Below are 45,292 nucleotides of genomic sequence, written 5' to 3'. Positions count from 1 at the left end.
GGGCGAAGTGCTCGATCCCAGGCTGAGCTATCGGCCCCAGCTGATCGGTAGTCTTTAATACCGCCATTGCGTTTTACTTCGCGACTAACCGTAGAAGGCGACCTGCCTAAAAGCTGTGCGATAGAGCGAAGTGATTGCCCAGTTGCCAGGCCACGGGAGATTTCTTCTCGCTCAGCCAAAGTTAACGCTAAAACTGATCGAGATCTTGATGGTGGTCTGATGCCGCCCGTCTGCATCAAAATACGCTGTATAGAGGGGTGATGGCGATCAAATAACTGCGCTATCTGATGAAGGTTATCGCCTTTTTGCCAGCGATCCCACATCAACTCTCTTTGAGTGGCGGTGTAATAGATTCGAGGTCGTTGTTTCATGAGCAACACTCCTTTTGCTTACGCAGTTTGTAGTGTGTTGCATCGATCAGTTGAATTCAAGGTCATTAACAGTCTCCCGCTCATTGTGAATCTGCAAGTCGACCAACTTCTAAGTATCGTGTTTTGAGACGCTTATAGTCAAATTAGTCATCCGGCGCCTCACATCTCGACTCGAGGCGTCTAGTAGACCATTGATTGTTCCGAACAGATAGCAGCATATTCCATTGAACCAAAAGAAAAGGGGGGCATGTTTCATGATCCCCTTGGCACTACTGGTGAGGGTGTATTTTGGTATTATCTTTTTTATTAACCAGTCTAACTGATCTCTCCATTTATTAAAAAGTAATTCATTCATGAAAATCTTAAAAGTATACTTTTCTACATTCTTGTTTTTGATTGCTTCCCAAGTATTTGCTGATAATGCAAGCATATATTTCAATGGCGACATTTTGACGATGGATGGTGATAAACCAAGCTATGTTGAAGCGGTCGTAGTGAGGGGTAAGAAGATCACTTATGTCGGAAATATGCAAAATGCTTTAAATGAGGCCGGCACAAATCCAGTAATTCATGATTTAAAAGGCCAAACCTTATTGCCGGGATTTATAGATGCATGGGGCCACTTTACTTTGATTGCCCAAAATACGCTGGGCGTTAATCTTGGATATTTTTCAGATAAGCCTCCTCTTACAACTCAGGAGCTAATAGGCCGTTTGAAAGCTGAGGCTCAACCATTTAACGGTTGGATTATTGGCACAGAGTACGCGGATGCCTTTCTTACTGATGGTCCATTGACGATTGCACAGTTAGACAAAGCATTTCCTAATCAACCGGTATTTGTCAATAACATTTCTACTTTGACTGGAATTGTTAATTCAGCTGGCTTAAGGAGGCTGGGGATTAGCAAATCTACTAAAGTTGTGCAAGGAATGATTCCTGTCGATCCAAAAACAGGAAAACTAACCGGTGAATTGATCGGCATACCAAATGTGGATGCAACTGCCAAGGTGTTTGGTAAGTATTCCCAGGGCTTAACCCTGGAAACTTATCGCAAAGCTGAAAAGATTTATGCCGCAAATGGATTTACCACTGCGCAAAGTTATGAAACTACGATTGACGATATTCGTAATATGCGCCAAGCAGTAGATCGCAATATGATTAGCTTGGATCTTATTGCGTTACCAACCTATCTAGTCGTTGATCAATTGCTGGCGACCAATCAAAATTATCCATTTGGAATCTATACCAAGGGTAATGGTGGCTTTAAGGTTGCTGGAATTTTGGTCTCAACTGATGGCGCACCGCAATTACGTTTGGCTTATTTCACCAAGCCTTATACCGATACCACTGGATTTCCAAAGGATTGGCGAGGTATGGCTATTATTTCGCAGGATTTAGTTGATCATTACGCAAAGTTAGCCTACGAGAAAAATATCCAGTATTACGGGTATTCCAATGGCGATGCTGGAATTGATATGACTCTTTCTGGAATTACTAAAGCAATACGAGAAACAGGCATCACTGAAGACCGCAGAACATTGATTGCCCATTCATTTTTTGTTCGTGATGATCAATTGGATCAATATAAGACTAATAAAATCTTTGCCCAATTCATGCCTAACCACATCTGGATGTATGGCGATGTGTATAAAAAAATTCTGGGAGAAGAGAGGGCCAGTAATATGGTGCCGCTAAATTTGGCTCTAACAAAGGGCCTCCAATTTGGAATTCATAATGACACGCCCTCGTCTGGTCCAAGTGCATTGTTTACGATTTGGACCTCTGTAAATCGCAAGACTTACGGAGGGGACACCTTAGGCCCTGGTCAACGTGTCGATCCTTACATTGCACTTCGTGGGTTTACTTCTGTAGCTGCATATCAATATAAAGAAGAGGCGTCAAAGGGCAGTATTGCCACCGGAAAGCTCGCTGATATGGTGGTACTTGATCGCAATCCATTGAAAGTGGATCCAATGGAAATTAAGGATATTCAGATTGTAAAGACCATTAAGAATGGTAAAGATCTGTATGTTCGCCCATAGTTAGACGCATTAATTTCTTGTAATAGTTAAACCACCTTCGGGTAGTTTTTGCTTTTGGGTGACAGTCTCACATGGGTCGAGTCGAGTCACCTGTAATAAATAAATATGAGTGTCCGATCTTATTGTCTCGCTGCCTCATCAGAGTCCTTTAGTCTTATGACTTAATGTGGGTTGCTTGGCAGATAATGTGTCTTGTTATTGACTTAAATGCTAATTAGTATGTTGTCATGCAGCATAACTAACCCCTAAAGGAAACACCATGTCTAGCTATTCATTTTCGGCAAATCCAGCCAAATCTATTGAAGCCGTGCGCGCCTTGGGGCAAACAGCGTTGGGAAATGCGCATGAATTAGCGCAAATTAATTATCAAGTGGCGCAAGAATTGGTAAGCACAGCTCAAGCCAAGGCATCACAATTACTGAAAAGTCAAGATCCCAAAGCGGCATTAGAGTTGCTACAAGGAGAATCCGTACAAGAAGCCATTGCTCTAATTAAAGAATATCAAGAAAAGATTGCTCAGGTATTGCGTGATGGCAATGAAGAATTGGTCGGCGCTATGGATGCTCTAATTAATCAATCACAAGATGATTTGAAAGAATTCGTAGCGGCAGCCACTTCAAAAGCACCTGCTGGTTCTGAAGCGTTTGTAGCTGCTTTTACTACTGCATTTACTGCTGCAATTCAACACTTTGACCAAGTTCGCTCTACTGCTCAAGCGACATTTGCTAACTTCGAAAAGACTGCTGAAACAGGGTTGAACTCAGCTCAAGGTCAACTTAGTCAAGTGGTTAAAGCGCATAAAGCCGCTGCAAAGAAGGCAAGCGCCAAGTAATTAGAGTTTGTGGTTTATTCCACCGCCACTCAGAAATACCAAACCTGCCTAGGCAGGTTTTTTGTTGCCCAAGAAGGTCGCTTACGGGTCGATTTACCTGCGGTAACTATTGGTTCTAATGACTGCTTGCCACCCAACAACGGCCTACCGCCTTGAATAGGGCAGGCAATATCGTTATGATCAAGCGAGGCATCTTGACGGTCTAAGATTGGCGGTTAAGAATGCTGCAGATGTTTGCTACAAATAGAGCTTAGTCCTGAGAAAATATTTAACTTAATCATATGGTTATTTCAAAGTGGAGGAGAATCCATACCTCTCCGCCAATCAGACTCTGGATTTCATCAATTTAGAGAAAATATTGCAAGAGCCCCGCATTAACATGGGGCTTTTTATTTATACGAATTATGTAATACGCGGTTATTCATTAATACAAAGGGGCATTACTGTTGCAATCGAGTCACCAAGTACTTCATGATATTTTTGGCTTTGATCAATTTCGAGGTGCTCAAGAGTCTATTGTTCGGCATTTAGTCGCTGGCGGGGACGCTTTGGTCCTCATGCCTACTGGTGCCGGTAAGTCGCTGTGCTATCAAATTCCCTCGCTTGTTCGCCGTGGCGTAGGGGTAGTGGTTTCACCCTTAATTGCACTGATGCAGGATCAAGTTGATGCATTAACCCAGTTGGGCGTTAAGGCTTCATTCCTAAACTCCAGTCTGGATGCAACTACTTCTCAAAAGGTGACCAGTCAATTACTAGCTGGAGATCTTGACTTGATTTATGTGGCGCCAGAACGTCTGATGAGCTCTGGTTTTCTATCAATACTCGATAGACTCAATGCGGGCCCCGGAATTGCATTATTCGCTATTGATGAAGCGCACTGCGTTTCGCAATGGGGTCATGATTTTCGCCCAGAATATCGCCAATTAACTGTTTTGCACGAGCGATTTCCTAAGGTGCCTCGTATCGCCTTAACGGCTACTGCGGATGCGCCAACCCGAGCAGAAATTGTGGAGCGTCTTTCGCTGGAATCTGCCGAGCAGTTTGTCTCTAGCTTTGATCGTCCCAATATTAAGTATCGAGTTCTGCAAAAACAGAGTGCTAAACAACAGTTGGAGCACTTTTTAGATGCCGAGCATGTCGATGACTCTGGAATTATTTATTGCCTATCGCGTCGCAGTGTAGAAGAGACTGCGCAATGGTTAAAAGACCGCGGGTGGGATGCAATGCCGTATCACGCAGGTTTAAGTGTGGAAACACGCAGTGCTAATCAAAAACGCTTCTTGCGTGAAGAGGGCGTCATCATGGTCGCGACCGTAGCGTTTGGTATGGGTATTGATAAGCCCAACGTCCGCTTTGTAGCTCATCTGGATCTACCCAAAAGTATGGAAGGTTATTACCAAGAAACTGGACGGGCAGGGCGCGATGGCTTGCCTGCAAATGCCTGGATGGCCTACGGATTTGGGGATGTGGTGAGCTTGCGGCAAATGGTTGATTCTGGTGAAGCTTCTGAGGACCGTAAGCGGGTAGAGCGCCAAAAACTTAATGCTCTACTGGGCTATTGCGAATCCACGACGTGCCGCCATCAAACGATTTTGCGTTACTTTGGAGAGGCGCATGCTGGTAGCTGTGGTAATTGCGATAATTGTCTAGAGCCAGTGGCTACTTGGAATGCCACGCACGAAGTGCAAAAAGCATTGTCATGTGTGTATCGTACAGGCCAGCGTTTTGGTGTAACCCATTTAATTGATGTGCTTTTGGGTAAATTGACTCCTAGAGTAAAGCAATATTTTCATGAGCAAGTGAGTACATTTGGTATTGGCGCAGAACTCAATCAGGCGCAGTGGAATAGCATCTATCGTCAATTGGTAGCGGGGGGATATTTAGATGCTGATATTGCATTGCATGGCGGCTTAAAGTTGGCGGATAACATTGCCTTGCCCGTGCTGCGTGGTGAGCAAGAGGTTTGGTTGCGAAAAGAAACGGGCTACTCCAAGAGCAATGCTACGAAGTCTGGAGCAAAGAAGAGTTCTACACATCCCTTTAGTAATATTGCAGATGAAAACCTATGGGAGGCCCTCAAGGCTAAGCGTACTGAGCTGGCACGCGAACAAGGGGTGCCGCCCTATGTGATTTTTCATGACAGCACTTTGCAGGAGATGGTTAAATCTACTCCAACTACTTTGGACCACTTCAGTCGTATTGGTGGGGTGGGGCAAGCCAAGTTGGAGCGCTATGGCGAACGCTTTCTTAAGGTCATTCAGGAAAATCAAGAGCGCCCCGGCTAAATCACTATTGTTGCCAGCGGTTTTCTGAAAATAATTTCGTTGGTTTAGTGCGCCAAAGAGCCATGTGGCAATAACTCTCATTAGTCAATTCTTCAGATTATGGGTATCTGGAGTTGCTAATTGATTTACATGGGAAATGCTGAAGTCCCGAAGTTGGATATAGGGTTAAACCTACCGAAGGTTCGAATCCCCCCCCTCCGCCATATACAAGGCCTTTGCTGGCATATCTCTGCTGAGCTAGACAGCCAGCCTCAATAGGCATAGGATTGCATCAAGCATTGCCCTCCATCTGCGAGGGTCTCTAGGGTCTGACCATAAGGAGTGGCTTGATGAAGATATATCCCATTGCTCTTGAGTTAACAGTGTGGTTTGATTTTGGTATTAATCAATACGAAATCACAATTGATGAAAAATCATCTCTTTCCGTTAAGCGAACAGATGATGTATTACAGGCTCGAGATTTAACGGCTGCCGAGGTTGGTGAATTAATCGGCGCGATTCAGGCAGTTGAGGTGCCGGTGTTGAAGTTGACGGATGCAGATTCTGAAAAAGCATCGTATAGCTACGAGTTAATTATCGAGTCGGCCCACTTTTCTACTGAATTTAATTGGGAAGACTTGGATATTGCCGCAGATACTGACGGCTCTCTAGATTCTGTTTCAGGGCTGGCTCGGCTGGTCGAAAAAATAGGGAAATTTAATTAAAGCCAATTACTGATTGGTCTTGATGGCGGCTAATCTCTAAAGGTAACCACGTGATCAGCCACCAAGTGAATGCCTATTTTTTCGCCAATAGCATGATCGTGATGGCTTGGAACAAATGCAAAAATCTCAACACCAGATGCTAATTTGAGGGTGTATAGAAAGTCTGCACCCCTAAAGGTCTTGCGCACGACCTCTGCTTGCATGGCGCTATGGTCATCATGTTGAATATCATCGGCACGTAACAAAACATCAATTTCTTTGCCAATATCTTTGGAGTGATCATGATCTAACTCGAGTTCACCAAGCTCAATCTTCACTTTGTTTCCGGGTAGAACAATGCCTTTAACAAAGACGCCACGCCCAATAAAGTCGGCGATATAGCGATTGGCTGGTTTGTGATAGAGCTCATATGGCACATCCCACTGAAGCACTTTTCCGTCCGTCATTACGCCTACTTTGTCGGCAATAGCAAAGGCCTCAAATTGATCGTGAGTTACTAGCAGGGCAGTGATGTTATTTGCCTTGAGAATTTCGCGCATTTCACCAGCAAGTCGCTCTCTAAGTTCAATATCTAAACTGGAGAACGGCTCATCAAGCAGAATTAAATCAGGCTCTGGAGCCATTGCCCTTGCAAGTGCCACACGTTGCTGTTGGCCGCCACTGAGCTCATGGGGGTAAGCATCAGACTTATCTGAGAGCGACACTCTCTTAAGCCATTCCATGGCTACTGAGGATCTTTGATTGCTTGGGAGGTGTTGCAAGCCGAAGGCAATGTTCTCTAAAACGTTTAGATGTGGAAACAGGGCAAAGTCCTGGAAGACCATGCCTACTTTTCTTTGGTTGGTTTGGAGGTGGACGGTGGTGGAGCTTGCTAGCTTGTCTCTCAGTAGGATCTCACCCGCTTTAACTGGCTCAAATCCGCAAATAGCTCTCAAGACAGTGGATTTTCCGCAACCTGAGGAGCCTAATAAACAGCCAATCTCACCTTGAGCTAGCTCGAGATTAAGGCCTTTCACGGCCGTGACGCGACCACGACCATCTCGACTGGGATAGTCAATCTCCAGTTCTTTGATGGAAAGTAGTGTGCGAGTCGAGTTCATCCCTATAATTTTCTCATTAATGCTAATGAAGCTAATGGTTAAATACGTAGCTAGAGTCTAAACGGATTGCGGAGTTGATGAATCGTATTGTGGTGCCACTTGCCCTGTTGTTATTTTTGCCCCTCTTTGGCTTGGCAGCGCCATTCCTATTTCCAGGTGGCGATCTTTCGGCTACCGGCACTCTTAGCCATTTGTGGAATTTTGTGCTTGGAGGGTACATCTCCTCCACCTTGGTCCTCATTCTTGGTGTCGGAGTGGGGGTATTTATTCTTGGGGTCGGCAACGCTTGGATTGTTGCGAGCTATGACTTTCCTGGTAAGAGGGTATTTGAATGGGCTTTAATTCTCCCTCTGGCTGTACCTACCTATGTGATGGCCTATCTGTTCGTAGATCTCTTGCAATTCTCAGGCCCGATACAGAGCGCGCTTCGTACCTTGCTTGGAATGGACTCCTTATGGTTTTTTCCAGATCCAAGATCCATGAGTGGTGCAATCTGGTCCTTTTCATTCTGTCTCTTTCCTTATGTCTATCTCATTACACGTACCGCATTTCTAGAGCGTAGCGGTCGACTCATTGAGGCTTCGGAGACGCTGGGCTATAGCCCGCTGCAAGGATTTGTGAAATTGGTGTTGCCTATGGCAAGACCAGCGATCTTCGCTGGTATGGCTTTGGCACTCATGGAGGTCTTGGCAGATTTTGGTGCGGTGTCCTACTTTGGTATTCAGACTTTCGCTACAGGCATCTTTAAAGCTTGGCTTTCCTTTGGCGACCGAGTGGCGGCTGTACAGCTTGCCTTGGGCCTTTTAAGCTTTGTGTTACTCATCTTTTTTATTGAGCAAAGCAGTCGCTCAAAATTACGTTATGCATCCTCATCGCAGAGCAGGCCACTAGCAAAGCCATTACATGGCAGGGCTGCCATTTTTGCGTTTGCGTTTTGTGGCGGCACATTACTTTGCGGTTTTTTATTACCAGCTTTTGCACTTTTGCAGCTGCTATTTAAGCAGGGTCTCAATATTGATATTCGTTATTTAGATTGGCTAAGCAATTCTTTATTGGTTTCTATTCTTACTGCCTTGATCTCAGTAGTACTTGCAGTATTTTTTGCCTACTCAGTGAGGATGAATTCACGCTTAAGCTGGGTCAATCGCTTGCTGGGATTCGGTTATGCGCTGCCAGGCGCTGTGCTAGCGATCGGGATTCTTTCTTTCTTAGAATTCTTTCATTTGGCTTGGTGGATGTCGGTCAGTATGCTGGTATTGGTTTATGCCTATTTAGTTCGCTTCCTTTCCTCCAGCCTTCAAAGTGTAGAGGCGGGACTGTCACGCATCACGCCATCCATGGACGGATCAGCGGCTTTACTTGGGCTCTCTAGGATGCAAATTCTCAAGCGAGTGCATATTCCCCTACTGAAACGTAGTCTGATTACTGCTGGGTTATTTGTCTTTGTGGATGTGATGAAGGAGCTGCCTGCAACTCTGTTACTGCGCCCATTTAATTTTGATACCTTGGCGGTCGCAGCCTATCAATTGGCTGCTGATGAACGGCTGGCAGAATTAGCTTTACCTTCTTTGACCATTGTATTGGTTGGTCTTTTCCCTGTTTTTCTACTTTCCAGAGTAATCGCTAAATCTTAATTGATAATCATTCGTATTTGTGATAAATTAGATTCACTCTAATTCTGATCGTAAATACAGCAATGACAATTCAGTATGTTCAAAAATTCCTCGGAACTTATGCGCTAGTAGTGCTGAGCAGTGTGATAGCTCCATCACTACATGCCCAAGAGTCCAAGGAGTTAAACCTTTATTCAGCCCGCCATTACCAGACGGATGAAGCGCTCTATAGTGACTTTACTAAAAAAACGGGTATCAAAATTAATCGCATTGAGGCGGATGACAATGCACTGGGTGAGAGATTAAAAAGTGAGGGGGTCAATAGTCCTGCTGACGTTATTTTGATGGTCGATGCAGCAAGATTGTGGCGCGCACAAATTGATGGTTTCTTTAAACCAATTCATTCTCAATACTTAGAGAGCCGCATTCCGGAAAATTTACGATCTAAACCCGATCCAGAAGGGTCAACTTGGTTTGGTTTTTCTACTAGGGCTCGCTTGGTGGTTTACAACAAAGCTAAAGTAAGTCCACGGGATGTGGACACTTATGAGAAGTTGGCTGATCCAATTAACAAAGGCCAGGTTTGCACGCGCTCAGGCGCTCATCCATACATGTTGTCGCTCATTGGCTCGATGATTGAACGTCGCGGTGAGGCCGCAACCGAAGTGTGGGCTAAGGGAGTGGTGGCAAACATGTCTCGCCCACCAAGAGGTGGTGATACTGATCAAATTAAAGCAGTTGCTTCTGGTGAATGCGGCGTTGCATTAACCAATTCTTACTACTTAGTCAGACTTTTACGTTCGACCAAGCCAGAAGACCAGGCCATTGTTTCAAAAATTGGATTCGTTTGGCCTAACCAGAAAACTACTGGCGCGCACATTAACATTGCTGGAGGAGGGGTCGCCAAGAACGCTCCTCATCCTCAAGCCGCAATACAGTTTATCGAATACTTGGCCAGCGATTCAGCACAAGAATATTTTGCCAACGGCAATAACGAGTGGCCCGTAGTGAAGTCAGTCAAGATTGAAAATGAAGGGCTCAAAATGTTAGGGCCATTTAAAGCAGAAAGCATATCGATAGCAGCCATTGGTAAAAACCAGATTGCTGCCCAAAGATTGTTGGACCGGGTGGGTTATAAATAAAATTAGCTAGAATGGATTCATGTCCACTCCATTGAAGAGCTCTGTCATGAAAATTGGCCTATCCATTTTGGCTTTATCCGCAGGAGTTCTTTTATTGGCGTGCTCGACGCCGCCAAGCGAGTTTGGGGTTTATCGACAGTCTGATGGTACGGTTGGGGTGCATGCCCCTAAATCCGCTAAAGATACTGAGGCTCAGGCGGCCGCAGTAGAGGAGTGCAAAAAAACTAGGAAAGCGAAATGCCACTATTGTTGAAACTCGCAAAACAGTGAATGATCGCTTTCCTATGACCTACATTTTTGTGTGTAATACCTATTAATCTAGATTGAGTTGATCGCTGGCGATTAGCTCAGCAACCATTTCTTAATCGATTTATTCACACACATTGCATCTAAAGCCAGGCCGAAGAATTCTGAGCCATTGGTAACCATGCTTTCAATCGCCTCAACCTTGCCAGATTTCACACCGCGCAAGTAGGTGGCAGCACGATAACGCAGGAAGTGTTCATTCTGACCATCTTCATTATCCGTAGAGCAAATTTCTAAGTTGCCATAACGGGTTTCTGGGTTGATATTCAGAATAGATAGGCCTAATGCGCCAATGAGCTTTTCTGGAACGGGGATCGGTACATAGGAGTAGAGGGAAACTAACTGCTCTTCTTCATCAACTTCAATGATGTGGTCAACATCGAACACATCTTTTTCAGTCAATTCTGTTTCACCAGAATCACCGCCACCAAAAGTGGACTCAAATTGCAACATTGCTGTATTGCTATCTTTGGAGATCTCAATCATGTCAGGATAGCCAAGCAGGCCTTTCCACCAATACATCAATGAGAAGGTGCAGGGCTTGACTTCAACTAAACCCTTTTTGGTTGATTTAGCAAAGTACAGGCCATAGAACTCGTCATCTTCCTCGAGTCCGTATTGATCTACTTTTAGCTGTTTTGGTGCGGCTGCTTTAGGGGACTTCTTGGTAGTTTTCTTTAGAGCAGGTTTTTTGGCCACAACTTTTTTAACCGCTTTCTTAGCTACCGGTTTTTTAGCAATCACCTTCTTGGCGACTACCTTCTTAGCGACTGGTTTTTTCACTACCTTTTTTACGGCCTTTTTAGCTGGCACTGTCTTTGTGGCAACTTTCTTAACGGCTTTCTTTGCAGGGGCTTTTTTTACCACCTTAGTAGCTACTTTCTTTTTTGCTGGTGACTTCTTTGTAGCCATGGTCTATTACCCTTCCTTTTGGTAGTTAATGTGCTTGGAGCACAAATCGATATTACTTCAATTTCCATCTATTTTTACTTATACCTATATGGGGATTTACCTTGCAATATCAAGGGTGAAAGCTCGATAGCTTTAGAAATGCTTTTAATGAGATGGGGTGGCTTGAATTTAGTGCCCATCTTGCTACACTGGAGCGGTGTAGTTATGAATAACCTCAACCTGAAGAGAATCTATGTTCCCTGAATACCGCGAGTTAATTACCAAGCTAAAAACATCAGATCGTCACTTTTCTCATTTATTTGATAAGCACAACAACCTGGATCAAAAGATTCAGAAAATGGAGGCCCACGCTGAGCCGAGCACCCCTGAGGAGATTGAAACCTTGAAAAAAGAGAAGTTACTGCTAAAGGACCAGATCTACGCTGTCCTGAAAAAGGCTAGCGCTTAAATATCTAAGGCCATCAGGTTTGATATTTGGATCTGATGGTTTTTTATTCGGCATTAGGCTTTCTTCAAAAAACAGGCCTTGAGCAACATATTACCGGCTTCTGTTTTGCAATCCACCTCATGATCACCTGCAACTAGGCGAATCCCCTTAATTTTGGTTCCCACTTTAAGCGTAGTTGAGGAGCCCTTGACCTTCAGGTCCTTGACGAGGGTGACGGTGTCGCCATCTGCTAATAAATTACCGTTGGCATCCTTCACAATCAGCCCGCCCTCATCATCTTCCGTGGAAGCGATTATTGGCCATTCATGGCCGCATTGAGCGCAAACATAATTCTCGCCGTCGGGGTAGGTCATATCCTCCTGGCAGGCTGGGCATTTAGGAGGATTGGCGGTGGTGTTCATAGGGGAATAGTTGGCGTAAGTTATCTAAGGCTTAATTTTAGTCTAGCAGGGCGTCTATAAAGTTAGAATCAAATCACAATGACTAAAAGACTAAAGATCATCTTGATCATTCTGGGTAGCTTCATCTTATTAGGTGGAGTGGGTACTTGGTATGCCGCCTCTGCAGTCGACCCAATAAAGTTGACAAAAGTACTTGCTAGCTCGGTTAAGGCTGCTACAGGGCGGGATTTAAAGATTGCTGGACCGGTAACTTTAAGTTTCTTCCCTAGAATTTCAGTTTCAGCAGAGCGCTTAAGCCTAAGTAATGCGCCATGGGCAACTGCCCCTGAGATGCTGATCCTTAATCTCATTGAATTGGATATTAAAACCCTCCCGCTTCTGAGTAAGCGGATTGAAATTGCTAGCGTGAAGCTCAGTGGCCTGGAATTATTTTTGCAGAAAAATGCATCAGGTAAGGCTAACTGGGACATGAATGCAGCAGCATCGAATGCCACTGGCATCTCTGGTGATGGGCCTGTAGACACCTCTTCAGCTAGTGACAGCCTAATCTCCATGGGGAATATTTCTGTACTAGACGCTCAGATTCAGTATCAAAATGCTCTCAGCTCGGCTTCAAGCTATCAAATCAAGCGTTTGGTATTGGCGGAGAGTGGTGATAAAACCTCCATCTCCCTGAGTATGAAAACTCAAGAGCAAGTCTTGGAACTCAGTGGTAAAACGGGTTCTATTTCCAGATTGCTAAAGCAGTGGGACGTCGCTTCGAGCCACTTCCCATTGGATCTCAATCTCACTCTGAATGGCAAATCTATTCTGATCAAGGGTGAGGTGAATAAGAATCCCAAAGCCATGCCCAATATTGATTTAGCGCTAACTGCAAAAACATTTGACTGGCCATCTTTGGGGGCAATCACTCCAGCCCATCAAGCTGCTAATAATAGCGCTAAGCCGCATTCACCGGTGATGCAACAGACCAAAATACAGCAGCCCAGCTATTTATTTAGCAATGAAAATATTCCTTTTGATGCACTGCCTCAGGCCAAAGGGAAGATTGTGATTGATATTGCTGAGTTGGGTTTACCGAAGCGCAAACCAATCGAAAACCTGCAAGCCACTGTACAACTAAATGGCAGCGCAATTGATATTCCGCATTTGACATTACAGCTAGGTAAGGGAAGCGCTGATCTCCAGATCAAGCTCTCTCAGCTTGATACTGCCAGCCCCCTGCTCTTTGCTAAAGGGGTGACGAAAGATTTCACGCTCGAAAATTTATTAGCTCGGATTGATCCAAGCTCAAAGGTGGGTGGGGGTAATATGAAGCTGGCTTTTGATGTGAAAGCTTCGGGATCAAGCCTTCATCAGATGGCGGGAAATTCCAGCGGCAAGATTCAGTTAAGCATCAATCAGGCCAAAATGGGCTCCAACTTTTTGAATGATGCCGGTGACTTTGCTGTCACTCTATTGGACTCCATGAATCCCTTACGTAAAAAATCGACTGAAACGATTTTGGAGTGTGCAGTTGCCTATCTACCTATAGATAATGGGCAAATCAATATAGCCAATACCGTTGGTGCTGAAACTGATAGATTAGATGTAGTGTTGGCGGGTTCTATCAACTTGAAAACTGAAGCAGTGAACCTTACGATTGATCCTCGGGAAAAATCAGGTCTTACTACTGGCATAGATTTGGCTGGACTGGTAAAGATGGGTGGAACGCTGATGCATCCTAAGACGGGCATCAATCAAGCTGGAGTGGTGAATAGCGCTGTCTCGATTGGACTGGGGATCTTGACGGGGGGTGCAACTCTTCTGGCTGAAAACGCTAGATCGATGACTTCCAAAAGTCACCCATGCCGCGAAGCACTCCACCCCTGGTCCGATATTTATCCTGGGGCGGAGTAATTCTTAAAACAGCATTCCGCTAATAAATAAGCTGAATAAAGAAATAAAGATGCTGGCAAAGAAAGCTGTCCAGAAGCTGGAGATCGTAAAGCCGCTCACAAGTGCGGAAACCAGCATCAGTACCAAGGCATTCACAACCAGTAAAAACAATCCCATTGTGAGGACTGTCAGCGGCAGGGTAAAGAGGATTAATAAAGGCTTAACAACTGCATTCGCAAATCCAAGCAGTAGGGCGGCGATCAGTAGTGATCCACCATCTGCAAAACGTAGACCGCTAAACAGATAGCTGGCAACCCACAGGGATAAAGAGGTTAAGCCCCACTGGACTAAGAATGGTACTAAGTTACCCATGATGAACTCCTTTTATTTAAATTCACTATGTTAATGATGCTAAATATTATCAGGCTTCAATAGTGAGGAGGAACTTCATCTTTCGGGCTATTACTACCTGCACCATCCTCGCCACTGGCTTGCTCTTTAATGGATTTCAATTCTCGATATAGAAATTCAATTTGCTGCTGTTGCTTGTAGACCGTCTGATTGAGTTGATCAATGAGATCTTCCGTAAAGCTCAACTTGATTTCAAGGTTGGTGATGCGATCTTCAGTCATTTCAAATCCTTTATCTTTATCTTAGGCGTCGACTAATTCAAATCGACCATCTTCCATCTCTACTTTGGGTCTAATCCAAAAATCATGTGATTGCAAAGATTCATAGACATAAGCTGGCTCCAAGCTTGACTCGGTATTGGCTAGCAATACCACCTTGTAAAAGCCGCCGGTCTTGATATGCCTTAACTTACTGCCCGGCTTAAAGAGGCCGTCATCGGCGTCTGCCATTTTTGGTTTGCTCATGTCAAAAAAGTGCTTTCTCAGTATGATCTACGAATGACTAATTCAGTCCCGTACTCCATTCTAGATATATCTCCAATTCCTCAGGGATTTACTGCTGCGGATGCCTTGCGGAACTCTTTGGATGTTGCGCAGCATGCAGAGGCTTGGGGCTATACCCGCTATTGGGTCGCGGAGCATCACAATATGACTGGTAACGCCAGTTCGGCGACCGCAGTCTTGGTTGGCTATATTGCAGCGGGTACAAAAACGATTCGAGTGGGTTCGGGTGGTGTAATGCTGCCAAATCATGCTCCATTAGTCATTGCAGAGCAGTTTGGAACATTGGCATCGATCTATCCTGGCCGTATCGAGTTGGGCTTAGGTCGTGCCCCAGGCACTGATCAAATGACAGCCAGAGCCCTTCGTCGAGATTTAATGGGAAGCGATGATCGCTTTCCGCAGGATGTGCAAGAACTGCAGCACTATTTTGGCCCCATTCAAGAGGGGCAGGCGGTAAGAGCTATTCCCGGCGCTGATACTGAAGTTCCCATTTGGATCTTGGGCTCTAGCTTATATGGCGCTCAATTGGCTGCCCACTTTGGGCTGCCTTACGCCTTTGCTTCACACTTTGCGCCTGAGCAATTGCTTGATGCAATGTCCACCTATCGTGAAATGTTTAAGCCTTCCGATAAGCTAGCTAAACCCTATTCAGCTTTTTTGATGAATGTCGTAGCCGCTGATACGGACGAAGAGGCTGCCCATCTGTTTACCACCTTGCAGCAAAACGTGATCCGTATGCATCGCAACACTCGCGGGCAATTGCCGCCACCAATCGATAGCCTAGATGATTTCTGTGAGCCACATGAAAAGGCAACTGCTGCCAACGCTTTGCGGTGCTCGGCCGTCGGGTCCTTACAGACAGTTAGAAAAGAGATGCAGCATTGGCTGGATTTAACTGGCGCCAATGAAATTATTGTCACGGGCCAAATCTTTGATCATCAAGCGCGCTTGAGATCGTTTGAGATTGCGGCTGAAGCAGCCAAAGGCTTGCGCTTGAATTCTAAGGTTTGAAGGCCTTGTAATCGCTGGTAATCAGAATATGTTCTGGGGCTGCTCGACTGGCTATCTGGAGTACTGCATTGTCTTTGCTAATGAGTATCGCTGGTCTAAGTTGATAGGCTAGATCCAAAAAGATCTGATCATCGGCATCTTGGCATTTCCAGGGTGCAGGCGCTAGGTTGGAATCGTCTACTTGGTGTGCGATTGACTTCCATTGGACCAGAATGGCTGCTTGAGATTCCTCATCAAGCTTAAAGAGAGGGCGAGATAGGACATCAGCTAATTCTTCAAGTGTTTTCTGACTAGCCACAACTTGAATACTTTGTTCCAGAATCGCTTGTTTTAAATCAACCACTCTTTCATCGTTAAAGACAAAAATATCTAGCAAGATATTGGTGTCTAAAACTACGAGCTTCATGCTTGCTGATTACGCCAGATTTCTGGGGTGATGGTGACTTGGCCCATATCTGAAGATACATATGCTTCGCCATCTTGAATATTCACATGCAGGACCATGCTGCGTTCTACCAACTTATTGAGCTCCTTAGCTTGCTCCGCTGGAATAGAAATCACCTGGAGATTGCGTGCACGAGTCAACTTGTTAGCAATCCCATCCCACCAGATCTTGCTGGTGTGGCCGCCATAGCAATAGACGATTACTTGGTCGGAACGGCCGCAGGCTTTCAAGATACGGCGCTCATCTGGCTGACCAATTTCAATCCAGAGCTGAATGGCATCGGTGAGGTCTTTCACCCAGAGATCTGGTTCATCCGTATTGCTTAAGCCTTTAGTAAAGGCTAAATCTTCTTGGGCTTGCAGGGCAAACGCAATAATGCGAACCATCATCCGTTCTTCAGTTTCTGAAGGATGCTTGGCTATAGTGAGGGAGTGACTTCCGTAATAGTGGCGGTCAGAATCTGCGACGTGGAGGTCGACTTTGTGGATAGTTGCGCGTAGAGCCATGGCGTATTATCGCCTTTAAACTGCGCCCATCTGCCTCTGCCAGTATTATTTTGGAAATTGTCCCAATTTACTGTGTATCGTAGAGTCCCATGATCCGTATTACCGAACTTCGTCTACCTATTAGCCATGCCCCCGAGGCATTGGAAGAGGCGATCTTGAAGCGTCTGAATCTCAAGCCCGAAGACTTGATTCAGACTGAGGTCTTTAAGCGTAGCTATGACGCTAGAAAAAACGTGGCCCTTGCCTTTATCTACACCGTAGATTTGTCGGTGAAGGATGAAGAAAAATTGCTTAAGCGATTTGCAAATGATGTGCATGTGCGGCCATCTCCCGATACGAGCTACCATTTTGTGGCAAATGCCACCCAAGTTAAGGCTGAAATTTTTGAGCGCCCTGTAGTAATTGGTTTTGGGCCTTGCGGAATTTTTGCCGCCTTACTGTTAGCGCAGATGGGCTTTAAGCCGATCGTGCTAGAGCGGGGCAAGAAAGTACGTGAGCGGACTCAAGATACTTGGGGTTTATGGCGTAAGAATGTTTTAAATCCAGAATCTAATGTGCAATTTGGTGAAGGCGGGGCAGGTACGTTTTCTGATGGGAAGCTCTATAGCCAAATCAAAGATCCTAAGTTTTACGGTCGCAAGGTGATTAGTGAATTTATTAAGGCTGGTGCTCCAGAAGAAATTCGTTATGTTGCTAAGCCACATATCGGCACCTTCCGATTAGTTGGTGTTGTCGAAAAAATGCGCCAAGAAATTATCGAGCTTGGTGGGGAAATTCGTTTTTCACAAAAGGCGATCGGCTTTGATATCCAGGATGATCAGATCATGGGCATCAAAATAGAAGGGCAGCCTGATCTACCAGCTAAACATGTGGTGCTAGCTTTAGGTCATAGTGCACGCGATACCTTTGAGGCCTTGCATGTAGCCGGCGTCTATATGGAAGCAAAACCATTTTCTGTAGGCTTTCGAATTGAGCACCCACAGTCCTTGATTGATAAAGCTCGTCTGGGGCCACATGCTGGCAATGAACTTATTGGTGCGGCAGATTACAAATTGATCCACCATGCCAAGAATGGTCGCGCGGTCTATAGCTTCTGTATGTGCCCGGGTGGCACAGTGGTTGCCGCTACTTCCGAACCGAACCGTGTGGTGACAAATGGCATGAGTCAGTACTCGCGCAATGAGCGTAATGCTAATGCTGGCATCGTTGTCGGAATTACCCCTGAAGACTATCCTGGTGGCCCCTTAGCTGGTATTGAGTTTCAACGCGCACTGGAGTCAAAGGCGTATGAATTGGGTGGGTCGACCTATGAAGCTCCAGGACAATTGGTCGGAGACTTCTTGCTAGGCAAGGCATCTACTGAGTTCGGTAGCGTGATGCCGTCCTATAAGCCGGGCGTGCATCTCACGGATCTCGCTGATTGTTTGCCTCCTTATGCTATCGAAGCGATTCGGGAGGCTATCCCCGCTTTTGAGAAACAGATTAAGGGCTTCTCAATGAAGGATGCGGTGCTTACCGGAGTCGAGACACGTACATCCTCTCCTTTACGCATAACTAGAGGTGCAAACCTTCAGAGCCTGAATATCAAAGGTTTGTATCCTGCAGGCGAAGGCGCTGGTTATGCGGGCGGAATCTTGTCGGCTGGGGTTGATGGGATTAAAGTAGCGGAAGCAGTTGCACTTGACTATCTTTCTCAATAATTCAATAAGCTGACTTCTGATGAGTCCTGTAGTTCCTGTGCCCACCCAAAATGAAAAAGAAGTGCTTTTTCATCCAGAGCTATTGCAGAAGTTCGATATCAATGGACCGCGATATACCTCTTACCCAAGTGCCGATCGTTTTCATGGTGAGTTTGGTGAGGCGGATTACTTGGGTGCATTACAACGTGTAGCCAAAGTTAGTGAGCCGCTATCGCTGTATTTTCATATACCGTTTTGCCCCAATATTTGCTACTACTGTGGTTGTAACAAAATTATTACAAAAGACCACGGACGCAGCGCCAAGTACATCAAGTACCTTGCCAAAGAAATGGCGATGATTTGCGCTGCCATGGGTGCGCAGGGAAAAATTCCTGTGACTCAACTTCACTGGGGTGGCGGAACCCCTACATTTTTATCCCATGAAGAGATGATTGAGCTCATGCATCACACGCGCGAGCATTTTGACTTACTTTCTGGCGGCGAGTATTCCATTGAGATTGATCCTCGTCGTGTGACTGAGGCTGATATCGCCTTGCTAGCCGAGCTGGGTTTTAACCGCATCAGCCTTGGAGTGCAAGACTTCAATTTAGAAGTTCAGCAAGCAGTGCATCGCGTACAAACCATTGAAGAAACCCAGGCGGTGATGGATTGGTCCAGAAAGTATGGATTTAAATCGAGAAGCGTAGATCTTATCTACGGACTACCAAAACAAACCCCAGAGACCTTTAAAGAAACTGTCGATACAGTGCTCAAGATGAGTCCGGATCGGCTCTCTGTATATAACTATGCGCATTTGCCACACATCTTTAAACCTCAGCGCAGAATTGCTGAGGCAGATTTACCGGGCGCTGCGGATAAGTTGGACATTCTGTCGAATACGATTGAAAAATTGGGTGAGGCTGGCTACGTGTTTATTGGCATGGATCACTTTGCCAAACCGGATGATGAGTTAGCGATTGCTCAAAGAGAAGGAAAGCTACATCGGAACTTTCAGGGGTATTCAACTCAAGCTGAGTGCGATCTCTTGGCTTTTGGAATTTCTTCTATTGGGAAGGTTGACGATAGTTACTCTCAAAACGTCCGCACTCTGGATGAATACTATGCAGCGATTGATGATGGCCATCTACCAACGCTCCGGGGTCTACGATTGGATAAGGATGATTTACTGCGTCGTGAGTTAATCGGTGAATTGATGTGTCAATTTGCTCTGGATACCGATCAGTTTGCCAAATCCCATCAAATTATCTTCCCAAGCTATTTCAAAACGGAGATTGAAGAACTTAAACATCTAGAGGAGGCTGGCCTCCTAGAGTGGCAGGGCACCACAATGGTCGTGCCGATCAAGGGCAGGTTATTAGCAAGACGTGTAGCCATGACGTTTGATCGTCACCTCAGAGAGTCCCAGGCTAAGGGCACTTATTCCAAGGTTCTATAAGGAAAAAGCCTTCACATATTGAGTTAGTTTGATCTAGATCAAAAACTCAGAAAAACAGTGTTGCTTTTAAGCCCATAAAAAATTTCATTAGCTATTGCATTTGATTTGCATCAAATTGCTACCCCAGTATCACTTTGAAAATAGAGTCATCAAATTGATAATAAAAAAGGGAAACTATCATGCGAATTAAAACTCTAGTAGCAGCCATGGCAGCAGTAGCTTCATTGGCACCAATCGCCGCTCAAGCACAAGCAGCAGAAAACCCATGGATGGTTCGTGTACGTGCGGCTTATTTGGATTGGACAAACGGTCAGACTGAGACAGTTCAGGCCACAAACATAACAGCTCGCAAGCAAATGATTCCAGAATTTGATGTGAGCTATTTCTTCACCAAGAATATTGCTGCTGAGTTGGTGCTAACTTACCCGCAAACAGTAACTATTAATGCTGGTTCCAATAGCATTGGTACCGTTAAGGCATTACCTCCATCACTGGTACTGCAATATCACTTTACAGATTTTGGGGCATTCAAGCCTTACGTTGGTGCTGGTGTGAACTACACCATCTTCAGTAACCGCAATAATTTATGGCTTGGTGGTAATCAATACACTGTTGATAGTTCAAGCTTTGGCGCTGTTGGTCAAGTTGGTATGGACTACATGCTTGATAAAAATTGGGGTCTAAACGTGGATGTTAAGTACATCGCGATGAGCACCAATGTAAGTAGTGTTGCTACTGGAGCAAGTGTTGGTAAGCTTAACTTGAGCCCATGGACACCAGCTGTTGGCGTGACTTACAAGTTCTAAGAATATAGTTCTTAGTCTTTGAGATAGGGCCCCTAAGGGGCTCTATTTTTTTGCCTGTAATTTATTGGGTTAGGTGCTTGATGAGCATCTCAAATTTAGTGTTATCAAAGTTCTGATTATCAAACCGCTGTATTGCAGTGTGATTGGGTGGCTCGACTCTACGTTTGATATATTGATCCCAGTGCTTGAGTTTGTATTCATCTCTGGGGTCTGCGCGTTTCTCCATGCGATGCTTGGCTTCATTCTCGTCTAGATCTATCCAGGCAATTTTGATGCTCGATACGCTTGGGACTCCTAGCTCTTCTGGATTGAACATTCTGCCGCTTTGGATCTCCCTAGAGAACGGACCTACAAGGATGATGTTAACTCCCAGCTGAAGGTTTTCTTTCGCAATTGCGATGAGTCCGGCGTACTCCCAGTCTCTCAGGTTCTCGAGATAAAAAGGGCTATCTCGATCGTTGGGATTATGGGTGGTGAGCTCCATGACATGAGCGCTATAGGCCCCATACACCGTATCTTTGTCTAAAAGGAAAAAGTCCTCGCCAGTCCTCTCGATAATGAGGGGTAAGGCTTTTTTGGCTAAGGTAGTTTTACCTGTGCCTGCATGGCCTGCAAAGAGGATAAGTCGTGGTGCAGCGGGGCTGAGCTTACAGGTCATTTATCGCTTTATTTGGGATATTACTTGAGTAAATTCTACTTCTCAATCCCATGTTTATTGGAAAAATCACCACTTTGACTGAAGTGACGATAATGTGGCCATGGCTTTAATCGTACTCACTGATGCAAAACTGGCTTTTGGCCACGTTGACCTCCTCGCAAACGCGGCTTTCTCATTGGAATCTGGGGAGCGGGTTGGCTTAATTGGCCGTAATGGCACTGGAAAATCTTCTTTATTGAAGATCTTGGCTGGCATAGAAAAAATGGATGATGGCTTGCTGCAATATCAGCAAGGCCTCCGTATTGCCTATGTTCCCCAAGAGCCGATATTCGAGGCTGAGGAAACTGTCTTTGATGCAGTGTCCAAAGGTGTTGCTCAGGCTAAAGCCTTACGTGAAGAGTATGAGGCTCTGAGTGTGGGGGAGTGGGATGATGCCTCTCACCATCGCCTTGATCAAGTGCAGTCCCAACTAGAGGCTCTGAGCGGCTGGAATTGGGAGCAGCGCGTTTACGAAACCCTAGATCGCTTGCATTTGGAGGCTGATCTCAAAATTAGCACCCTTTCTGGTGGTACCAAGAAACGCGTTGCGCTGGCACGTGCTTTGGTGGAGATGCCAGACGTATTGTTGCTCGATGAGCCCACCAACCATTTGGATTTGGATTCGATCTCTTGGTTGGAAGATTTATTAAAGGAATACAAAGGGTCTGTGATTCTGGTTACCCACGATCGCGCTTTCTTAGATAACGTCTGCACACAGATTGTGGAGCTGGATCGCGGGATTTTGCGTACTTACCCAGGTAATTTTTCGGCCTATGAAGTATTGAAAGATCAGGAAATGAATTCTGAGTCTTTAGCAAACGCTCGGGCAGATAAATTGCTTGCTCAAGAAGAGGTCTGGATTCGTAAAGGGGTTGAGGCAAGGCGCACTCGTAGCGTTGCGCGTATTGCCCGCCTAGAAAATCTCCGAACCAGCCGTTCACAAAGACGTGATGCAGTTGGGCAGGTCAAGCTGGCAGTATCCGCTGGCGATAGAAGCGGCAAGATCGTGGCTGATCTTCAGAATGTCTCAAAATCTTACGGTCGTCCGATTGTGCAAGATTTCACGGCAACAATTTTACGTGGCGATAAGGTGGGCTTGTTAGGCCCCAACGGTGCCGGCAAGACAACTCTATTGAAATTAATACTTGGAACGATTGCACCTGATTCTGGCACGGTAACTATGGGAACCCGCATTGAAGTTGCCTACTTTGATCAGATGCGCGAAGGCCTTGATCTCAATGCTTCGCTTGAAGATTACATCAGCCCAGGTAGTGAGTGGATCGAAATCAATGGTAATAAGAAGCACGTGAAGAGTTACTTAAGTGATTTCTTATTTTCACCAGAGCGTACGAATTCACCTGTAAGCACCTTGTCCGGTGGTGAGCGAAACCGCTTGTTATTGGCGCGTTTATTTGCCCGACCTGCAAACGTCTTGGTGCTAGATGAGCCGACCAATGACTTAGACATTGATACTCTCGATTTGCTAGAGCAATTGCTCCAAGACTATAAGGGCACTGTTTTCTTAGTCAGTCATGATCGTTACTTCTTGGATAACGTAGTTACTAGCATCATTGCCAATGAGGGTGATGGGTTCTGGCGCGAGTATGAGGGCGGTTACGAGGATTGGAAGATTCAAAAGGCACGTTCGGACAAAATTCGCGCTGCCAATGCTAGTGCCAAGGCTATTGAGAAGCCCGAATCTAAGCCAGAAGTAAAGGCTGAGTCCAAGACTGAATCTAAGCCTGTAGTTGCAAAGAATGGCGCACAAAAGCTCAATGGTAAAGAGCGTCAAGAGCTTGAGGCATTACCTTTGCAAATTGAAGCGCTAGAGACAGAACAGGCTGAGATTGGTATTGCAATGAGCAATCCAGATCTTTATAAAAATGAACCTGAGCTAGCTGCAAGCATGCAAGCCCGTTTATCAGAACTTACCGCTGATCTAGATATTAAGCTGCAACGCTGGGAGTTCTTGCTGAGTCGCTCAGAGTCTTAATGTGATAAACAATGCAATAGCGCTTGAAGGCGAAGCCTTGATTGCAATGACACAACACTCTTTGCTAAATTCTAAAAATTGATGGCCAATCTACTTCAGATTATTTAAGATGATCTGAAGTATTTGCAAGCCTAGCAATAGGGCTAGTGGCGATAAATCAAGTGCGCCCATCTTAGGCATTACCCGCCGAATCGGGATGAGAATGGGTTCCACTAAAAGGGATACCAAATACTGAATTTGAGAACCCGAGCCAATCCAAGACAGAATTACGCTCACAAAAACCAGCCCAACCAATCCGGATAAACCTAGATCCAGAAGGTCAATAAAAGCATTGATCAGCCAAGGTGCTATAGATGAGTCAATCCCAAGCATCAAAGATTGCGCAATGATTTTTCCTAAAACAAGAAAGTAGGCAGCAAGAAGGCTGGCTGTATCAAATCGACCAATGCTGGGGATCACGCGGCGTAACGGGAGAATGATCCAGTTGGTCAAGGGGAGTAAATATGAGCCAATCGATTTGCTTTGACCGGACCCGAGATTAAATGCAAGCCACTGTAAGTAGCAGCGTAAAAGGCAGGCCCCCGCAATGATGCTAACAAGGACTTGAAGAATCAGGTTTGTAATTTGTATGAACATTTGCTTATTGTAGGGGTGTTGAGCCTTGCGGGGTAATTACACTCATCGCTGAATCTATGAATGAGTCCAATGAAGTATGGCTCATGACTTGCTGAGCACCATAGTCAAAAACCTTGAAATATCTGCTAGCTCGTCTGGATGCAGAGAGTGCTCCATTGGGTAGGTATTCCAGTCCACCTGATAGCCTAATTTTTCCAGAGTATCAGCTGAAGCTTCCGCGCGTTCTGGAATCACCACGGCATCCCACACTCCATGTGCCATAAAAATAGGGGTCTTACAATTGGCTTCACTTCTTTCAAGGGGTAATGATTTAGCCAGTGGCAGGTAGCCTGACAAAGCCATGATGCCTGCGAGTCTATGCGGAAATCGCAGACCCACCTGTAGCGACATGGCGCAGCCCTGCGAGAATCCAGCCAAGACAATGTTGTCGTAGGCAATCCCTCGATTTGCTTCTCGCTCAATCAACTCCGAGATCGCTGCTGCTGATTTGTGAATGCCACCAAGATCTTCGCGATCATTAACATCTCTTCCAGTGATGTCATACCAGGCGGGCATGACATAGCCTCCATTCACGGTCACGGCTATGCTCGGTGCACTTGGAAAAATAAATCGAATAGCAGGGCACTCGGAAAGTTGTAGTTGTGGAATGATGGGTACAAAGTCATTGCCATCAGCCCCCAGTCCGTGAAGCCAAATGACAGAAGCGCTTGGATTTAGGGTAGTTTCAATTTCAATGCAGGGCAGTGCGGTCATTTGCGTTTAATCCTAGATTGCTAAAACACAATACTAAGGCCCTGCCTACACAGATCTGCAATGATGAAATATATTGGGGTAAACCCTTGACTTTTGCGAGTTATTCATTTATATTGATACTTCGTTGAGAGCTAGCTCTCAGCATAAGGGGTGTATCGACTAGAGTTTTACCGCAGATGTGGAGACTGTCAATACGCCCCTTAGAGATATCTTCAAAAGTAGCGGTCTTACCGAATCAAACGGTCATCTGATAAACAGATTAAACGCGCTACAAAAACCCAAAAACATGAATTCAATAAAACTGCATTGTCTTTGCTCGTCGTCTTAATCTTAATTTTGGCAAAGCAATTGATTGCGTAGGCGCGTAATCTCATCCAGAAGATCAAGTGCCAATGCCACTCCCGGAGTATTGAGTTCTAGGTCGTGAGTAAGGTGAGCGGCAGTTTTTGCACGCTTGAGCGAATCGCCGCTAAAGCGCCAGTCCTCAGGGGATGATCCGGCAGGACTCAGAACGCCTTCCGATACCCAGGACATAATGAGTTCTTCTGGTGCGCGCGTAGCTTGTGAGATTTCCACAATACTCATATGCACTTCATCTTCTACGATGGTGCCTTCAATCCAGGTGATTTGTGTTTGTGTCATGTTCATCATCCCTTCAGGTGTGTTCTGGGCTTGAAATCAAAAGCTTTTTCCAGGGTTTGATAGGCTTCTTTTTGCGCATCGGTTTCCGCGCTTGGTAAAACAATGTTTGGTACCACATACAAGTCACCAGCCTCTTTGCTGGGGATACCTTTTCCCTTGAGTCTCATCTTGCGACCTGTTGCTGTGCCAGCAGGAATCTTTAATTCGAGAGTGGAGCCTGCGGGAGTGGGGATGTTGACTGTTGTTCCCAGTGCAGCTTCCCATGGTGCGAGCGGTAAATCCAGATAGACATCTTTGCCATCTACGCGATAAATAGGATTTGGGTGAAAATCAATCTCGAGGTACAGGTCGCCTGCACCACCTGCACCCATCCCTGGACCACCTTGACCAGCCAGACGTAAATTTTGACCAGCCTTAATACCCTTTGGAATGCTGACATCAAGTTTGCGCTCTTGAGTGCTAACGTGACCATTGGCATCTTGAGTCGGCATATGAAGAGCAATAGTCCGTTTTGCACCGTTGTAAGCATCAGCGAGATCAATCAAGATTTTGGCATGGTGATCTTGACCTTTAAAGTCCATCCCTTGACGGGGATTGCCACCACGCCCACCTTGTCGATGCCTGCCTTGGCCAAAGAGTGATTCAAAGAATTCACTTTGATCGCCTTCGTAGCCACCACCAAATCCACCATGACCACCACCAAAGTTACCATCTGAATACTCAAATCCTTCATTCCAGTTAGGCGGTGGAGTAAAGTCTTGACCATTTTTCCAATTAGCACCCATGCGGTCGTATGCAGCACGCTTCTCGGTATCTTTTAAGACGGAGTAAGCTTCACCAAGTTCCTTGAACTGGTCTTCTACACCAGCTTCTTTGTTGACGTCTGGATGATATTTACGGGCTAGCTTACGGTAGGCCGCTTTAATTTCAGCTTCGGTAGCACCCCGTGCTACACCAAGTGTTTCGTAGTAATCCCTGAATTTCATAATCCGATGGAGTCCTGATTAAATCAATAAGCTTAATTCTACAATCCTTGGTGGTGCTTTCTAACTACTTTTTAGCAAAGAAAAAGCGGGCTAGTTGCCCGCTGGTGATTACTATGGATTTGGGGGTGAATTTAGCTCATGACCCCAATTTGCCAAGGTACAAATTCATAATCCCCTAGGCCTAATAATTCACTCTTTGAGTGTTCCCCAGAGGCAGTCTTGAGGAATAGCTCAAATATACGTTGCCCCATTTCTTGAACAGAAACCGTACCATCCAAGATCTCTCCGCAATTGATATCCATATCCTCGGTAAGGCGTTCATACATGGGTGTATTGGTAGCAAGCTTGATGCAGGGCGCTGGCTTGGATCCAAACATAGAGCCGCGACCTGTGGTGAATGCAATAAGGTTTGCACCACCAGCAATCTGACCTGTTGCTGAAACAGGATCAAAGCCAGGTGTATCCATGAACACAAAACCCTTGGCGGTAACCGGTTCAGCATATCGATACACTTCCATCAGGGGCCCAGTGCCACCTTTCATAGAGGAGCCGAGTGACTTTTCAAAAATATTGGCAAGACCACCGATTTGATTGCCGGGGCTAACTTGACCATTGATTTGTACATCACGGCCGACAGAATATTCATCTTTCCACCAGCGAATCCGTTTAATGAGTTTCTCTCCAATTTCTTTGGTGGCAGCTCTGCGGGTAAGGGTGTGCTCAACTCCATAGATTTCTGGAGTCTCGGAAAGTATGCCTGTGCCCCCGTGGCGCGACAAAATATCAATAGCGGCACCTAAAGCTGGGTTTGCAGTAATGGAGGAAAAGCCATCTGAGCCGCCACATTGCAAACCAACACTGAGGTAGCTTGCGGAGACAGTTTGACGTTTTGCTTTGTTGGCCTCTGGGAGCAAGGCTTTAACAGCTTCAATACCGGCTTCAATAGTTTTGCGCGTACCACCAGTTTCTTGCATGATAAAAGTATGCAAGGTGGAGTTTTCCTGCAAGGCCTCCTGTTCCATGAGACCTTTGAGTTGGTTACGTTCGCAGCCCAGACCAATGATGAGTGCTGCAGCAAGGTTAGGGTGCTGAGCATAGCCTGCCATTGTTCTGCGCAGCAGTTGCATTGGCTCGCCACTCATTTCCATGCCACAACCAATGTCATGGCTAAAGGCGACCACACCATCAACGTTTGGAAAATCTTTTAATCTTTCAGGCGTAAACCACGCTGCAATTTTATTCACTACTGTTGCTGAGCAATTGACGGTAGATAAAATGCCAATGAAATTGCGTGTTCCCACTTTTCCGTTGGCCCTCACATAGCCTTGGAAAGTAGCTCGCTCGGATTCTGGAAGTAGGGTGGTGGCTTTGTATTCGCTTGCATAGGCATAGTCACGATCAAATTCACGAAACTCGGTGTTATGACTATGCACCATAGTGCCCGGCTCAATATCAGTATTGGCAAAACCAACTGTAACGTTGTATTTTAAGATTGGCTCGCCCTTCAGAATTTTCTTCGCAGCAATTTTGTAGCCTGCAGGAACTTGACTGCGACTCGTGAAATTCTCACTTGGAACTTGCTCACCAATCGCAACATCTACTCGAGCAACGACAATATTATCGTTTGGGTGAAGGCGAATAATCGGCCCAGATAATTTTTTTTCAGAAGTTTGAATCATAAATCTCTTTCAATTATTTTGGATGTATTACTCTGCGGTGGTGCCTGATTTTCTGACGATCGGACCCCATTTAACAACTTCAGACTTGATGTAATCTGCCGTCTGGATTGGGGTGCTAGTAAGCACATCAAATCCCCTTGAATTAAGCTGAGCCTTAATCTCAGGATTGTTAAGTACGTTAATTAACTGAGAATTGAGTTTATCTACGATTGCTTTTGGGGTGCTCGCTGGAGCAACTATGGCATAAACTAATTCAACCTCAAACTTTGGAAGAGTCTCTGCAATCGCTGGAATCTCTGGCGCATTCGAGTTGCGCTTTAAGCTGGTTACGCCAAGGCCAGTCAGCTTCCCAGACTTTACATAGGGCAGTGCGGCAGGTGTACCTACGATTGCAGTTTGAATCTGCCCGCCCAAAACGTCTGTTAATGCTGGGGCTGCGCCCTTGTATGGGACATGCAAAATGTTGGTTCCAGCTTGGGTGTTAAATAACTCTCCAGCTAAATGAAGTGGAGTTCCCGCACCTGATGAGCCAAAACTAACTTTGCCTGGATTGGCCTTATCGAAGGCGATTAACTCGGATACAGTTTTTACTGGAACGGAGGGGTTAGCAACCAACATCAATGATGAAGATCCAACCAAGGAGATTGGGGCGAAGTCCTTTACTACGTTGTAATTTAATTTTTTATACAAAGTCTCATTAATAGCTTGAGTGCCCACCATCATTAGAAACAATGTGTAGCCATCCCCTTTTGAATTGGCAACATACTCAGCAGCTAGATTGGCGCCCGCGCCTGGCTTGTTTTCAATAATGATAGGCTGACCGAGATTCTCACCTAGCTTTGGTACAAATGCCCGCGCCAATACGTCAGATGGTCCACCTGCTGCAAATGGAATAATTAACTTAATCGGTTGGCTGGGGTAGCTTTGTGCATTTGCCAGAGATGGAAGTAGTGCTCCCAAAGCTGACAATGCCAAAATAATTTTTCTCATGTATCGTCTCCTTAATTTTTTTAAAATAGATATTGCCAAAAAATACTAGTAAAGCAAAAAATGAAAATCCAGCGTGCAGAAATCTATCCCCTATCCATTCCTCTGGTCGAGCCTATCAAAATGTCTCGAGAGCTCATTGTTGATGCTAAAACTGTTTTACTTTGCCTTACCGATGAGCAGGGTAGGCAAGGTTGGGGCGAAGCATCTGTTGCACCCCTGATGACTGGTGAGACATTGGATAGCTTGCTAGCAAGCATCAAATATTTAGTGGAAGAATCGCTTGGGCTAGATTGGGGTAGTCCGGATCGTTTTGCAGAAATGTTTAATCGTGTCTTGTATTCCAATGCATCTGCTAAATCCTGTTTAGAGATGGCCTTATTGGATCTGTATACGCAAGAAGCATCTATTCCGCTCTGGCAATATTTGCGTGGAGCAAATACCGCCATCGATGAGACTGCTCCTGTAGCCATTCCTTTATTGCGTATGCTGGGTGGCTCACTAGACAAAGAGTTAAGTGATGCCAAGGCATTGCGCGAGCTAGGGTTTAGACATTGGAAAATTAAGATTGGCTCACTCTCTTTGGAGCAAGATCTCCATAGGGTCAAAGTTCTTTGTGAGCTTTTGGATGGGGATACTGTTTCGGTGGATGCTAATTGCGCCCTAAATCTAGCTGATGCAATTCTTTTTTGTGAGTCAGAGGAGGCTGCTCGACTGACCTTTGTGGAGCAATTGATTCCTGCGGATTTGCCTATGGATGATTTCATAGAGCTTAAAAAACGATCTGCCATTCCAATCGGCTTAGATGAATCCATCCACGGGATTAAGGAGCTTAAGCAATTTATTGAGGCCAAGGCTTTTAGTGGTGCAAGCTTAAAGTTGATTAAGACTGGCGGAGTTATCCCTGCCTTGGCGTGCGCCAATCTACTCAAGCGTAATAAGCTGGAATTAAATTTAGCCTGTAAGGTTGCCGAGACCTCCCTATCTGCAGCGGCTACGGCATCTCTTGGGTTTGCTATTGGTAGTGTGGCTTGGGGCTTTAGCATGTCAAATCAATATCTTCAGTTTGATATCTGCGATGAACCCTTGATTGCGATCAATGGGTATGTAAAGTCAAGCCAGCTGGCACACAGTGGGGTGGGGGTTACTCCGAATATCAACCGAGTTAAAGAGGTCATTGCTAAGGGTTACTCAGCTATTCAATGTTGAGAACATCAAAAGCTGCTTTCAATCTTTTCGAATAGGAGTCCGAAACCTGTTGAATCTCTTCGGGTGACCACTTTCTGAAGCCTTCGCCGGCTTTCATGCCCGTCTTCCCTTCGCTCATGAGTTGCACCACTTTCGGTGGAAGGGTTGTGATATTTGAGAGGGATGGATAAATTTCTTTTGCTGCATTAGCCATCCCATCCCATCCGGAAATTTCTTTTTGTGTCATTGGCCCAACAGCAGCATATCGAAATCCAAAGCTATATCGTACGGCGTCATCAATATCCTCAGGACTTGCAATTCCCTCCTGCACAAGCGAAAGAGCTTCGCGCATGAGCGCATGTTGAATGCGATTCGCTAAAAATCCGGGAATATCTTTCTTAACCAGCACAGGTTTTTTGTCGATAGCCTTGTAAAGCTGACAAGCTTTTTCCGCAAAGGCTAATTCTGTCTTCTCTCCCATCACAATTTCCACCAATGGAACTACTTCTGCGGGCATAAAGTAATGAGCGCCCATCATACGGCTAGCAGTTTTTAGTCCAAGAGCAATTTTGCTGATTGGAAAGCCTGAACTATTGCTGCCAATAGGAATATGTACTGGAATGGTTTCATCTAGATGCTTGAAGATAGCCTTCTTGAGTTCTAGATTCTCAGCGATGGTTTCGATAATCCATTCGCAATCAGACCAGTTTGTCCAATCTTCAAAGATCTCAGTCGTCTGAGCGGCCCGAATAGCGGCAGACTCTTTTAAGGAGTTAGCTCCAGATAGACCAATTTTTTCGGCAAGGGTTATCGCCTTATCTAAGCAAGCGTCAGCCTTCTCCTTACTTCTACCAAGGATGACGACTGGGATGCTTTTGGCTATGAAGCCAGCAGCGATTCCTGAACCCATAATGCCTGTCCCAATGACGGCTACATATTTCATCGTTTAAAACCTATACGGTTAAGTTATAAATCAGTGTGCATACAAAAATATCTATATTTGCTTAAGGTTATCATTATTTATGGTTTAATGATTTATTAATTTACATAACTTATCCGTATAACTTAATTAAGGATTTCTACAAATGACGATGCATAACCCCTTTCAACCGGTTGAGAAGATTAAAGCCGAAGTATTCATGTCGATGCCTGGGAAATTTAGGAAGAAGTCGCGCACGGGCTGGTCAGATCCCAATCGTCAAAATGCAGAAGTAGAGTGTTTTCTAGAGGGGCCATCTTTTGACCGCGAAGGCAATTTATGGTTTCTAGATATCCCTTTCGGTAGGGTATTCAGAATTACTCCTAAGGGAGATTGGGATTTGGTTACTCAATTTGATGGTTGGCCTAATGGATTGAAATTCCATAAAGATGGCCGTGCGTTTATTTGCGATTACAAGTTGGGCTTATTGGCTTTAGACCCTAAAACTGGAAAAGTTGAAACAATCCTGGGGTCAATGTATAGCGAAAACTTTAAGGGTTTGAATGATCTACATTTTGCTTCCAATGGCGATTTGTACTTTACCGATCAAGGTCAAACAGGAATCGCAGATCCAACCGGTCGAGTATTTAGACTGCGTGAAAATGGTCAGCTAGATCGTTTGGCGATTAATGTTCCGAGCCCTAATGGCATTACTTTGAATACCCAAGAAAAGCATGTATTCGTTGCCGCTACGAGATCTCAACAAATTTGGCGCTTGCCGCTTATGGCTGATGGCTCTGTGTCTAAAACAGGCGTAGCGATTCAGTTGACGGGTGGTGTTGCTGGACCTGATGGTATCGAGATGGACTCTGAGAATGGTTTGTTGGTTTGCCACTTGGGTGTTGGTATCTGGAGATTTGACAGCAATATGCTCCCAACACACCTGATTTATTCTGATAACCCACACCACCACCACCTCGCCAATATGTGCTTCGGCGGAGCGGATAATAGGGATCTATACATTACCGAATCCCTTTCTGGTGATATCTTGAAGGCGCGCTTACCAGTAGCCGGTAAGAAGATGTTTGGTCTTTCCTAAATTGAAAGAGTCCTTACCGCTGTATAAGACTTTGGCGAATGCGCTGGCTCAGCGCATTCATAATGGGGATTGGGCGGTAGGGTCAAACTTACCGTCTGAAGCAGCGCTTTGCAGTAGCTTTGAAGCCAGTCGCCATACCTTAAGGCACGCACTTCAAACCTTGGAATCGGATGGCTTGGTATTGCGTCGTCAAGGCACACCAACGGCAGGTGATTTCTCGGCAGAAGGTGAGAAGATTTACCCAAAGTTTTAATTCACCTATCGATATTTTGAGCTACCCAAGAAATACTTATCGGGAAAATATTGTTGAGGAATTTATTGAGCTCGACAAGCCCCTTAGTGAAATGATTGGGGGTGCAGTAGGCTCCTCTTGGTATCACATTGGGGGTATTCGAAAGCAGCGAGATACCGAGCAAGTAATTGCTTGGACAGATATTTATATTCTGCCGCAGTTCGCCTCACTTACATCAGAGCCTGAGCATAGTCAGGTCATGGTGTTTGAGCAAATTGAAAAAAAGTATGGCACCAGAATTGATCGGGCAGAAGTAGATGTTTACGCTGTGGGTGCGCCCGCACATATTGCCAAAAAACTTCAACTCAAGCCCCATGACCCATGCTTAGTGATTGTTCGACGTTACTTCGATGATCAAGATAAACTTTTCGAAATCACCTTCACCTATCACCCCGAAAATAAATATACCTATAAGATGGAATTTAAGAGTGGTTCAGGAAATTAAACTACAAAAGTAGATATGAAAAATTTACCCATCATCCAGGCTGAAGAATTTATTGCTAATGTATTGCAGGCCAATAAGGTACCCGCAGCAGATGCCAAAATTGTTGCGCAATTGATGGTTAAGTCAGACTTGGTTGGCGCTGATGGTCATGGGATCTTTCGATTGCCCGCCTACATCAAAAGAATTCGGGCTGGCGGCATTAACCTCAATCCCAATATTCATATTGAGCGTGAGCAAGGCGCAACAGCTCTGATCAATGGAGATAATGCTTTAGGTCATCTAGTGATGAATAGAGCGGTTGACCTTGCTATAGAGAAAGTAAAGCAACATAGTGTTTGCTGGGTGGGTAGCCATTTTGGCAACCATTCTGGCGCCGCCTCTGTCTATGTCAGAAAGCTGGCTGAGCACGGTTATATTGGAATCTATATGGCTGTCGGCAATGCAAACCATATGGCGCCTTGGGGTGGCATTGATCTGCTTTTATCAACCAACCCAATCGCAATTGCAGTCCCGGCAGGCGATCATCCTATCGTGCTGTTGGATATTGCCACCACAGTTGCCGCCTATGGAAAAGTTAAAGTTGCCGCACAAAAAGGGGAGTCTATTCCGGATACTTGGATGATTGATCGAAATGGCCAAGCTATAACAGATCCACGGAAATCTAGCGAGGGATCCCTGTTGCCGATTGGTGGGTATAAGGGGTACGGACTCGCCGTCATGATTGGATTGCTTGCCGGAACCTTGAATAATGCAGCGGTTGGCAAAGACACGATTGACTTTAATGCCCATCATGACCTCATTACCAATACTGGGCAAACTATTATTGCGGTTGACCCAAGCGCATTTGGCAATCAGGAGCAGTTTGTGGAGCGTGTCATCACTCTGGTGAATGACTTAAAGGCTTCCTCTAGATTGCCTGGTGTTAATGAGATTCGAGTGCCGGGCGATGGCGCTGCTAAATCAATGGCGCGAAGATTGCAAGAGGGCATCCCGATTTCACCTGAACTAAAAGAGTCTTTGAATCAATGCGCCCAGGAGTGTGGAATCGCAGCATTAGATCTATAAATTTACCGGAGGAGACAAAATGATGAAGAAATCAATAAAAAATATAGTTTTAGGTTTTTTAGTTTTACCGCTGGTTTTGGGGGCAGCGTTCGCTGCCTATCCAGATAAGCCAATCAAGATGTTGGTTGGCTACGCCCCGGGAAGCTCAACTGATATCGTTGGAAGAATGGTTGCCAATGAGCTTAGCATTGCACTCAAGCAATCGGTCATCGTAGAAAATAGGGGTGGGGCTGCTGGTAGTTTGGCGGCCGATGCCGTGGCTAAAAGTGTTCCCGATGGTTATACCGTGCTCTTTGCTCAGAATGGTTTAGCAATTAATGTGGCGGCCAATCCAAGACTGCCATTTAATGGCCAAAAAGATCTATTGCCTGTTGTGGGTGTTGCTGCAACTCCCCATATCTTGATTGTGAGCAATGGCTCTAAGGCTAAAAATGTTGCCGAGTTGATTGCCATGCTTAAGGCCGATCCAGGTAAGCTGAGCTTTGGCTCATCCGGCATTGGTAACTCAGATCACATGGCTGGAGAATTATTTCTAGCGACTACTGCAACTCAAGCTATCCATATCCCCTACAAAGGGGGGTCTCCTGCTGCGACAGATTTAGTCGGTGGTCAAATTGATTTTTACTTTGCAGGTATGCCGGTCGGCTTGCCCTTGTACAAGGGGGATAAAGTCCGTGCCTTGGCAGTGACAGGTAAGAACCGCTTTAGTGGCGCTCCTGAGGTAGTCACAATGCAAGAGGCTGGCGTCAAGGGTTATGAGATGGCTCTCTGGCAAGGAATGTTCGTGCCGGCAGGGACTCCTCCTGCAATCATGAGCACCTTAAGCAGTACGATTCTGAAAATTCTGGATACACCGGAGATGAAAGAGCGCTTTGTTAAGGCCGGCGTTCAAATTGCACCTATGAATACTCAGCAATTTACCGATTTATACAATTCTGATATCGCTCGATGGAAAGTGGTGATTGAGAAAGCAAAAATTAAACTTGATTAAATAAAGTCTAATTTGCACGCGGGATATTGACGAAGGTCGGTATCCCGTTTTTTATTACCGATGAAGGTCGAAGACTAAGACTTCCGCATTTTTTCCGTCGCTAATCTGGATGTCTTTTTCATCATCAATGAGTAAAGCATCGCCGCCTTGAAGCGTGACCCCATTAATTTTAAGTTCACCTTGAATGAGGTGTACATAGCCCTTGCGTTTTGGGGCTAGGTCTAGTTGGGCTGATTCCTCTCCATCAAAAAGACCTGCATACATTTTGGCATCCGCATGAATTTTGACGGCATGGCCCACACCGTCTGGTGAGGCAATAAGGCAAAGCTTCCCTTGTTTATCGATCTTAGGAATAGTTTTTTGCTCGTAACCGGGGGCGATCTCCATCACGTTCGGCTCTATCCAGATTTGCAAAAAGTGGGTCGTTTGATCTTTGGCGTGATTAAATTCACTATGGGTGACACCAGTTCCAGCGCTCATGCGTTGGACATCGCCAGGTGGTATGCCTTTGATATTTCCCATGCTGTCTTCGTGAGCTAATGCACCTGACAAAATATAGCTGATGATCTCCATATTGCGATGGCTGTGTTTCCCAAAGCCCATGCCAGCAGCCACCCGATCCTCATTGATGACTCTTAAATTGCCCCAGCCCATAAATTGGGGGTCATGATAGCCGGCAAAAGAGAAGGAATGGAAGCTTTTAAGCCATCCATGGTCTGCATAGCCGCGATCTTGGGATTTTCTAAGGGTTAGCACGGAGGTCGCTTTCTAGACATGAGATAAGCCTATTATCATTAGCTTTTGACACATTTGCTGATTGGCCTTCCATGGGAAGCATCAAACAAGATATTAAAGAAACTTACCTCGGGCTCTATGAGACTGCGCAGGAAAAGTGGAATGACTTTACTCAATTCTTGATAGAGGCTTGGCCCATCTTGACGATTCTCTTGCTCGTCTTGCTTGGAGTTTGGTGGTACGCTGATCCACCACCACCTAGGCATGTTGTGATGGCAACGGGGCAGCCTGGAGGGTCATACGATGCTTTGGGAAAGAGATACGCAGCCTTTTTTAAGGCAAAGGGAATTACTCTTGAATTGCTTTCAACGAATGGCGCCGAAGATAATATTGCACATTTAGCGGATCGAAAAGACCCCGTTCAGGCTGCATTTGTGCAGGCAGGCACATTTCATCCACATGATGTCACTGGGGTTCAATCGCTGGGGACAATTTCTTATGACCCAATTTGGTTGTTCTATCGTGGCCAAGAGCTGAGGGTAAATGATTTTCAAGAAATTAAATCGCGCTCCCATTTCTTCCTGAATTCAAAAATGTCCGTAGGCCAAAAAGGTAGCGGAACTCATGCTCAAGCAATGCATATATTGAAGGCCAATGGATTTGATGAGGGCGCTCACTTTATTTATCTCTCGGGCTCTAAATCAGTTGAAGCTTTGAAAAAAGGAGAGATTGAGGCGGCGTTTATTGTGGATGCCTATGAGGCGCCCAATGTCCAGGCATTACTAGCGGATCCGAACTTGCATTTAGCTGCATTCCCTCGAGCTGAGGCTTATTCTCGTTTGCTACCTTACATGCAAATTCTGAATGTTCCAACGGGTGCTTTTAGCTTGCCACGCAACTTTCCTGCGACCGACATCAAACTCATGGCCTCCACAATTAACTTGCTGATCGATGACAGGATGCATCCAGCCCTCCAGTTTTTATTCCTCGAGGCTGCACGAGAAATTAATGGCAAGGCCTCCTTCTTTTCAGAGCATGGTGAATTTCCTTCTTTTAAAAATACAGGCCTCTCGGAAAGCCCTGTAGCTTTGCATTACGAAAAAAATGGCTCACCTTTATTGATGACCTATTTGCCATTTTGGTTAGCAGAGTTGATTAACCGCCTGATATTTGTATTGCTACCGTTCTGTGCTTTAGCCTACCCAATATTGTTGACACTGCCAGGTTATCGCAATAAACGGATGCGACGAAAAATTGACGGGTTATACATAACGCTGAAGACTTATGAGGGGGAGTTGACCCTCAATTTCCCCCCAGAAGCAAAAGATAGCTATCTAAAGAAATTGGACTTGCTGGAATATGAGGCGCTGCAATTAAAGGTTTCTAGGGGTCTGTCTAGCGATTACTATGCCTTACGTACTAGCATTGACTATGTACGCAATTGTTTAAACCGTGGAGTACATCCCTACCAAGCTAGAGAAGATTTGAGCGGTGTGTAAGTTGCTACTATTGAATGATGTACATTAAGGCTATGAGACCTTACGACCATCCCGCTAGAAGACAGTTGCATGAAGAGGTTCATGCGCGTCCACCAATTGCTCTTTGGCCAAATGAAAGGGTGTTATCCCAATCCTTTTTATTGGATGCCCATTCTCGTAAGACCCAAATTAAGTGGATTCAAAAGTTAAGTGCTGCATTAGGCATCCCTAACGATGATGAGCAAGACCACTCTTTCAAAATGTTGGCGCTAGCCCCTGAGCCAGAGAGGGTATTGATCAAGTGGGAGTTGCATGGCGAGTTCGCAACCATCGCTGCGATTACGCATAACCCAGTCAAAATTACAGGGCCCTTGCTGCAGTCTCGCCTTGATCTTGAGAAGAGCTTAGATGACTTATTTGAAAAGCTAGGCTGCCCAAAAATTGTTGAGGCCGGTGGCGAAAGAATTTCTGCCTTAGATTTGGCGTTTGAGCATCGCCCTCTCTTTGGAGAGGCTCAAGAGGTATCCCCTATTTTTAGTGGTAATACCGTACTGGGTAGCTACATTCTTTCCAGTAAGAGGGCTCAACTCTGGACCGATTTACGTTTGGATGAGGATGGCTTTATCTCTTACTTTATCCCACATGATATTTTGGGCTCAAGACAAGCCGGTCGTATAGCGCGGGCGCTTGCTGAGTCTGAAACCTATCGTATGGCGGCAATGATTGCCTTTCCGGTAGCCAAGAGTCTATCAATGCCACTCAGAAGCGCAGAGTCAGAATTAGCGGATTTATCTAAAAATATTTCCCATTTACAAACCGAGCCAGGTGTTCATACCGAGAAGGATGGGAAATTCTTAGGAGAGCTTTCTAATTTGGCCTCCAGGGCTGAACAGTGGATCTCTGGTTACGGATTGCGATTCACGGCGGCTGAGGCATACAGTCAGTTATTGACTAAAAACTTATATGAACTCGCTGAATCTCCAATTCCGGGCGTTCAATCACTTTCCGAGTTTATGGACCGACGTTTTCAGCCGGCAATGGGTACTTGTATTTGGACGCAGCGAAGATTAAAAGAGTTGTCTGACCGTATTTCGAGAACGACACAAACGCTTAGAACTCGTATTGAGTATGTGAATGAAGAGCAGACTCAGAAATTATTGGCAAGCATGGACCAGCGCGCGCGCCTGCAATTGCGTCTGCAAGAGACTGTAGAAAGTTTATCGGTCCTGGTCTTAACTTATTACGCAGTCAGCTTGTTGGGCTATATCGCTAAGGGCGGAAAAGAGGCTGGCCTGGCTATTCACCCAGAAATCATTGCTGCTATTGCTGCGCCTATCGTGGCGATTACTTTCCTGATGATTAGCAAACAAAGGCGCAAGAAAATTATCGCAATAGGGCAATCTCATTAGCAATTAAAAAAGAGGCCGAAGCCTCTTTTTTAATTGGAGCGATGATTTCTTAGCCTAGGCTGTCCGCCCAAATGTTGTGAGCCCAGCCCCATGCATAAACACCCTCGAGGGTGGATGGTGCAGGTGACAAGCCTCCAGAACCTGGAACGGTCTTAAAGGTTTTCTCGGCTGCGTTGTATTGATGAACGCTCGCAACGTGAACTACTTCTCGATCATTCACAAAGCTATAGCAGGTATTGGTGAGAACAGGCGCAGGATTCACTTCCCAGCCACTCAATTCTGCAACGATTGCCGCTGCTGCAACTTTAGCGTGTTGGTTAGCCATGTGTCCAGACTTCGGCATTAATGGCGCAATCTGAATGGAGTCACCTAGGACGTGAATATCTTTGCGAGCAGTGGATTCAAAGTTAAGGAAGTTCACATTGACCCAGCGGCCATTGGAATTTGCCAACCCAGTTTTAACAGCGATTTCACCAGCGGCCATTTGTGGCAAGACGTTTAACACATCGGCCTTAATGTCATCTTCCACTTCGAGTTTGAGCGTTTTATTTTTCCCATCAACCCCAATGACATTACTCTTTGGTCGATATTCAATGATTCCTGAATATTGCTCAGCCCATACTTTTTTGAATAAGGCGCCTTTAGAGGTGACATCTTGGTTGGCATCCAAAATCAATACCTTACCTTTAGGGTTATGGTTTTTTAGATAATTAGCTACCTGGCAAGCCCGCTCGTAAGGTCCGGGAGGGCAGCGATACGGCGCTTCCGGAATGCTGATTGCAAAGGTGCCGCCTTCACGCATGGCAGCGATTTGCTTGTGTAGAGCAACTGTTTCTGCTCCCGCTTTCCAGGCTTGTAAAGTTACACCATCTTTGTTGGCTTGCGCAAGGCCCTCAATGCTATTCATATTGAGGGATACGCCAGGAGACACAACAACTTTGTCGTAACGCAATGTCTTGCCAGAGGAGAGTTTTACAGTTTTCCCATCTGGATCAATGCTACTGACGCTGTCTTGAATAATCTTGATGCCATGACGTTTGCTAAGCGTGTCATACGGAGAGGTAATCTCAGCTAAATTTCGTGAGCCACCAATCACTAGGTTAGACATTGGGCAGGAAATAAAAGATGTATTGGGCTCAATTAAGGTGACTCGAGCTGTATTGTTGGAGAACAAACGCAAATATTTAGCGGCTGTTGCGCCACCATATCCACCACCAATAACTAGAATTTCTGCTTTTTGTAAACTTGCCGCTTTTGTTTGACCTGAGAGTCCAGCGAGTAGGCCGAGTGCGGCAGCACTTTGACCAATAAAATGTCGACGATCCATGTTGCCCCCTTATTGTTTTTTGCCAAGTTGATTGGCAATGGTGGTGAGTTGTTCGTCTGAATAGCCTTTAGCAAGCTGCGGCATGATGGTGCCTTCGCGCGCGCCAGACTTAAATGCTTTTAATTGAGTTAGCATTTGTTCGCTGGTAAGAGTATTGATGAGGGGCATACCGCCATCGACTACACCTTTGCCATCTGTGCCGTGACAATTAGCGCAGGTCGCAGCAAGACTCCGCTTATAGAGTTGATCCGCAGTTTGCGCGACGCTGAGGCCGCTCCACTGACTTAAGCCAATCAGGGCGCTTGCCACCAAAATGGGTTTTAAGTACTTCACTTGCATAGGGATAATCTCCATCTTACCTACAGCTGTTTTAAGGGTAATGCTTAATTTCTCTATCTTAATCAGAAGCACTCAAAATTGGTGGTTTTACTTAGATTGATTTTCAATAAGCTCAGAACAAAATGCAAGGGTGTTGTTGTTAGTAGTTTTAGTATTTGTTCTCAAGACCTATAAACTATTGGTATGCGAGGCCCATTTACCTTCCGTAGTGCCATTCTGATCCTCCTTCTAGGTGTATTTACCTATCTCTATGGTCTAGATAGTCGCTTTGCTCCTAAGAATGGGGATGAGTATCCCTATATGCATATCGTACGTATGACCGCCGATGCTGGCACATGGCTGCCGCTGCAATCGGAGATGGATGGTATTAAAAACACCAAACCCCCTTTAGTGTTTTGGCAGGGTATTGCCAGCACTGGGTGGGGGAGAGACTGGTCGCTACTTGCACTACGTTGGCCCAGTGTTTTATATACCGGCTTAACTGCTTTTTTCTTATTTCTGGCGGTAGCTCGCTTTAGCGGTAAAAAACAAACTGGCGTACTGGCTGCTTTAGTTTGGCTCTCCTTTTTCGCAACCTATCGTTATGGCCGACCATTTTTGACAGATCCTCCAGAAGTGTTTTGGTTGAGTTTGCCTTTTTTTGCATTACTTTATTGGGGCAGGGCTGCGTTTAATTCCAGACTGCTATTTCCGCTGTTGGCAGGTATCTGCTTTGGGATGGCCTTGTTGTCCAAGTCTTTCGCTTATATTGTGCCCGCCGCATTTGCATTGGGATTATTTTATTGGCGCTGGCGTGAGTGGAGTATTCCGAAAGTATTGATTCAAGATTTCTATAAAGTCATTTTGATTACGGTTTTGGCTTTAACTGTTTTTGCAGTCTGGTTTGTTCTTGACCCATTTCCTGAGGCGGTTTGGAAAGAGTTTGTCCTTGGTGAAAATGCGGGTAAGTTCGAGGCGCGTAGCTCTCACTATCTTTTGGATTTAGTGCGTGGCGGCGACAGTATTTGGATGCTAGCTTTGACAAGCTTAGCGAATGCCGGCTTATTTATTTTCGTGTTGATTTCTGCTTTGATTCAGTGCTGGCGTGAGCGGCGTTTTATTTCTCTAGAAGAGAGTCTATTGTTGCTTCTAGCCTTAGCCTTTTTTATTGTGTTTAGTTTGCCCAGCCAACGCTCTGGCCGCTACCTCTTGCCGGTGATGCCGGCACTGGCTACCTTAATTGCCTTGCACTGGGATCGCCTGCCCTTGTGGGGATTTCGGGTTGCACTCGTGCTGCAGTTGATCTTGCTTGCTGCCTTGACTTGGGTTGGTGGAAACTTGCAGTTATCAAACTTCTTGGGTCAGCCTGGCATTTGGGATTATTCCCTCTGGCATTGGGGCTTCATGAGTATCTCAATTGCTCTCGTGCTGGTGGGTCTATTTAATCAAGCTCGTTGCAAGACTCTAGCTTTGGCTGGCTGCTTTCTTTGCTATTGCGCTTTGACTAGCAGTCTGACGCCTCTAGAGGGCTCTTTGGGCCGCTATCAGCAATCTGCCATCCAAGGCGTAGCAGGGCAAGACGTTTGGGTGCCTTGCGACTATCGCGCTAAGGATGAGGAGTATCGACTGTTATTGCCCGGTGCAATATTGCATGGCTACCTTGCAAAGGATGCCGGTCAAATTGATTTGCTGAGTAATACGTATCCATTAGTGGCTGTGCAGTCACCGATTGGCATGGAGCCCGTGATTTGCGAATCTTGCAAAATTGTGGGTAAACGTATGGAGATGCGAGCCCGTCACTCTGATGCAGAGATTCAGGCGATACTCATGGGCCATATTGGAGAACACCTGTTTGTGAATGAATATTTAATCTCTACTCCGGCAACAATTGCGTTGCCCTTGGTAGGTAAGGATGCTTGTCGATGAGTCGTGTAATTGCCTTTTGTTTTTTATTGCTTGCATCAGTTTTAGGTTACCTGCATATTGACGGTCGTCCAGCATGGGCGCCATTTTCAGGGGTTGATTCGGTTGAAAGTATCCAAGGATCTGAGGAGTTGCGTGATCCGATAGAAACCAGCAAGCCCGTCAAGGCTCTTAAAAATGCTTCTCCAGTAAAACCTGCTCAGCCAAGTCTGCGTATGGATTGGTTGCCAGATACAGGCGCTCCTTCAGTACATGCGGCATCTTTGATTGCCCTAAAGGATGGTGCGGTCAGAGCCTTCTGGTTTGCGGGCAGCCGAGAGGGTGCGCCAGATGTAGTGATTAATACAGCAGTCTTTGATCCACAAGCAGCAAGGTGGAGTGCCCCAACGGTGGTAATGGATCGGGTTAGCGCTGAAAAAGGTTTATCTCGTTACATTGCAAAATTAGGTAACCCCGTTCCCGCGAGGATGGCTGATGGTCGCATGCAGCTATTTTTTGTGACCGTGTCTATTGGAGGCTGGGCGGGTAGCTCAATCTCTACAGTGATTTCTGATGATGAAGGTCTCACGTGGGGTCAGCCTCAGCGCCTCATTAGCTCCCCATTGATTAATCTTAGTACCCTAGTTAAATCTCCAGCCATTCTATTTGCAGATGGACGACTGGGTTTGCCGGCGTATCACGAGTGGATTGGTCGCTTTGGCGAGTTCCTCAGAATTGAAGCGAATCAGGTCATTGATAAACGCCGCATGAGTTCCGGTAGAGGGGCGATTCAGCCGGTGGTGTTTGTAGATGGAGCGCAAGACGCAAGTGCATTCTTTCGTCAAACGCGATCAAGCTCTCAGCCAAAGCAAATTCCAGTCAGCGAAACAAAAGATGCGGGACAGTCTTGGGTCACCTCAAAAGACCTGGAGATTCCGAATCCAAATTCAGCACTTGCTGCACTTACTTTAGCCAACGGTACGCGTTTGATGGTGTTAAACAATATTGATGCAGGGCGCTACCGCTTAGTCATGGTGATGCGTGAATCAAGCTCCCTGCAATGGAGGGTGATTCAGGTAATTGAAGATGATGAATCTCTTGCCAATGATCAGCGTCGCGAATTCTCCTACCCCTATTTAGTTTCTGCAAGTGGCGCAGATGCACATCTGGCCTATACCTGGGACAGAAAAAAGATTCGCCATATTTATTTTCCGGCGAACTGGTTTAAGCATGCCTCAAATAGCTTAAAAGAAAAGGAGGCGCAATGATGAATCAATACATGCAGCTAATTGCACTTCTGGAGATGTCGATTACTTGTGGGGTAGTGCTGATCATTCTCTTGCAAAAGCTATTTCAAATGGAGTTTCCATTCGCTGCTCGAGTAGCTTTAGTTTTGTTCTTGGGGAATGTATTTTTTTGGCCGCTTGGCATGTCTCTTGAGCTGCCCTTATCTGCTTATGTGCGTGGTGTCACGGGTGATCTCAGCATAGTGACCATGCTCTTGTTATGGGGTGCTTTGCTTCCTTCTCCCAAAAAGACACCACTCGGATTTAAAGCGCCGATTGCTCTGATTGCTATTGTGTTTTACCCACTAGCACTAGGGCTTGGAATGCTGGATCCTTATGCATGGGGCTACGGCTCTATTGGCCTCTTAATTTGTGCTGTTGTCTTTGCAATTCTCTGTGGCCTTGCTGGCTGGACCAAAGGCGTTTGGATTCTCTCTGTCGCCATCATTGCCTGGGCAGCACATTGGCATGAGTCAGCCAATCTCTGGGATTACCTCTTGGATCCTTTCTTAGCTATCTGGGCTTTGCTCGCTATCCCAAGTGCCATCTATCTGAAGCGTCGCGAGAAAGCGCAGTCAGGCTATCTCTTTAGGGCGGGATGATGAATTTTTAGATAACAAAAAAGCCAGCAGATTGAACTGCACCAGAAAAGTTGGACACTCGTCCAACCCAATAAGGTGCAGTTTTCATGTCCAAATACACTTCAGAATTCAAGCTAGATGTCATTAATCACTATCTATCCACCGGGGATGGATACAAAACAACTGCGGAGCTTTACGACCTTCAGTACCATAGCATCCGTAAATGGGTCTGTGCATTTAACATACACGGGCTCAGCAGCCTAACCAAGCGCTATACAAGTTATACCAGCGACTTCAAGCTCTCCGTCTTGCAATACATGGATCAGCATCAGTTCTCCATCAATCAGGCCGCTGCCCACTTTAATATCCCATCTCCCAGCACCATTGCTGTTTGGCAAAAACTCTACAATGAAGGTGGTCTTGCAGCCTTGCAAGCTAAGCCTAAAGGACGAGCTCCCATGCCCAAACCCTTCAAACCGTTTACCCCAACCAATAAGCCAGTTACTCAGATGACTCCAGATGAGCTCATGCAAGAGCTTGAGTACCGCAGGATGGAGACCGATTACCTAAAAAAGCTCGAAGCCTTAGCTCAGCAAAAACACTTGGCAAGCAAGAACAAGTCCAAGTAATCGCAGGGTTAAGGCAGCAATATCCATTGCCATCCATCTTGGCGATGGTAAAGATGCCTAAAAGCGTCTACTACTACCAGGTAAAGATTGGCGCTAAAGCGGATCGCCATCTAGAGGTCAAAACACAGATTGATGCGATCTTCCATGCCCATAAGGGGCGGTATGGCTATCGGCGGGTGCACTTGGCATTACGCAATGAGCAGCATTACCTTGACCCCAAGACAGTGCAAAGGCTGATGGGGCAACTGGGACTTAAATCCACCGTGCGCCCTAAGCGCTATCAGTCCTATAGGGGCGCTGTTGGTAAAACAGCTCCCAATTTACTGCAGCGTAACTTTGCAGCTAACAAGCCCAATCAAAAGTGGGTCACCGATGTCACTGAGTTCAATATTAAAGGCGAGAAG

At 45.7% G+C, this 45,292-nt stretch carries 45 protein-coding genes and 1 pseudogene; 26 read left to right on the top strand and 20 right to left on the bottom strand.

The features are described from left to right. Positions 1-371: helix-turn-helix domain-containing protein (locus tag CBI30_RS10780; RefSeq protein WP_143744395.1), on the bottom strand; the 371-nt coding region annotated here is incomplete at its 3' end. 353 nt (positions 372-724) lie between these two features. On the opposite strand from CBI30_RS10780, the gene CBI30_RS10770 reads away from it, so the two are divergent. From CBI30_RS10770 to CBI30_RS10755, 4 genes are all read left to right on the top strand, one after another. Next, positions 725-2,413 carry an amidohydrolase gene (locus CBI30_RS10770; protein WP_088528295.1) on the top strand — a complete coding sequence of 563 codons (1,689 nt, stop codon included), beginning with the start codon at positions 725-727 and terminating at the stop codon, positions 2,411-2,413. A 259-nt stretch (positions 2,414-2,672) separates the two neighbouring features. Next, positions 2,673-3,245: a phasin family protein gene (locus CBI30_RS10765; protein ID WP_088528294.1), complete on the top strand. Its 573-nt coding sequence runs from the start codon at positions 2,673-2,675 to the stop codon at positions 3,243-3,245. Positions 3,246-3,691: 446 nt separating this feature from the next. Continuing rightward, entirely contained in the window at positions 3,692-5,530 is a 1,839-nt protein-coding gene (gene recQ / locus CBI30_RS10760; RefSeq protein WP_088528293.1) for a DNA helicase RecQ, read from the top strand. 329 nt (positions 5,531-5,859) lie between these two features. Continuing rightward, the gene (locus tag CBI30_RS10755) at positions 5,860-6,234 is read left to right on the top strand and encodes a hypothetical protein (protein ID WP_088528292.1); all 375 of its coding nucleotides are present in this window, start codon (positions 5,860-5,862) and stop codon (positions 6,232-6,234) included. 29 nt (positions 6,235-6,263) lie between these two features. Here the strand turns inward: CBI30_RS10755 and CBI30_RS10750 are convergent, their stop codons facing one another. After that, positions 6,264-7,334, bottom strand: a complete 1,071-nt coding sequence (locus CBI30_RS10750; protein ID WP_088528291.1) for an ABC transporter ATP-binding protein — start codon at positions 7,332-7,334, stop codon at positions 6,264-6,266. Positions 7,335-7,411: 77 nt separating this feature from the next. Here CBI30_RS10750 and CBI30_RS10745 point away from each other — a divergent pair, with 77 nt between their 5' ends. The 3 genes from CBI30_RS10745 (at position 7,412) to CBI30_RS10735 (ending at position 10,342) form a co-directional block, all read left to right on the top strand. Further along, positions 7,412-8,968 carry an ABC transporter permease gene (locus CBI30_RS10745; RefSeq protein ID WP_088528290.1) on the top strand — a complete coding sequence of 519 codons (1,557 nt, stop codon included), beginning with the start codon at positions 7,412-7,414 and terminating at the stop codon, positions 8,966-8,968. Between the two features lie 62 nt (positions 8,969-9,030). Next, positions 9,031-10,089: an extracellular solute-binding protein gene (locus CBI30_RS10740; protein ID WP_088528289.1), complete on the top strand. Its 1,059-nt coding sequence runs from the start codon at positions 9,031-9,033 to the stop codon at positions 10,087-10,089. 19 nt (positions 10,090-10,108) lie between these two features. Beyond that, positions 10,109-10,342 carry a hypothetical protein gene (locus CBI30_RS10735; RefSeq protein ID WP_240553578.1) on the top strand — a complete coding sequence of 78 codons (234 nt, stop codon included), beginning with the start codon at positions 10,109-10,111 and terminating at the stop codon, positions 10,340-10,342. A gap of 89 nt (positions 10,343-10,431) precedes the next feature. Here CBI30_RS10735 and CBI30_RS10730 read toward each other — a convergent pair whose 3' ends face one another. Next, positions 10,432-11,307 carry a hypothetical protein gene (locus tag CBI30_RS10730; RefSeq protein WP_088528288.1) on the bottom strand — a complete coding sequence of 292 codons (876 nt, stop codon included), beginning with the start codon at positions 11,305-11,307 and terminating at the stop codon, positions 10,432-10,434. A gap of 232 nt (positions 11,308-11,539) precedes the next feature. Between CBI30_RS10730 and CBI30_RS10725 the strand changes: the two genes are divergently transcribed. Continuing rightward, positions 11,540-11,755, top strand: coding sequence for an HP1242/YdcH family protein (locus tag CBI30_RS10725; RefSeq protein WP_088528287.1), 216 nt, complete (start codon positions 11,540-11,542; stop codon positions 11,753-11,755). A gap of 53 nt (positions 11,756-11,808) precedes the next feature. Here the strand turns inward: CBI30_RS10725 and CBI30_RS10720 are convergent, their stop codons facing one another. Next, positions 11,809-12,156: a zinc ribbon domain-containing protein YjdM gene (locus CBI30_RS10720; RefSeq protein WP_088528286.1), complete on the bottom strand. Its 348-nt coding sequence runs from the start codon at positions 12,154-12,156 to the stop codon at positions 11,809-11,811. Positions 12,157-12,234: 78 nt separating this feature from the next. Here CBI30_RS10720 and CBI30_RS10715 point away from each other — a divergent pair, with 78 nt between their 5' ends. Next, the gene (locus CBI30_RS10715; RefSeq protein ID WP_088528285.1) at positions 12,235-14,055 is read left to right on the top strand and encodes an AsmA family protein; all 1,821 of its coding nucleotides are present in this window, start codon (positions 12,235-12,237) and stop codon (positions 14,053-14,055) included. A 3-nt stretch (positions 14,056-14,058) separates the two neighbouring features. Here the strand turns inward: CBI30_RS10715 and CBI30_RS10710 are convergent, their stop codons facing one another. From CBI30_RS10710 to CBI30_RS10700, 3 genes are read right to left on the bottom strand one after another with little or no spacing between them, the layout of a single operon-like run. After that, complete coding sequence (locus CBI30_RS10710; RefSeq protein ID WP_088528284.1) at positions 14,059-14,409, bottom strand: phage holin family protein; 351 nt, start codon at positions 14,407-14,409, stop codon at positions 14,059-14,061. A gap of 53 nt (positions 14,410-14,462) precedes the next feature. Then, positions 14,463-14,666: a SlyX family protein gene (locus tag CBI30_RS10705; RefSeq protein ID WP_088528283.1), complete on the bottom strand. Its 204-nt coding sequence runs from the start codon at positions 14,664-14,666 to the stop codon at positions 14,463-14,465. 21 nt (positions 14,667-14,687) lie between these two features. Then, complete coding sequence (locus CBI30_RS10700) at positions 14,688-14,909, bottom strand: hypothetical protein (protein WP_088528282.1); 222 nt, start codon at positions 14,907-14,909, stop codon at positions 14,688-14,690. A gap of 33 nt (positions 14,910-14,942) precedes the next feature. Between CBI30_RS10700 and CBI30_RS10695 the strand changes: the two genes are divergently transcribed. After that, entirely contained in the window at positions 14,943-15,959 is a 1,017-nt protein-coding gene (locus CBI30_RS10695; RefSeq protein WP_088528281.1) for an LLM class flavin-dependent oxidoreductase, read from the top strand. On the opposite strand, the gene CBI30_RS10690 is transcribed toward CBI30_RS10695, so the two are convergent. Both CBI30_RS10690 and CBI30_RS10685 read right to left on the bottom strand, forming a co-directional pair. After that, the gene (locus tag CBI30_RS10690) at positions 15,949-16,365 is read right to left on the bottom strand and encodes a putative toxin-antitoxin system toxin component, PIN family (RefSeq protein ID WP_088528280.1); all 417 of its coding nucleotides are present in this window, start codon (positions 16,363-16,365) and stop codon (positions 15,949-15,951) included. The two genes, CBI30_RS10695 and CBI30_RS10690, sit on opposite strands and share 11 nt — an antisense overlap. Next, the gene (locus CBI30_RS10685; protein ID WP_088528279.1) at positions 16,362-16,910 is read right to left on the bottom strand and encodes a YaeQ family protein; all 549 of its coding nucleotides are present in this window, start codon (positions 16,908-16,910) and stop codon (positions 16,362-16,364) included. Before CBI30_RS10685 ends, CBI30_RS10690 begins: the two co-directional genes overlap by 4 nt. An 89-nt stretch (positions 16,911-16,999) precedes the next feature. Here CBI30_RS10685 and CBI30_RS10680 point away from each other — a divergent pair, with 89 nt between their 5' ends. The 3 genes from CBI30_RS10680 (at position 17,000) to CBI30_RS10670 (ending at position 20,851) form a co-directional block, all read left to right on the top strand. Then, positions 17,000-18,610: an NAD(P)/FAD-dependent oxidoreductase gene (locus CBI30_RS10680; protein WP_088528278.1), complete on the top strand. Its 1,611-nt coding sequence runs from the start codon at positions 17,000-17,002 to the stop codon at positions 18,608-18,610. A gap of 19 nt (positions 18,611-18,629) precedes the next feature. Further along, positions 18,630-20,045 carry an oxygen-independent coproporphyrinogen III oxidase gene (gene hemN, locus CBI30_RS10675; protein ID WP_088528277.1) on the top strand — a complete coding sequence of 472 codons (1,416 nt, stop codon included), beginning with the start codon at positions 18,630-18,632 and terminating at the stop codon, positions 20,043-20,045. 179 nt (positions 20,046-20,224) lie between these two features. Beyond that, a complete protein-coding gene (locus CBI30_RS10670; protein WP_088528276.1) occupies positions 20,225-20,851 on the top strand; it encodes an OmpW/AlkL family protein in 627 nt (208 codons plus the stop codon). Between the two features lie 61 nt (positions 20,852-20,912). On the opposite strand, the gene CBI30_RS10665 is transcribed toward CBI30_RS10670, so the two are convergent. Beyond that, the gene (locus CBI30_RS10665; RefSeq protein ID WP_088528275.1) at positions 20,913-21,509 is read right to left on the bottom strand and encodes a P-loop nucleotide/nucleoside kinase family protein; all 597 of its coding nucleotides are present in this window, start codon (positions 21,507-21,509) and stop codon (positions 20,913-20,915) included. A 100-nt stretch (positions 21,510-21,609) separates the two neighbouring features. On the opposite strand from CBI30_RS10665, the gene CBI30_RS10660 reads away from it, so the two are divergent. Beyond that, complete coding sequence (locus CBI30_RS10660; protein ID WP_088528299.1) at positions 21,610-23,541, top strand: ATP-binding cassette domain-containing protein; 1,932 nt, start codon at positions 21,610-21,612, stop codon at positions 23,539-23,541. Between the two features lie 90 nt (positions 23,542-23,631). Here the strand turns inward: CBI30_RS10660 and CBI30_RS10655 are convergent, their stop codons facing one another. The 6 genes from CBI30_RS10655 to CBI30_RS10630 all read right to left on the bottom strand — a co-directional run bounded on the left by CBI30_RS10655 (position 23,632) and on the right by CBI30_RS10630 (position 29,227). Further along, complete coding sequence (locus CBI30_RS10655; protein WP_088528274.1) at positions 23,632-24,177, bottom strand: YggT family protein; 546 nt, start codon at positions 24,175-24,177, stop codon at positions 23,632-23,634. Between the two features lie 81 nt (positions 24,178-24,258). After that, the gene (locus CBI30_RS10650; RefSeq protein ID WP_088528273.1) at positions 24,259-24,930 is read right to left on the bottom strand and encodes an alpha/beta hydrolase; all 672 of its coding nucleotides are present in this window, start codon (positions 24,928-24,930) and stop codon (positions 24,259-24,261) included. Between the two features lie 330 nt (positions 24,931-25,260). Further along, a complete protein-coding gene (locus tag CBI30_RS10645) occupies positions 25,261-25,572 on the bottom strand; it encodes a chaperone modulator CbpM (RefSeq protein ID WP_088528298.1) in 312 nt (103 codons plus the stop codon). A gap of 5 nt (positions 25,573-25,577) precedes the next feature. Then, positions 25,578-26,558 carry a DnaJ C-terminal domain-containing protein gene (locus CBI30_RS10640; protein ID WP_088528272.1) on the bottom strand — a complete coding sequence of 327 codons (981 nt, stop codon included), beginning with the start codon at positions 26,556-26,558 and terminating at the stop codon, positions 25,578-25,580. A gap of 131 nt (positions 26,559-26,689) precedes the next feature. Then, positions 26,690-28,237, bottom strand: a complete 1,548-nt coding sequence (locus CBI30_RS10635; protein WP_088528271.1) for a UxaA family hydrolase — start codon at positions 28,235-28,237, stop codon at positions 26,690-26,692. 27 nt (positions 28,238-28,264) lie between these two features. Further along, complete coding sequence (locus CBI30_RS10630) at positions 28,265-29,227, bottom strand: Bug family tripartite tricarboxylate transporter substrate binding protein (protein ID WP_088528270.1); 963 nt, start codon at positions 29,225-29,227, stop codon at positions 28,265-28,267. 60 nt (positions 29,228-29,287) lie between these two features. Here CBI30_RS10630 and CBI30_RS10625 point away from each other — a divergent pair, with 60 nt between their 5' ends. Beyond that, positions 29,288-30,433: a mandelate racemase/muconate lactonizing enzyme family protein gene (locus CBI30_RS10625; RefSeq protein ID WP_088528269.1), complete on the top strand. Its 1,146-nt coding sequence runs from the start codon at positions 29,288-29,290 to the stop codon at positions 30,431-30,433. On the opposite strand, the gene CBI30_RS10620 is transcribed toward CBI30_RS10625, so the two are convergent. Then, complete coding sequence (locus tag CBI30_RS10620; RefSeq protein WP_088528268.1) at positions 30,420-31,355, bottom strand: 3-hydroxyacyl-CoA dehydrogenase family protein; 936 nt, start codon at positions 31,353-31,355, stop codon at positions 30,420-30,422. The genes CBI30_RS10625 and CBI30_RS10620 overlap by 14 nt on opposite strands. A gap of 142 nt (positions 31,356-31,497) precedes the next feature. Between CBI30_RS10620 and CBI30_RS10615 the strand changes: the two genes are divergently transcribed. From CBI30_RS10615 to CBI30_RS10595, 5 genes are read left to right on the top strand one after another with little or no spacing between them, the layout of a single operon-like run. After that, positions 31,498-32,430: an SMP-30/gluconolactonase/LRE family protein gene (locus CBI30_RS10615; RefSeq protein ID WP_088528267.1), complete on the top strand. Its 933-nt coding sequence runs from the start codon at positions 31,498-31,500 to the stop codon at positions 32,428-32,430. Next, positions 32,417-32,683 (top strand): GntR family transcriptional regulator, encoded by a 267-nt coding sequence (locus CBI30_RS10610; RefSeq protein ID WP_088528266.1) that lies wholly within the window; start codon positions 32,417-32,419, stop codon positions 32,681-32,683. Before CBI30_RS10615 ends, CBI30_RS10610 begins: the two co-directional genes overlap by 14 nt. Before the next feature lie 16 nt (positions 32,684-32,699). After that, positions 32,700-33,167 (top strand): GntR family transcriptional regulator, encoded by a 468-nt coding sequence (locus tag CBI30_RS10605; RefSeq protein ID WP_161492297.1) that lies wholly within the window; start codon positions 32,700-32,702, stop codon positions 33,165-33,167. Positions 33,168-33,182: 15 nt separating this feature from the next. Beyond that, the gene (locus CBI30_RS10600) at positions 33,183-34,232 is read left to right on the top strand and encodes an Ldh family oxidoreductase (protein WP_088528264.1); all 1,050 of its coding nucleotides are present in this window, start codon (positions 33,183-33,185) and stop codon (positions 34,230-34,232) included. Positions 34,233-34,251: 19 nt separating this feature from the next. Then, complete coding sequence (locus CBI30_RS10595) at positions 34,252-35,223, top strand: Bug family tripartite tricarboxylate transporter substrate binding protein (RefSeq protein ID WP_088528263.1); 972 nt, start codon at positions 34,252-34,254, stop codon at positions 35,221-35,223. Positions 35,224-35,277: 54 nt separating this feature from the next. Here the strand turns inward: CBI30_RS10595 and CBI30_RS10590 are convergent, their stop codons facing one another. Beyond that, the gene (locus tag CBI30_RS10590; protein WP_088528262.1) at positions 35,278-35,979 is read right to left on the bottom strand and encodes a pirin family protein; all 702 of its coding nucleotides are present in this window, start codon (positions 35,977-35,979) and stop codon (positions 35,278-35,280) included. A 71-nt stretch (positions 35,980-36,050) separates the two neighbouring features. Here CBI30_RS10590 and CBI30_RS10585 point away from each other — a divergent pair, with 71 nt between their 5' ends. Both CBI30_RS10585 and CBI30_RS10580 read left to right on the top strand, forming a co-directional pair. Then, positions 36,051-37,457, top strand: coding sequence for a TAXI family TRAP transporter solute-binding subunit (locus CBI30_RS10585; RefSeq protein ID WP_088528261.1), 1,407 nt, complete (start codon positions 36,051-36,053; stop codon positions 37,455-37,457). 32 nt (positions 37,458-37,489) lie between these two features. Further along, a complete protein-coding gene (locus CBI30_RS10580; protein WP_161492296.1) occupies positions 37,490-38,845 on the top strand; it encodes a DUF3422 domain-containing protein in 1,356 nt (451 codons plus the stop codon). Positions 38,846-38,894: 49 nt separating this feature from the next. On the opposite strand, the gene CBI30_RS10575 is transcribed toward CBI30_RS10580, so the two are convergent. Both CBI30_RS10575 and CBI30_RS10570 read right to left on the bottom strand, forming a co-directional pair. Further along, entirely contained in the window at positions 38,895-40,172 is a 1,278-nt protein-coding gene (locus CBI30_RS10575; protein ID WP_088528259.1) for an NAD(P)/FAD-dependent oxidoreductase, read from the bottom strand. Positions 40,173-40,181: 9 nt separating this feature from the next. Continuing rightward, positions 40,182-40,511 (bottom strand): c-type cytochrome, encoded by a 330-nt coding sequence (locus CBI30_RS10570; RefSeq protein WP_088528297.1) that lies wholly within the window; start codon positions 40,509-40,511, stop codon positions 40,182-40,184. Between the two features lie 183 nt (positions 40,512-40,694). On the opposite strand from CBI30_RS10570, the gene CBI30_RS10565 reads away from it, so the two are divergent. The 4 genes and pseudogenes from CBI30_RS10565 to CBI30_RS11340 all read left to right on the top strand — a co-directional run. Continuing rightward, the gene (locus CBI30_RS10565; RefSeq protein ID WP_088528258.1) at positions 40,695-42,416 is read left to right on the top strand and encodes an ArnT family glycosyltransferase; all 1,722 of its coding nucleotides are present in this window, start codon (positions 40,695-40,697) and stop codon (positions 42,414-42,416) included. Continuing rightward, positions 42,413-43,660, top strand: coding sequence for a sialidase family protein (locus CBI30_RS10560; RefSeq protein WP_088528257.1), 1,248 nt, complete (start codon positions 42,413-42,415; stop codon positions 43,658-43,660). The genes CBI30_RS10565 and CBI30_RS10560 overlap by 4 nt, the downstream gene beginning before the upstream one ends. After that, the gene (locus CBI30_RS10555) at positions 43,657-44,280 is read left to right on the top strand and encodes a hypothetical protein (protein ID WP_088528256.1); all 624 of its coding nucleotides are present in this window, start codon (positions 43,657-43,659) and stop codon (positions 44,278-44,280) included. The genes CBI30_RS10560 and CBI30_RS10555 overlap by 4 nt, the downstream gene beginning before the upstream one ends. An 86-nt stretch (positions 44,281-44,366) precedes the next feature. Then, positions 44,367-45,292, top strand: a pseudogene (locus CBI30_RS11340) (IS3 family transposase); the annotation flags it as partial.

This window comes from Polynucleobacter aenigmaticus (genome assembly GCF_002206635.1).
GTDB classification, from domain to species: Bacteria; Pseudomonadota; Gammaproteobacteria; order Burkholderiales; family Burkholderiaceae; genus Polynucleobacter; species Polynucleobacter aenigmaticus.
This window is presented reverse-complemented; position numbering and strand designations above follow the sequence as displayed.

Bases quoted from the DNA above. Each gene is read 5' to 3' on its own strand.
- CBI30_RS10735 (WP_240553578.1), top strand. From the start codon at position 10,109: ATGTCCACTCCATTGAAGAGCTCTGTCATGAAAATTGGCCTATCCATT.
- CBI30_RS10740 (WP_088528289.1), top strand. From the start codon at position 9,031: ATGACAATTCAGTATGTTCAAAAATTCCTCGGAACTTATGCGCTAGTA.
- CBI30_RS10730 (WP_088528288.1), bottom strand. From the start codon at position 11,307: ATGGCTACAAAGAAGTCACCAGCAAAAAAGAAAGTAGCTACTAAGGTG.
- CBI30_RS10555 (WP_088528256.1), top strand. From the start codon at position 43,657: ATGATGAATCAATACATGCAGCTAATTGCACTTCTGGAGATGTCGATT.
- CBI30_RS10705 (WP_088528283.1), bottom strand. From the start codon at position 14,666: ATGACTGAAGATCGCATCACCAACCTTGAAATCAAGTTGAGCTTTACG.
- CBI30_RS10670 (WP_088528276.1), top strand. From the start codon at position 20,225: ATGCGAATTAAAACTCTAGTAGCAGCCATGGCAGCAGTAGCTTCATTG.
- CBI30_RS10750 (WP_088528291.1), bottom strand. From the start codon at position 7,334: ATGAACTCGACTCGCACACTACTTTCCATCAAAGAACTGGAGATTGAC.
- CBI30_RS10755 (WP_088528292.1), top strand. From the start codon at position 5,860: ATGAAGATATATCCCATTGCTCTTGAGTTAACAGTGTGGTTTGATTTT.
- CBI30_RS10650 (WP_088528273.1), bottom strand. From the start codon at position 24,930: ATGACCGCACTGCCCTGCATTGAAATTGAAACTACCCTAAATCCAAGC.
- CBI30_RS10685 (WP_088528279.1), bottom strand. From the start codon at position 16,910: ATGGCTCTACGCGCAACTATCCACAAAGTCGACCTCCACGTCGCAGAT.
- CBI30_RS10580 (WP_161492296.1), top strand. From the start codon at position 37,490: ATGAGACCTTACGACCATCCCGCTAGAAGACAGTTGCATGAAGAGGTT.
- CBI30_RS10700 (WP_088528282.1), bottom strand. From the start codon at position 14,909: ATGAGCAAACCAAAAATGGCAGACGCCGATGACGGCCTCTTTAAGCCG.
- CBI30_RS10585 (WP_088528261.1), top strand. From the start codon at position 36,051: ATGGGAAGCATCAAACAAGATATTAAAGAAACTTACCTCGGGCTCTAT.
- CBI30_RS10635 (WP_088528271.1), bottom strand. From the start codon at position 28,237: ATGATTCAAACTTCTGAAAAAAAATTATCTGGGCCGATTATTCGCCTT.
- CBI30_RS10645 (WP_088528298.1), bottom strand. From the start codon at position 25,572: ATGACACAAACACAAATCACCTGGATTGAAGGCACCATCGTAGAAGAT.
- CBI30_RS10655 (WP_088528274.1), bottom strand. From the start codon at position 24,177: ATGTTCATACAAATTACAAACCTGATTCTTCAAGTCCTTGTTAGCATC.
- CBI30_RS10680 (WP_088528278.1), top strand. From the start codon at position 17,000: ATGATCCGTATTACCGAACTTCGTCTACCTATTAGCCATGCCCCCGAG.
- CBI30_RS10575 (WP_088528259.1), bottom strand. From the start codon at position 40,172: ATGGATCGTCGACATTTTATTGGTCAAAGTGCTGCCGCACTCGGCCTA.
- CBI30_RS10725 (WP_088528287.1), top strand. From the start codon at position 11,540: ATGTTCCCTGAATACCGCGAGTTAATTACCAAGCTAAAAACATCAGAT.
- CBI30_RS10765 (WP_088528294.1), top strand. From the start codon at position 2,673: ATGTCTAGCTATTCATTTTCGGCAAATCCAGCCAAATCTATTGAAGCC.
- CBI30_RS10640 (WP_088528272.1), bottom strand. From the start codon at position 26,558: ATGAAATTCAGGGATTACTACGAAACACTTGGTGTAGCACGGGGTGCT.
- CBI30_RS10570 (WP_088528297.1), bottom strand. From the start codon at position 40,511: ATGCAAGTGAAGTACTTAAAACCCATTTTGGTGGCAAGCGCCCTGATT.
- CBI30_RS10560 (WP_088528257.1), top strand. From the start codon at position 42,413: ATGAGTCGTGTAATTGCCTTTTGTTTTTTATTGCTTGCATCAGTTTTA.
- CBI30_RS10720 (WP_088528286.1), bottom strand. From the start codon at position 12,156: ATGAACACCACCGCCAATCCTCCTAAATGCCCAGCCTGCCAGGAGGAT.
- CBI30_RS10615 (WP_088528267.1), top strand. From the start codon at position 31,498: ATGACGATGCATAACCCCTTTCAACCGGTTGAGAAGATTAAAGCCGAA.
- CBI30_RS10630 (WP_088528270.1), bottom strand. From the start codon at position 29,227: ATGAGAAAAATTATTTTGGCATTGTCAGCTTTGGGAGCACTACTTCCA.
- CBI30_RS10565 (WP_088528258.1), top strand. From the start codon at position 40,695: ATGCGAGGCCCATTTACCTTCCGTAGTGCCATTCTGATCCTCCTTCTA.
- CBI30_RS10620 (WP_088528268.1), bottom strand. From the start codon at position 31,355: ATGAAATATGTAGCCGTCATTGGGACAGGCATTATGGGTTCAGGAATC.
- hemN (WP_088528277.1), top strand. From the start codon at position 18,630: ATGAGTCCTGTAGTTCCTGTGCCCACCCAAAATGAAAAAGAAGTGCTT.
- CBI30_RS10665 (WP_088528275.1), bottom strand. From the start codon at position 21,509: ATGACCTGTAAGCTCAGCCCCGCTGCACCACGACTTATCCTCTTTGCA.
- CBI30_RS10595 (WP_088528263.1), top strand. From the start codon at position 34,252: ATGATGAAGAAATCAATAAAAAATATAGTTTTAGGTTTTTTAGTTTTA.
- CBI30_RS10660 (WP_088528299.1), top strand. From the start codon at position 21,610: ATGGCTTTAATCGTACTCACTGATGCAAAACTGGCTTTTGGCCACGTT.
- CBI30_RS10745 (WP_088528290.1), top strand. From the start codon at position 7,412: ATGAATCGTATTGTGGTGCCACTTGCCCTGTTGTTATTTTTGCCCCTC.
- CBI30_RS10715 (WP_088528285.1), top strand. From the start codon at position 12,235: ATGACTAAAAGACTAAAGATCATCTTGATCATTCTGGGTAGCTTCATC.
- CBI30_RS10770 (WP_088528295.1), top strand. From the start codon at position 725: ATGAAAATCTTAAAAGTATACTTTTCTACATTCTTGTTTTTGATTGCT.
- CBI30_RS10695 (WP_088528281.1), top strand. From the start codon at position 14,943: ATGACTAATTCAGTCCCGTACTCCATTCTAGATATATCTCCAATTCCT.
- CBI30_RS10600 (WP_088528264.1), top strand. From the start codon at position 33,183: ATGAAAAATTTACCCATCATCCAGGCTGAAGAATTTATTGCTAATGTA.
- CBI30_RS10625 (WP_088528269.1), top strand. From the start codon at position 29,288: ATGAAAATCCAGCGTGCAGAAATCTATCCCCTATCCATTCCTCTGGTC.
- CBI30_RS10690 (WP_088528280.1), bottom strand. From the start codon at position 16,365: ATGAAGCTCGTAGTTTTAGACACCAATATCTTGCTAGATATTTTTGTC.